33 protein-coding genes are annotated in these 41,716 nt (G+C 66.6%); 20 read left to right on the top strand and 13 right to left on the bottom strand.

What is annotated here, in order from left to right; translation table 11 throughout:
* Window positions 1–588 (bottom strand): alpha/beta fold hydrolase (locus J7024_RS27120; RefSeq protein WP_234745619.1); only part of this gene is annotated, 588 nt, incomplete at its 3' end.
* A 314-nt stretch (window positions 589–902) separates the two neighbouring features.
* Here J7024_RS27120 and J7024_RS27115 point away from each other — a divergent pair.
* The 6 genes from J7024_RS27115 (at window position 903) to pqqE (ending at window position 6,391) form a co-directional block, all read left to right on the top strand.
* Window positions 903–2,909 carry a sigma-54-dependent Fis family transcriptional regulator gene (locus tag J7024_RS27115; RefSeq protein WP_234745618.1) on the top strand — a complete coding sequence of 669 codons (2,007 nt, stop codon included), beginning with the start codon at window positions 903–905 and terminating at the stop codon, window positions 2,907–2,909.
* 291 nt (window positions 2,910–3,200) lie between these two features.
* Window positions 3,201–3,275, top strand: coding sequence for a pyrroloquinoline quinone precursor peptide PqqA (gene pqqA, locus J7024_RS27110; RefSeq protein ID WP_006410019.1), 75 nt, complete (start codon window positions 3,201–3,203; stop codon window positions 3,273–3,275).
* Window positions 3,276–3,339: 64 nt separating this feature from the next.
* The gene (gene pqqB, locus J7024_RS27105; RefSeq protein ID WP_124897722.1) at window positions 3,340–4,263 is read left to right on the top strand and encodes a pyrroloquinoline quinone biosynthesis protein PqqB; all 924 of its coding nucleotides are present in this window, start codon (window positions 3,340–3,342) and stop codon (window positions 4,261–4,263) included.
* A gap of 4 nt (window positions 4,264–4,267) precedes the next feature.
* Entirely contained in the window at window positions 4,268–4,987 is a 720-nt protein-coding gene (gene pqqC, locus J7024_RS27100; RefSeq protein ID WP_124897721.1) for a pyrroloquinoline-quinone synthase PqqC, read from the top strand.
* The gene (gene pqqD, locus J7024_RS27095; RefSeq protein ID WP_096508948.1) at window positions 4,984–5,265 is read left to right on the top strand and encodes a pyrroloquinoline quinone biosynthesis peptide chaperone PqqD; all 282 of its coding nucleotides are present in this window, start codon (window positions 4,984–4,986) and stop codon (window positions 5,263–5,265) included. Before pqqC ends, pqqD begins: the two co-directional genes overlap by 4 nt.
* A gap of 1 nt (window position 5,266) precedes the next feature.
* A complete protein-coding gene (gene pqqE, locus J7024_RS27090; protein ID WP_124897720.1) occupies window positions 5,267–6,391 on the top strand; it encodes a pyrroloquinoline quinone biosynthesis protein PqqE in 1,125 nt (374 codons plus the stop codon).
* 210 nt (window positions 6,392–6,601) lie between these two features.
* On the opposite strand, the gene J7024_RS27085 is transcribed toward pqqE, so the two are convergent.
* The 4 genes from J7024_RS27085 to J7024_RS27070 all read right to left on the bottom strand — a co-directional run bounded on the left by J7024_RS27085 (window position 6,602) and on the right by J7024_RS27070 (window position 12,203).
* Window positions 6,602–8,914, bottom strand: a complete 2,313-nt coding sequence (locus tag J7024_RS27085) for an LPS-assembly protein LptD (protein ID WP_409333481.1) — start codon at window positions 8,912–8,914, stop codon at window positions 6,602–6,604.
* Window positions 8,915–9,020: 106 nt separating this feature from the next.
* On the bottom strand, window positions 9,021–11,357 hold the full coding sequence (gene bamA / locus J7024_RS27080; protein WP_124897718.1) for an outer membrane protein assembly factor BamA: 2,337 nt from the start codon (window positions 11,355–11,357) through the stop codon (window positions 9,021–9,023).
* Between the two features lie 11 nt (window positions 11,358–11,368).
* Window positions 11,369–11,689, bottom strand: coding sequence for a hypothetical protein (locus tag J7024_RS27075; protein ID WP_124897717.1), 321 nt, complete (start codon window positions 11,687–11,689; stop codon window positions 11,369–11,371).
* Window positions 11,690–11,828: 139 nt separating this feature from the next.
* Entirely contained in the window at window positions 11,829–12,203 is a 375-nt protein-coding gene (locus J7024_RS27070; protein WP_124897716.1) for a hypothetical protein, read from the bottom strand.
* Between the two features lie 630 nt (window positions 12,204–12,833).
* Between J7024_RS27070 and J7024_RS27065 the strand changes: the two genes are divergently transcribed.
* The gene (locus tag J7024_RS27065) at window positions 12,834–14,093 is read left to right on the top strand and encodes a hypothetical protein (RefSeq protein WP_175752100.1); all 1,260 of its coding nucleotides are present in this window, start codon (window positions 12,834–12,836) and stop codon (window positions 14,091–14,093) included.
* Between the two features lie 389 nt (window positions 14,094–14,482).
* Here J7024_RS27065 and J7024_RS27060 read toward each other — a convergent pair whose 3' ends face one another.
* The gene (locus J7024_RS27060) at window positions 14,483–15,442 is read right to left on the bottom strand and encodes a LysR family transcriptional regulator (RefSeq protein WP_124897714.1); all 960 of its coding nucleotides are present in this window, start codon (window positions 15,440–15,442) and stop codon (window positions 14,483–14,485) included.
* A 129-nt stretch (window positions 15,443–15,571) separates the two neighbouring features.
* Between J7024_RS27060 and J7024_RS27055 the strand changes: the two genes are divergently transcribed.
* From J7024_RS27055 to J7024_RS27035, 5 genes are all read left to right on the top strand, one after another.
* The gene (locus tag J7024_RS27055) at window positions 15,572–16,738 is read left to right on the top strand and encodes a mandelate racemase/muconate lactonizing enzyme family protein (RefSeq protein WP_124897713.1); all 1,167 of its coding nucleotides are present in this window, start codon (window positions 15,572–15,574) and stop codon (window positions 16,736–16,738) included.
* Window positions 16,739–16,905: 167 nt separating this feature from the next.
* Window positions 16,906–18,267: a C4-dicarboxylate transporter DctA gene (dctA, locus tag J7024_RS27050; protein WP_124897712.1), complete on the top strand. Its 1,362-nt coding sequence runs from the start codon at window positions 16,906–16,908 to the stop codon at window positions 18,265–18,267.
* A gap of 504 nt (window positions 18,268–18,771) precedes the next feature.
* Entirely contained in the window at window positions 18,772–18,975 is a 204-nt protein-coding gene (locus tag J7024_RS27045; RefSeq protein WP_027780910.1) for a cold-shock protein, read from the top strand.
* Between the two features lie 275 nt (window positions 18,976–19,250).
* On the top strand, window positions 19,251–19,475 hold the full coding sequence (locus J7024_RS27040) for a hypothetical protein (RefSeq protein ID WP_124897711.1): 225 nt from the start codon (window positions 19,251–19,253) through the stop codon (window positions 19,473–19,475).
* Between the two features lie 153 nt (window positions 19,476–19,628).
* A complete protein-coding gene (locus tag J7024_RS27035; protein ID WP_124897710.1) occupies window positions 19,629–19,985 on the top strand; it encodes a lysozyme inhibitor LprI family protein in 357 nt (118 codons plus the stop codon).
* A gap of 54 nt (window positions 19,986–20,039) precedes the next feature.
* On the opposite strand, the gene J7024_RS27030 is transcribed toward J7024_RS27035, so the two are convergent.
* The 5 genes from J7024_RS27030 to J7024_RS27010 form a co-directional block, all read right to left on the bottom strand.
* On the bottom strand, window positions 20,040–21,521 hold the full coding sequence (locus J7024_RS27030; protein ID WP_124897709.1) for an efflux transporter outer membrane subunit: 1,482 nt from the start codon (window positions 21,519–21,521) through the stop codon (window positions 20,040–20,042).
* 3 nt (window positions 21,522–21,524) lie between these two features.
* Window positions 21,525–24,851, bottom strand: a complete 3,327-nt coding sequence (locus tag J7024_RS27025; protein ID WP_175858818.1) for an efflux RND transporter permease subunit — start codon at window positions 24,849–24,851, stop codon at window positions 21,525–21,527.
* The gene (locus tag J7024_RS27020) at window positions 24,848–27,982 is read right to left on the bottom strand and encodes an efflux RND transporter permease subunit (protein ID WP_175752104.1); all 3,135 of its coding nucleotides are present in this window, start codon (window positions 27,980–27,982) and stop codon (window positions 24,848–24,850) included. The genes J7024_RS27025 and J7024_RS27020 overlap by 4 nt, the downstream gene beginning before the upstream one ends.
* 26 nt (window positions 27,983–28,008) lie before the next feature.
* Window positions 28,009–29,250: an efflux RND transporter periplasmic adaptor subunit gene (locus J7024_RS27015; protein ID WP_124897706.1), complete on the bottom strand. Its 1,242-nt coding sequence runs from the start codon at window positions 29,248–29,250 to the stop codon at window positions 28,009–28,011.
* Window positions 29,251–29,558: 308 nt separating this feature from the next.
* Entirely contained in the window at window positions 29,559–29,789 is a 231-nt protein-coding gene (locus J7024_RS27010; RefSeq protein ID WP_234745620.1) for a hypothetical protein, read from the bottom strand.
* A gap of 513 nt (window positions 29,790–30,302) precedes the next feature.
* Here J7024_RS27010 and J7024_RS27005 point away from each other — a divergent pair.
* The 5 genes from J7024_RS27005 (at window position 30,303) to yjfF (ending at window position 36,453) form a co-directional block, all read left to right on the top strand.
* Window positions 30,303–31,487, top strand: a complete 1,185-nt coding sequence (locus tag J7024_RS27005; RefSeq protein ID WP_234745616.1) for a serine hydrolase domain-containing protein — start codon at window positions 30,303–30,305, stop codon at window positions 31,485–31,487.
* A 249-nt stretch (window positions 31,488–31,736) separates the two neighbouring features.
* Window positions 31,737–32,699 (top strand): ABC transporter substrate-binding protein, encoded by a 963-nt coding sequence (locus tag J7024_RS27000; protein ID WP_124897703.1) that lies wholly within the window; start codon window positions 31,737–31,739, stop codon window positions 32,697–32,699.
* 69 nt (window positions 32,700–32,768) lie between these two features.
* Window positions 32,769–34,283, top strand: coding sequence for a sugar ABC transporter ATP-binding protein (locus J7024_RS26995; protein ID WP_234745615.1), 1,515 nt, complete (start codon window positions 32,769–32,771; stop codon window positions 34,281–34,283).
* Complete coding sequence (locus tag J7024_RS26990; protein ID WP_124897701.1) at window positions 34,280–35,320, top strand: ABC transporter permease; 1,041 nt, start codon at window positions 34,280–34,282, stop codon at window positions 35,318–35,320. The genes J7024_RS26995 and J7024_RS26990 overlap by 4 nt, the downstream gene beginning before the upstream one ends.
* The gene (gene yjfF / locus J7024_RS26985; protein ID WP_124897700.1) at window positions 35,317–36,453 is read left to right on the top strand and encodes a galactofuranose ABC transporter, permease protein YjfF; all 1,137 of its coding nucleotides are present in this window, start codon (window positions 35,317–35,319) and stop codon (window positions 36,451–36,453) included. The genes J7024_RS26990 and yjfF overlap by 4 nt, the downstream gene beginning before the upstream one ends.
* A gap of 270 nt (window positions 36,454–36,723) precedes the next feature.
* On the opposite strand, the gene J7024_RS26980 is transcribed toward yjfF, so the two are convergent.
* Window positions 36,724–36,912, bottom strand: coding sequence for a hypothetical protein (locus tag J7024_RS26980; RefSeq protein ID WP_124897699.1), 189 nt, complete (start codon window positions 36,910–36,912; stop codon window positions 36,724–36,726).
* Between the two features lie 177 nt (window positions 36,913–37,089).
* On the opposite strand from J7024_RS26980, the gene J7024_RS26975 reads away from it, so the two are divergent.
* Both J7024_RS26975 and J7024_RS26970 read left to right on the top strand, forming a co-directional pair.
* Window positions 37,090–37,305, top strand: a complete 216-nt coding sequence (locus J7024_RS26975; RefSeq protein WP_124897734.1) for a DUF3820 family protein — start codon at window positions 37,090–37,092, stop codon at window positions 37,303–37,305.
* 219 nt (window positions 37,306–37,524) lie between these two features.
* Window positions 37,525–38,034 (top strand): DUF1269 domain-containing protein, encoded by a 510-nt coding sequence (locus tag J7024_RS26970; protein WP_124897733.1) that lies wholly within the window; start codon window positions 37,525–37,527, stop codon window positions 38,032–38,034.
* A 129-nt stretch (window positions 38,035–38,163) separates the two neighbouring features.
* Here the strand turns inward: J7024_RS26970 and J7024_RS26965 are convergent, their stop codons facing one another.
* Window positions 38,164–38,460: a hypothetical protein gene (locus J7024_RS26965; protein ID WP_175787710.1), complete on the bottom strand. Its 297-nt coding sequence runs from the start codon at window positions 38,458–38,460 to the stop codon at window positions 38,164–38,166.
* Between the two features lie 54 nt (window positions 38,461–38,514).
* Between J7024_RS26965 and uvrA the strand changes: the two genes are divergently transcribed.
* A partial coding sequence (uvrA, locus tag J7024_RS26960) for an excinuclease ABC subunit UvrA (RefSeq protein WP_234745614.1) occupies window positions 38,515–41,716 on the top strand: 3,202 nt, incomplete at its 3' end.

Here is a 41,716-nt window from a genome sequence, read left to right as displayed (position 1 = left end):
GGGGGGCGGCCGGGCCGCACCGGCGCCCGGCTGCAGACGCCGCGCGCAGCAGGCGATCAGCCGGTCGGCACGCGCGGTGCCGGCGGCGGCCGTCAGGCGCAGCCATTCGCGCGGTGCCCGGGCGCGGGCGCCGACGAACAGTCCGCGCACTTCGCGCGACGACGTGAGAAACAAGCCGCGCAGCACGACGCCGGTGACGCGCGACGGATGCTGTCCCGCGTACGCGAGCGCGAGGGCCGCACCCCACGATCCGCCGACGACCCCCCAGCGTTCGATGCCCAGTTGCGCGCGCAACGTGTCGAGGTCGCCGATCAGCCGCATCGTGTTGTTGTGACGCAGGCCGCCGCGCGGCGTCGATGCGCCCGCGCCGCGCTGGTCGACCAGCACGACGCGCATCCGCGTCAGGTCGAACAGGCGCAGCATCGCGGGCCGGCAGCCGCTGCCGGGGCCGCCGTGCAGCACGACGACCGGCGCACCGTGCGGGTTGCCGGCTTCGGTCCAGGCGAGGGTGCACGCATCGCGCGACAGGCGGCGCCGCGGCCGGGCACGGGGGACGCAGGCGGAGCGGGGTTCGGACGGTCGGGTCATGTCGGCCGGAAATGGAGGGAAACACGAAGACACGGCGCAAAGTCGCCGCGGCCGATTCGGATGAAGCGAGAATCGCGCCCGCGACGATGATAGGGATTCGTCCGGGTGGCGATACACGCCCGTTCCGCGTTATCACGTTGGCCATGCACGCCGTGAGGTGCGAGACGGCGCTCGCCTTGCATTTTGCTTTCATTTCCGGTTGGGCGGCGCCGCGATGAAACGGGTTCGCGCGCAGTTCGCATCGTGGCCCGATGTTTGCTTGTATCAACAGCAAACAGTCCGGCAACTGACCGGAAGGATCCCAGGAGGAGACAATGCGCGATGACGTTCATCCGACGGCCAACGCACGGGCCGCGCATGCGCCCGGCTGGCCGGCGCCGACGATCCAGAAGTCCCATGAGCGGTCCGAGACGTTCGGGCTGCAGGCGTCGGCACGTCCCGACTACGACCTGCTGTCCGGCACCGCGCTGGCGCTCAAGCGCGAGCAGAATCGCGTGCTGTGCGTGCATGCGATGCCGGTGATGGAGACGCTGCACGAGCAGATCGTCAATACGCAGAGCATGATCGTGCTCACCGATGCGGAAGGGCTGATCCTGCATTCGATCGGCGACGACGACTTTCTGCGGCGCGCGGAACGCGTCGCGCTGCGCCCCGGGGCGAACTGGGCCGAGAGCCGGCAAGGCACCAACGCGATCGGCACGGCGCTGGCGGAGCTGTGTCCGATGGTCGTGCACGGCGACCAGCACTTCCTGGCCGCGAATCATTTCCTGACCTGCTCGAGCGTGCCGATTCTCGATCCGTACGGCGACGCCATCGGCGTGCTCGACGTGACCGGCGACCATCGCAGCTATCACCAGCACACGATGGCGCTCGCGAAGATGTCGGTGCAGATGATCGAGAATCACCTGTTTACGACGACCTTCCAGGAGACGCTGCAGGTATCGTTCCACGGACGCCCCGAATTCCTCGGGACCTTGATGGAGGGGATCGTCGCGTTCACCGCCGACGGCCGCTTCCTGTCGGCCAACCGCAGCGCGCAGTTCCAGCTCGGGATGCCGCTCGCCGCGCTGCGCGCGCATACCCTGGCGTCGCTGTTCGACGTGACGAGCGCGCAGTTGATCGACCGGATGCGCGCGAGCACCGAGCCGCACGTGGCGCTGAACCTCGGCAACGGCGCGGTGGTGTGCGCACGCGTCCAGTTCCGGCGCGCGCTGCGGGCCGAGGGCAGCCGCCCCGCGGAAGTGCACGACGGCGCCGCGCCGGCCGCACGGCCGCCCGCCGTGCAGAGTGCGGCGAGCCTGTCGCGGCTCAGCTATCTCGACACCGGCGATCCGCAGGTGGCGGCCGTGATCGCGAAGGTCCGCAAGGTGATCGGCAAGGATATCCCGGTGCTGATCACGGGCGAGACTGGGACCGGCAAGGAGCTGCTCGCGCAGGCGATCCACAACGACTCGCCGCGCCGCGACGGGCCGTTCGTCGCGGTCAACTGCGCGTCGATTCCGGAGACGCTGATCGAGTCCGAGCTGTTCGGCTACGAGGAGGGCGCGTTTACCGGCGCCCGCCGCAAGGGCGCGACCGGCAAGCTGCTGCAGGCCAACGGCGGCACGTTGTTTCTCGACGAAATCGGCGACATGCCGTATCCGCTGCAGGTGCGGCTGCTGCGCGTGCTGCAGGAACGCATCGTCAACCCGCTCGGCTCGACGAAGGCGATCGGCGTCGACATCGCGATCATCTGCGCGACGCACCGCGACCTGCGCGACATGATTGCGCAGAACCGCTTTCGCGAGGATCTGTACTACCGGCTCAACGGCCTCGTCGTGCGTCTGCCGCCGCTGCGCGACCGCACGGATCTCGCGGTCGTCGTGCAGAAGATGCTGCAACGGGAGACGCTGTCGGGTCCCGGCCGCCGGCCGTTGAGCGTCGCGCCCGACGTGATGGCGCTGTTCGAGCGTTGCGCGTGGCCGGGCAATTTCCGGCAGCTCGCGAACCTGTTGCGCACGGCCTCCGCGATGGTGGACGACGACTGCGAGATTCGTTGCGAGCATTTGCCGGACGATTTCTTCGACGACGTGCGGCGCGGCGGCGAGCCGGCGGCCCAGGGCGGCTGCGTGTCGACGCTTGCCATGGATGCGCCCGCGTTCGCGGCTGCAACCGGCGACGCGCGCCTGCAGGACGTGGCCGCGTCGGCGATCGCGGCCGCGCTCGCGCGCCATGGCGGCAATGTGTCGGCCGCGGCACGCGCGCTCGGCGTGTCGCGCAACACGATCTATCGCAAGATGCCGGCCGTCGGGCCGGATTCGCTGCAGCCGGACGAGCCGTGACGACTGTCGCGACTGTCACACCAGTGTGTCAGGTTGCAACACAGGGTGTTCAAGGATTCAACACCTGTCACGCCCGCCGCGCATCTCCGCAACCGTCTTCAGACGGATTTTGAAATGTTTTAGTCGGCAATTCGTAAGATTTTCCGCGTCATGACGATGCGGCGGCCATCGCACGCCTGCGCATGCGCTGGCAGGCCGCCAACCCCGCCCCGGCACGCTCCTTGCTGAACGAGTATCGGCCGCTCGATCGATGCGGTTTTTCGACTCGCCCACTCAACAAGGAGACACATCATGCAATGGACCACCCCCGCGTACACCGACCTGCGTTTCGGCTTTGAAATCACGATGTACATCGCCAACCGCTGATCGACCCGCGCAGTGCCGCCCGCATCGACGGACACGATGCGGGCGGCATCGGGAGCATACGCAGATGAAGATCAAGATACTCGGCTCGGGCGCCGGCGGCGGATTGCCGCAATGGAACTGCAATTGCGGCAACTGCCGCCGCGCACGCGCCGGCCACGACGGCATCGTGCCACGCACGCAATCGTCGATCGCCGTGAGCGGCGACGGCGTCGGCTGGGTGCTGGTGAACGCGTCGCCGGACATCCTCGCGCAGGTGCGCGCCGATCCCGATCTGCAGCCAGCCCGCGCGATTCGCGACAGCGCGATCGTGGCCGTCGTGCTGTGCGATGCGCAGATCGATCACGTGACGGGGCTGCTGATGCTGCGCGAACGCACGTCGGCGCTGCCGCTCTACGCGAGCGCGCCGGTGCTCGACGACCTGTCGACGGGATTGCCGCTCGTGCCGTTGCTCGGCCATTACTGCGGGGTGGACGTGCATACGATCGCGCCGGGCGAACCGTTCGCGATCCCGGGTGCAGGCGGCATCCGCTTCACCGCCGTGCCGGTCGACAGCAAGCCGCCGCCTTATTCGCCGCGTCGTGCGGCGGGCGTGCCCGGCGACAACATCGCCTTGCTGATCGAGGACACGACGAACGGCCGGCAGGCGTTCTACGCACCCGGGCTCGCCGATGTGGACGACGGCGTGCGCGCCGCGATGCGCGACGCCGATCTCGTGCTGGTCGACGGCACGTTCTGGACCGGCACCGAGATGATCGACCTCGGCCTGTCGTCGAAGCACGCGGCCGACATGGGGCATCTCGCGCAATGCGGCGACGCGGCGCGGCCCGGGATGATCGAGCGGCTTCGGCTGTTGCCGGCCGGCACGCGCAAGGTCCTCACGCATATCAACAACACGAATCCGATTCTCGATCCCGGTTCCGCGCAAAGTGCGCAGTTGCGCGAGCACGGCATCGAGGTCGCCCACGACGGCATGCAATTCGAGGTTTGACCACATGAACGCACCGATTTCCGCCGCCGCGTTGCACGCGACGCCCTGGAGTGCGCAGGAGTTCGAGGCGCAGCTGCGTGCGCTCGAAGCGCGCTATCACATTCATCATCCGTTCAACCGGCGCCTGAATGCCGGCGCGTGCTCGCCGGCGCAGATCCGCGGCTGGGTCGCGAACCGCTTCTACTACCAGGTCAGCATTCCGCTGAAGGACGCGGCGATCCTGTCCAATTGTCCGGACCGCGACACGCGCCGGCTGTGGGTCGAGCGCATTCTCGACCACGACGGCCATGGCGGCCAGGCAGGCGGGATCGAGGCCTGGGCGCGGCTCGGCGAGGCGGTCGGCATCGATCGCGCGGAACTGTGGTCGCTCGAGCACGTGCTGCCCGGCGTGCGGTTCGCCGTCGACGCGTACGTCAATTTCGCGCGGCGCGCGCCGTGGCAGGAGGCCGTGTGCTCGTCGCTGACCGAGATGTTCGCGCCGCAGATTCACCTCGACCGGCTCGCGGGCTGGCCGTCCCACTATCCGTGGATCGAAGCGGACGGGCTGCAGTATTTCCGCAGCCGCGTGCCGCTCGCGCAGCGCGACGTCGAGCACGGGCTGGCGGTGACGTTGAGCCATTTCACGACACCGGACGCGCAACGGCGCGCGCTCGACATCCTGTCGTTCAAGCTGGATGTGCTGTGGTCGATTCTCGATGCGATTGAAAAGGCGTATCCCGTATGAACTCCAACGACGCCGTCAGCGGCGTGCCGCTGCGCCCCTCGCTGAGGGGCATGTACCGCCTGCAATGGGAGTCCGCACAGGATGCCTACGTCCTCCTGTATCCGGAAGGCATGGTCAAACTCAACCCGAGCGCGGGCGAGATACTCGCGCGATGCGACGGCACGCGCGAGCTCGACGACATCATCGACGAACTCGAGCGGCTGTTCAGCACGTCCGACCTCGCGTCGGACGTCTATCGCTTCCTCGATCATGCGCGACTGCGCGGCTGGCTCGACTGACATGCACACGACATCCGATCCGAACCGGCCGTCCGCGCCGCTGTGGCTGCTCGCGGAACTTACGTACCGCTGTCCGCTGCACTGCGCGTTCTGCTACAACCCGGTCGATTTCGCGACGCACGGCGCCGAGCTCGATACCGACGCGTGGCGCACGGTGATCAGCGATGCACGCGCGCTCGGCGCCGCGCAGATCGGCTTTTCCGGCGGCGAGCCGTTGCAGCGCGACGACCTCGAAGTGCTGGTCCGGCACGCGCGGTCGCTGGGTTTCTACACCAACCTGATCACGTCGGGCGTCGGCCTGAATGCCGCGCGCATCGACCGGCTCAGAACGGCCGGACTCGACCATATCCAGTTGTCGCTTCAGGATTCGACGCGCGAGCTGAACGATTTCCTGACGAGCACGCGCACGTTCGAGCTCAAGCGCGGCGTCGCGCGGCTGATCAAGTCGCACGGCTATCCGATGGTGCTGAACTGCGTGCTGCATCGCTACAACCTGCCGCACGTCGGCCAGATCATCGAGATGGCGCTCGACCTCGGTGCGGATTTTCTCGAACTCGCCAATACGCAGTACTACGGATGGGCGATGCTCAATCGCGACCAGCTGATGCCGACCGTCGAGCAGTTGCGCGAAGCGGAAGAAACGGTCAACCGCTATCGCAAACTCGTCGGCGAGCGCTGCAAGATCCTGTTCGTCGTGCCCGACTATTTCGAGCAGCGTCCTAAGGCGTGCATGAACGGCTGGGGCTCGGTCTTCCTCGGCGTCGCACCGGACGGCACCGCGCTGCCGTGCCATGCCGCGCGTGCACTGCCCGGTCTCACGTTGCCGAATGTGCGCGACCGGTCGCTGAAGGACATCTGGTACGAGAGCGAGGCGTTCAACGCGTTTCGCGGCGACGGCTGGATGCGCGAACCGTGTCGCACGTGCGACGAGCGGCATGCCGATCACGGCGGGTGCCGGTGCCAGGCATACATGCTGGCGGGTGACCCGACGGAGGCCGATCCCGTGTGCGCGAAGTCCGCGCATCACGGTCGCGTCGAACAGGCGGTGCAATTCGCGCGACGGGCAGGGCGGCAGGACGAGCATCCGCTGGTTTTTCGGAGTATCGCCAATTCGACGATGCGTTGAGAATCGCGGATGCCGGCGCGCGGCGCGTCATTTTCGTGCCGCGTTCTCCTGCAACGCGACGAATGTCGCTTCATCCACGCGTCGCGCCGCACGATTCAGCGATGAACGGCGCGACCCGCCGCCGGGCGTCCTTTCACGCGTGTCACCCGTGCATGGACGAACGGCACGACGGCTGCGTTCGGGCCGCGCGGCTGCGTCGCCGAGTCGGGCTTACGGATAATCGGTGAACCGCGACGTCGGCGCCGGCAGCGCCGGCGTCGAATAGCCGGGCACGTTCGCGCGGAATTGCTGCAGCAGCCCGTTGTCGATGCGGCTCAGCCCGTCGAGCTGCAACTGCACCAGCACACGCGTGCCGGTGGTCGGCGACGTCGTTCCGTTGTAGTTGGTGTACCTCTGCAGCGCGACGCTGACGGCCCAGCAGTCGGCCGCATACTGAAATCCGAGCAGTCCGCCGACGAGCCGATGCGCGGCCAGATCGTAGTCGACCGACCCGACGCCCGACAACGCGTGCGTCAGCGGCCATTGCGCGGACAGCAGCACCTGGTTCTCCGGCTCGTCGTCGAGTGTCGCGTTCGCGCGTGCATACAGGTAGGCGAGATTGATTACCCTGCCGTTGGCCGGTTTCCAGTCGACACCGGCCGTCGCCTGCGTGAGTTCGTCGCTCGACTGGTTGTATTCGACTGCCTGCTGCAGCTCGACGGTCGGGCCGAGATGGAGCGCTGCGCCCGCGACCACGTCGGACGGGCCGACGTCCGGCGGCGTGTCGTCCGGCATCGTGACCTGCGACGCGCGGAAGTAGTATTCCTGCGCGAGGACGAAACGCGCGAGCTCGGTGCCGCTGCCCGCGTCGATGAAGCGCGTGGTGACGCCGGCCGTCAGCCGGTTCATGTCGCTCACGCGATCGCCGCCGACGAAGCGGTTGCTGGTGAAGATCTCCGCGAGGCCGAAGTCGATCGGCGCGGTGTCGAACGCGGGCGCGAACGTCTGGTTGCGGTACGGCGTATAGACGTAGTACAGCCGCGGTTCGAGCGTCTGGATCATGTCGATGCCGAACAGCCGGACCGCGCGCTCGAACGTGGCGCCCATGTCGAGGCTCGCGGTCGGCACGTTGACCGTGAAATTCTTCGGCTGCCCGGCGGGTGCGTCGCTGCCGATCGACGTCAGGTCGTACGACGCCGCGTGCCACTGCAGCATCGGCGTGATGTACCAGCCGGGCGCGACGATCGGGTAGGCCACGTGCGCATCGAACGTCATCCGGTTGCCTTCGGTCGAATCGGCGGTCGGGATCGTGAAGCGCGTGGCGTTCGCGTCGACGCCGAAATCGAATCCGCCGACGTTGTAGCGCGTGTATTTCGCGTCGAGTTCCGGTGCGCGGTTGTACGGCGGCGCGGTCGTGAACGACTGCCAGTTCTGCACGCGCGCGAGCACCGACCACGGACCGTGGTTCCACGTCACGCCCGCCTCCTGCTGGAACAGCGTCTGCGAGCCGACCACCAGCGAATTCGCGCTCGAGAAGTCCGACGGCACCGATGCGTCGGACACGCGGTTGTAGTTCGCATACGCGGCCAAGCCGTTGCCGAGGTTCTCGCGATGCTGGAACGCGATCGAATACCGGTTGGTGTGCGTCGTCGCATCGTCCGGCAGCACGCTGGCGGAGAACGAGCCGGAATAGGTCGGACTCAGATAGCGGAAGTCGGTCGTCAGCATCGCGCCGCGCTTGGTCATCAGCCGCGGCGTGACCGTCAGGTCGTAGTTCGGCGCGAGATTGAAGTAGACCGGGACGGCGATGTCGTAGCCGCTCGTCGAGCTGACCGCGAACGTGGGCGGGAGGATCCCGGTGTGCCGCTCGCCGTTCAGCGGAAACGACATCCACGGCGACGCGAACAGCGGCAGGCCGGCGAATACCAGCACGCCGTCGTGCGCGACGCCTTCGCCGTCGTCGTTGTCGAGGTCGAGTCGCGATGCATGCAGATACCACGCGGGCGAGGTCGTGCAGTGGCAGGTCGTATACGTGCCGTCGTAGACCACTTCGCGCGAGTCGTCGACCAGGTCGATGCGCGAACCCGAACCCATGCCGCCGGTGAGGCTGAAGCGGTAGTGCGGCGACGCCATCGTGCCTTCGACGCTGTCGATCCGCAGATGCGCGTCGGGGCCGGAGAATGCGTTGCCGTCGTGCACGATCAGCACGTGGCCGTACGCATCGGCGGTGTCGGTATCCTCGTCATAGTGGATCGCATCGGCTTTCACGACCGACGGGCCGCGGCGCAGTTCGGCGTTGCCGTGCAGCGACAGGTCCTCGTCGACGGTGCCGGTGGCCGTCGCGCCGATGCCGAACGTCGTCGCGGTCTGCCCGGGCGCGAGCGGATGCTCGACGAGCTGCGACGCGATGCGCAGGCCCCACGCGCCGCCGATCCGGTAAGGATCGGCGGCCGCGTTCAGCAATTGCGCATCGGCGTTGCGCGGCGCGCCGAGCGCGACCGACAGCGCGACGTCGACGAGCGCCGCGACCGCCCATGCGCGCAACCGCGCGACGCCCGGTATCGCGAGGCCGTCGATTGTCGCGGCCGGGCGAGCATGCGCGCGCCGTGACGTCACCCCGCGCGCGGCGTCGAGCGGGCCGGAAGGGGGATCAGAACGACGTGCCAATCTGGAACTGGAACTTCTGGTATTGATCGCCCGCGTGGCGCACGATCGGCAGCGCATAGTCGATCTTCAGCGGACCGATCGGCGAGATCCATTCGAGCCCGAGCCCGTAGCTGTAGCGCAGGCCGTTCGCGCCGACGCTGTTGCCTTCGGTGCCCCACACGTTGCCGCCGTCGACGAACGTGAACACGCGCAGCGTGCGGTCGTAGCCGGTGCCGGGCAGCGGCACGGTCATCTCGACGTTGCCGACCACCATCTTCGAGCCGCCGATCGGGTCGCCTGTCGTCGCATCGCGCGGGCCGAGCGAGCTCGGCTCGTAGCCTCGCACCGAGCCGATGCCGCCCGCGAAGTAGTTCTTGAAGATCGGGTACGGCTGGCCGCCGAGACCGTTGCCGTAGCCGGCCTGGAAGTTCATGCCGAGCACGAGGCCGCGCATGAACGAGTGGTAGTACTGCGCCTGCACGTCGGTCTTGTAATACGACACGGTGCCGATCGGCGTGCCGTATTCCGCATTCGCCTGCATGTAGTAGCCGCGCGACGGGATCAGCGCGCTGTCGCGCATGTCGCGCGACCAGCCGATCGTGAACGGCGCGACGTTCGACACGCGACCGAACGTGTTCACGTAGTCGATGTAACTCTGCGGCGTCGTCGAATCGACATCGAGGCGATCCTGTTCTAGCCCCAGCCCGAAATACACCATGTCGCTTTCGGAGAACGGGATGCCGAACTTCGTGTCCACGCCGTACGACACGATCCGGAAGCTGGTGTCGTTCGTGCTCGAGTAGTAGAGCGGCTGCGTCGTTCGGTAGTACACGTCGGTGATGCGCTTGACGCCGTCGATCGTGAAGTACGGATCCGTTTGCGACACGCTCAGCGTGCGCATCGTCGTGGCCGTGTTCGCGTTGACGGCGATCGACTGGCCGCTGCCGAACACGTTGTCCTGCGACACGCCGGCCGAGATGATCGGGCCTTCGCCGGAACCGTAGCCGACGCCGAGCGAGATCGTGCCGGTCGGTTTCTCGGTGACCTTCACGTCCACGTCGACCTGATCCCTGGTGCCTTCGACCGGCACGGTCGTCACGTCGACGTCGGTGAAATAGCCGAGACGGTTGATGCGATCCTTCGACAGCTTGAGTCGCGACGAGTCGAACCACGCGTCCTCCATCTGCCGCATCTCGCGGCGGATCACCTCGTCGCGCGTGCGCGTGTTGCCGGAGATGGTGATGTGCCGCACGTACACGCGGCGCCCCGGCGTGACCTGCAGCGTCAGGTCGACCGTGTGATGCTTCGCGTCGATCTGCGGGACGGCGTTGACGGTCGCGAACGCGTAGCCGTATTCGCCGAGCTTGTCGATCAGCGCCTGCGTCGTGTCCTTGAGTTTCGCCGCGGAAAACCGCTCGCTGGCGTGGATCGCGACGATGTGGTTCAGCTCGGCGTCGCGCCCGAGCAGGTCGCCGGCAAGCCGGACGCCCGAGATCGTGTACGGCGCGCCCTCGTGCAGCACGATCGTCAGATCCATGTCCTTGCGGTCCGGCGACAGCGATACCTGGGTCGAATCGAGGTTGAATTCCAGATAACCGCGATCGAGGTAGTACGCGCGCACGGCATCGAGATCGGTCGCGAGCTTGTCTTTCGAGTACAGATCGTCCTTCGTGTACCACGAGAACCAGTTCGGCGTGGCAAGCTGCATCTCGTCGCGCAGCGTGCTGTCGCTGAACACGTGGTTGCCGATGAAGGCGACTTGCCGGATCTTCGCGCTCGGCCCTTCGATGACGGAGAACAATAGCCCGACGCGGGCGCGGTCGATCGGGCTCACGGTGGTCGTCACTTCGGCCGCGTAATAGCCGCGCGTCAGGTACTGGCGCTTCAGCTCCTGCTCGGCCTTGCTGACGAGCGACGGATCATATGCGCGCCCGGACACCAGGCCAACCGACTTCATCGCCTTTTCGATCGCGTCCTTGTCGAACTCGTGCAGGCCCGAGAAATCGATCGTGCCGATCACCGGGCGCTCGGCGACGTTGACGATCACGACGTCGCCGTCGGTGCCGATCCGCACGTCGTTGAAGAACCCGGTCGCATAGAGCGCGCGGATCGCGGCGGATGCCTTGTCGTCGGTGAAGGTGTCGCCGATCTTGAATGGCAGATACGAGAATACCGTGCCCGGCTCGACGCGCGTCAGGCCTTCGACGCGGATGTCGCGGATCGCGAAACCGGTCGCTGCCGGCGCGCCGGGCTTCGCCTGCGCTGCCGGCGCCGGCTGCGCGTGGACGGGGAATGCGACTGGCGTGAGCCAGCAGAGCCGGGCAAGCCAGCGAAACTTCATCGAACGCGTCTTCACTGCGGGCGGGCCCCGTCGTTGTATTGCGCATGGCGTACGCGCAGTCGCGATACCGTGTCGACATGCGATTCGGCGAGCAGGCGCACCGTCGCGTACGCGTTGCCGCAGGCCGCGTTCAGCGGCAGCCCGGCTGCATAACGGCCGGCCAGCCGGCAGCGGATTATCGGGCTCGCGTCGAACGCATGCATGCCGGCAGCCTCGGCTTCGGCTTGTCGCGTATCGATCGGCAGCAGGCGCCATGCGCATGCGCCGAAATCCGACGGGGCATAGGCAGCGGTGCGCTGGGCGAGCGCGGCGGTCGGGGAAGGGGTTCGCATGATGGGCGTGTCCTCGAATAAGGAAATGGAAGGACGCGATCCGGCGCGGAATCGCGTGAATCGTCAATATGTTTCGTATGGCGAAATAAGTGAATTGAAGGCGATCGTCGGCACGATGGCGCTCGGTGCCGTCAACGCATCAGTTCAGCATCGCGCGATTCATGGGCGTGCTCGCTTCCGGCTCGCAAACGAGCGCTTCGACGAGGTTCATCAAATTGACGGACGGCAGTGCGAACGCGATCCAGCCGATCCCGATGTGACGCATCGACAGTACCGCGCCGTTGTAGTCGGCAAGCCGGTCCACGCGCCAGCACGGGTCGACCTGCAACGGATAACGTCCGTCCGGCGGTTCGGGCGGATGCGTCGGCTGCATCGCGGCGCGGGCGGCCGCGAGCTGCATGATCATCTCGTCGATGTCGCGCACGCCGAGCGCGCACGTATGGCCGTCGATCGTGAACCTGATCACTGAAATCCCGGATTCGCTGGAGACTTCCATATGCATCGTGTGATTCATGATCGGGCCTTTCACTTTCGCTTTCACTATCGGAGAACTGCCGCGTCCAGTGGGGGCCGGAGTGCGCGGTGACGAAAGAATAGGTCACACCATCGTCAAATAAATTTCAGGATTGTTTCGTCATATTCAGCGCAAGCGCGTCGCCCTCGTTGTAAGCGGAATGAACGGGATCGCGCGCAAGAGTGGGCGATCATTATTGAGATACTTGGCGACAGTAACAGCCGGCGATGTGTACGATCGGTAATCGATTCCGCTTCGTCGTACGAAAAGTGCCTTCGTTTACGGGGTTTTCGTGTCGAAAAGCGGGGTTGCGCCAGTCGGATTAACGAAATATTTCGAACCGTTGCATTGAAATATGTGGTGCGGGCGGTATCGGCGTGGCGGGCGTCGCCAGCGGACGGCGCTCCGTCTTCAATATGGTTGCACGCGCAACAAATATGGAAAGCGGAAGAAAAACGCAAGTTTCTCTGCGCCGGGGGCCAGGCCCGAATCGAAGCAGTGAGTGTTCCATCCGCGTCGGCATCGACGGTAAATCCCCGTAACGAAACCCGTAACGCGGGTAAACGCAGCGGCACCTACACTGGATCGACGTGATGGAAACTCCCACGCAACGATCTGACGACGGCATTCATGACCTCGACGCAAGCGGTGTTTCTGCATTCCGGATATGGGGTGACCGATGGCTGGCTGTGGTCGTGCCTGCGCGATCTCGACGGCGTGGTCGCCTATGACGAACCGCTGCGCGAGATGGTCGCGTCGGTCGACTACGAGCAATACGCGAGCACCGGGTCGGAGGGTGCGCCGGCGGCGATGTCGGCCTGCGGCGCAAGACCGTCCATGAGCGTGTCCGAGTCGCTGAGGCGCGACGCGCTCGGCATGTCGCGTGTCGAAACGGCCTTTTCGGCCAACCAGTTCGAAGAGGCGACGCCCGAATATGCGAGCGACATCGAACATTTTCTGCGGACCTTGATGACGCAGGCGTTCGAGCGGGATTGCATTCCCGTGTTCCGCTTCGGCGAATCGCCCGGTCGCCTGGCGTGGATGCGCCGCACCTTCCCCGATGTCCTGCACATCGTCGTCGCGCGCAATCCCCTTGCGCAATGGCAGTCGTATTGCGACAGACTCGTCGCCCACCACGACGCACACTGGATTGCGCTGCCGTTTCTCGCGCTCGCGTGCGGCCGCAACGTGCCGGCGGTCGAGCGCGTGATCGTCGGGCTGCGCATCGAGTTGCCCGAGGGTATTCCAGGCATCGGCGATCGCACGGCCGATCGCTGCGTCGAATTCTTCAAGGCGCATGCGGGCTACGTCGGGCCGGCCGCCGCATATCGCGCATTCCTCGGTTACTGGCTGCTCGCGATGCGACATGCGCCAACCCATGCGGACGCCGTGTTCGATTGCGATCTGGCGGCGCGCTCGCACGCGTATCTGGGGGCCGCGGAGGCGTGGATCGCGAATCTGACCGGATTGACGCCGCCGATGCGTGCCGCGCACCGCAACCACGCGGTGCGCAGCCGGACGCTATCGTTCGCGGGTAACGAGGACGCACACCTCGTCGCGATGGAAGTCGGCAAGGCGCTCGTGCGCGACGGCAGTGCGCCGATCGAGGCACTTGCGCTGTGGGCGAGCAAGCTGGCCGATGCGACGCTGAGCGCGCGCGCCGATGCCGATGCCACTGCCGCTTACGCGAAGATGTGCGTGGACCAGGCGATCCGCATCGTCGATGTCGCGGCGGCGGGCAGCTTCGGATGCGATACCGCGCTCGCGAGCGAACTGGCGATGATGAGGGCGGCGCTCGGCGGGTTTGCCGAGCAGGGCGCTGGCCGACGGGCCGGGCCGTGGTCGCGCTTCACGCGTAGCGCGCGGAATTTTCTCGCGACGCGACGGTAGCAGGGCGGTGCGGCTCAAGGCGGCGTGCATGTGGCTTCGCCAAGGTTGATACGTCGTCGGAGCGACGTATGCCGAGGTGTCGCAGGGGCGTGTGCTCGCCGTAACCGGGGGAATGCGGCTTTGGCATCCCCGGGTTCTCCGGCGGCTTGAGCAGGCCGGAGTGAGCGTGTGCCGGTTGGCCGGTCTCCGGTGGGGACGGCGGAGTTCGGTCATTTTCGGCCGGCCGCCCGCACGTGTTGAGTCTCCCGGTTGCGCTCCGAAGCGGTCAGTTACGCTTGACCTGTAAACGCGGGTTCAGCGCTCTGGCATAAGACCGCATCGTGCGCCGAACGAGCGCCGCGATTGAACGTCGGCGCTCTTGTCGACACAAACACCCCGTTCCCACATGGTCAGTTCCCTGCTCGACCGGGTCTCCTGCGCGCAGGAACGGCTTTGCCGGTGTCGACCGGAATAAACGGCGCTTCGAAATGCTTGACCAGAAAGTCTATGAACGCCCGAGCGCGAGTCGATTGGTTGCGCTGGCCGGGGTAGTAGACGAACAAATCCGCGGACGGCAAACCCACTTCGGGCAGCACCAGGCTGAGTCTCCCGCTCTGGACGTATTTTGCGAGATCCCATTCAGAGCGAATGAGAATGCCATGACCGTCCAGGGCCCACCGGAGCACGATGTCCCCATCGTTGCTGGAGAGTGAGCCATTCACCTTCAAAGCCTCAAGATGATCGTCCTGCACGAATCTCCAGACGCCGAATGCATCGTCGTTCTGCGTGTGGATAATGCAGCGATGATTGACGAGATCCTCCTTGCGCTGCGGAACCCCGTGCCGCTCGAGATACTTCGGTGAGGCACACAGAAACCGGCGATTGCTCATCAGACGGCGTGCTCTCAACCGCTGATCCGGCAACTCGCCAAACCTGATCGCCATATCGAAAGCGCCTTCGACCAGATCGACGGGACGGTCCGTCACCACGAACTGGATATCGACGTGCGGATACCGTTTCGCGAATGCGGACACTAAAGGCGCAATTGTCGTGCGCCCAAATCCCAAGGTTGCGTTGATGCGCAGGCGGCCGTGCGGATCGGCTGGCGTCCCCGCGATTGCATCCTCCATTTCCCGCACCTGGTCGAGAATCTGCGCGGCATATCGCGCATAGGTCTCGCCTTCAGGGGTCAGGCTGACGCTGCGCGTCGTCCGGTTGACCAGCCGGGTACCAAACCTTTCCTCAAGAATGCCCAGTCGCTTTGTCGCCGCAGGAGGCGTGAGCCCCAGTGAGCGCGCCGCGCCAGACAGGCTCTTCAGCTTCGCCAGCTGGACGAAAAATTCGAAATCGGTCGTAGAGTCAGTTCTCACTTTTGGTGAAAAATGAAATGAATATAGGTGAAGTATAGGCCGTTCTCCCGGAGCTATGCTACGTCCCGTTGCAGCAGCGCGCATGCAATTCAGACATCCAGCAAACGTGTCAGACCAGGAGGCACCGCCATGAGAATCGTCGAGATTCGCGAAAAGACCGTTCCGATCAGTTCCCCGATCCGCAACGCCTACATCGACTTCAGCAAGATGACGTTGAGCCTCGTTGCCGTGATTACCGATGTGATCCGCGACGGCAAGCCGGTCGTCGGCTACGGCTTCAATTCGAACGGCCGTTACGGTCAGGGCAAGCTGATGCGCGAGCGCTTCATCCCGCGGATTCTCGAAGCCGATCCCGCCTCACTCGTCGACGACGCGGGCGACAACCTCGACCCGCACAAGATCTGGGCGACGATGTTCACCAACGAAAAGCCGGGTGGCCACGGCGAGCGCTCGGTCGCCATTGGCACGATCGACATGGCGGTATGGGACGCAGCGGCCAAGATCGAAGGCAAGCCGCTGTTCCAGTTGCTGGCCGACCGCTACGGCAACGGCCAGCCGAACCGCAAAATCTTCGTCTACGCAGCGGGCGGCTACTACTATCCGGGCCAGGATCACGACAAGCTGAAGGACGAGATGCGCAGCTATATCGATCGCGGCTATACGGTCGTGAAGAAGAAGATCGGCGGCGCGTCGCTGGACGAAGACCTTCGCCGCATCGACTCGATCCTGAGCGTGCTGGGCGACGGCCAGAAACTCGCTGTCGATGCGAACGGCCGCTTCGATCTCGATACCGCGATCCAGTACGCGAAGGCCCTCTCGCAATATGACCTGTTCTGGTACGAGGAACCGGGCGATCCGCTCGACTTTGAACTGCAGGCCACGCTGCGCAACTACTACGACAAGCCGATGGCGACCGGCGAGGACCTGTTTTCGATGCAGGACGCGCGCAACCTCATCCGCTACGGAGGCATGCGAGCGGATCGCGACTGGCTGCAATTCGACTGCGCGCTGAGCTATGGTCTCGTCGAGTATCTGCGCACGCTTGACATGCTGCGTCAGCACGGCTGGTCGCCGAGCCGCTGCATCCCGCACGGCGGCCACCAAATGTCGCTGAACATCGCCGCCGGTCTCGGCCTCGGTGGCAACGAATCGTACCCGGATCTGTTCCAGCCATACGGAGGCTTCCCCGATGGCGTGAAGGTCGACAACGGCTACATCACCATGCCGGACCTGCCGGGTATTGGTTTCGAAGGCAAGGCAGACCTGTTCGCGGAAATGCAGAAGCTGTCTGCTTGACACATGACTGCATGTGCCGGCCATGAATGGTCATCGAGGGCCGGCACTTCGTCCTTTCGGGGAATGGGTGAAAGAAGCAGAGCCGCGACCGGAACACAACCGCTGCACGCACAGCGGTTGGCGGTCGCCCGGATTCACGTGGATGGCGCCATGCTCAGGAGACAGACATGCAGCCCTCAAAACTCAAAAAGACCCTTTCGAAGCTCTACGTCCAGGTCTTGATCGGTATCGCGGCCGGCATTCTTGTCGGTCACTTCTACCCGGATATCGGCGCCGATCTCAAACCCCTTGGCGACCTGTTCATCAAGCTGATCCGTATGTTGCTCGCGCCCATCATCTTCGCTTCGGTCGTCGTGGGCATCGCGCGAATGAATGACCTGCACGAAGCAGGACGCGTCGGGGTCAAGGCGGTGCTCTACTTCGAAGCGGCGTCGACCATTGCGCTTCTTGTCGGTCTCTTTGTCGTCAACACGATCAAGCCGGGCAGCGGCATGAACATCGACCCGACGCACATCGACAGCTCGGCGATCGCGAGCTACGCCCACGCCGCGCACGAACACACGGCGGTAGGGTTCCTGATGAGCATCGTGCCGAGCAGCGTCGTCGGCGCGTTTGCGAACGGCGAAATCCTGCCGATCATCTTCTTCTCCGTGCTGTTCGCCATCTCACTGGCGAAACTCGGCCCGCGCACCACTCCGCTCGTCGATATGCTCGACATGTTCCTGCAGGGCATGTTCGGCGTTGTGCGTATCGTGATGTACGTCGCACCGGTAGGCGCGTTCGGCGGCATGGCATTCACCATCGCGAAGTATGGCCTCGGCACGCTGGCGTCGTTCGGACAATTGATGCTTTCCTTGTACCTCACGTCGATTTTCTTTGTCGTGGTCGTACTCGGAATTGTCATGCGACTCTGCGGGCTGTCGCTCTGGAAGTATCTTCGCTATATCCGGGACGAGATTCTGATCACGCTCGGCACGGCGTCGACCGAGGCAGTGCTGCCTCAGATGCTCGTCAAGATGGAGCATCTCGGCTGCTCGCGGCCTGTCGTCGGCATGGTGCTGCCGACCGGCTACACGTTCAACGCCGACGGTACCGCGATCTACCTCACGATGGCAGCGATGTTCGTTGCGCAGGCGATGAACATCCATCTGACGCTGCTCGATCAGTTCGTCGTGCTTGGCGTCCTGCTGCTGACGTCGAAGGGGTCGGCTGGCGTGGCGGGGGCGGGCTTCGTCGCACTCGCAGCGACACTTGCGTCGATGCACAAAATACCGGTTTCGGGGCTCGTACTGCTTCTGGGCGTGGACCGCTTCCTGAACGAAGCACGCGCCGTCACGAACCTTATCGGCAATGGCGTGGCGACCATCGTGGTCGCCCGCTGGGAGGGTGCGATGGATGTCGGTCGGGCCCGTGCGGTCCTGAATCGCGATCCCGACCTCGGCGTTGTCGACACCTCCCAGGAAAAGCCGGAATCCATCGGCGTCTCTTTGCCGATTGGCGAGCCGGCAACAGGCACCAGAAGTCGCTAGAGAGAGGGCAAGGCTCATATTCCAAATGGCGAGTGACGGGGACGCGCGACGCCGGCCTTGAGATGACGTCCGTTCCCCAACGAAGAACGGACGTCCGAGGAATCGAACTGGTCGTCGCTTGCGGGCAGACAGCGGCCAATAGCCTTGGCCGCTGTCTGCCGGACGCTGCCATTCGGCAAATGGGATTGGAATCGTAGAAAATTTGGCTTCACTAACGTCCGGCGTATCTGGCCGACGCAACGGCACGGCAACGTCCCGCGAAGCGAGCAGGAGCCACATCGCCTCGCCTTGCCCTCAAACCGGACTGCCTGGCGACACAGTTACAAGATAACCATTGACTCTGCCGTTCCCGGCAGTTAAGGTGTGCGTCGAAGTCCAAGAAGTCCGATTGCTGTTCATCAATTTCTCGCTCCCCCCAGCGGTATTCGTTGTCCTCTCTCTCCTTGACGCTTCAAGCGCTCTTCAACAGAGCAAATCTTCATATTTTTTCCTCAAGGATTCATCATGGATACCGGTATCGTTAAGTGGTTCAACGACAGCAAAGGCTTTGGCTTCATCACTCCGGACAAGGGCGGCGACGATCTTTTCGCGCACTTCTCCGAAATCCGGACTGACGGCTTCAAGACGCTCGCTGAAAACCAGAAAGTGAGCTTCGAAACGAAGCAAGGCCCGAAGGGTCTGCAAGCGGCCAACATCCAGCCGCTGTAAGTTTGAAGGGCCCGGTTTTCCGCGACGGACGCCGGGTCGCAGCGACACCCTCACGGAGCGTTGTCTCCTAAAGCTGGCGCGATCGCGCTTGGCTGCATCGGTTTATTCAGCAGCCTGCCACGCGCCACATGCCTCGTTGCACTTCACTCTCCCCCTCCGGCAGCAACGCCTTTTTCGCGCTTTCCGACTGCTTTTGATTCAGCCCGCAATGGCTTTGAATCGGTGCATGTTTCGCACGGCACGCGCGCACCCGAACATCATTATTAAAATTAAAAATGCAGAACAAACGAATTCAACAGTACAACGGCTATGCCGTCCAACCCTCGGCGCATCGCTTGCCCGACGGTAGTTTTTCATCCAACCTGCTGCTCGAACGCAGCGGTAGCTCGTGCGTCGAAGGCCGCTACCAGTTCTATTCGCTCGATTACTTTCCGAGTGAAAGACAGGCGCTGCAGCACTCGGCCCGCTGGGCACGCAACTGGGTCGACACGCGCGGCTAACGGCAACGTCCTGCGGACTCGAGCGCCATCGCCTCGGGCCGGTAGCTGCCGTCCGACCTGATCGCACACGGGCACCGGCTGCCTCATGAACCCGCTCCTTTACCATGGAGCCTCCGGAATCATGCAGACCCCCGATCTCGCGAAGAAGAAGCCATGAAAAAGACGATCAGCCTTGCATTGCTGCTGCTGCCCCTGAGCGCGCTGGCCGACCCATGCGTCGGCAACGGCACCGTCTACGACGATTTGTCGTGTGTCGACCGTTCCCTGACCGAATCGAAGCAGGAACTCAACGCGGTCTATCGAAAAATATACGCGTCCACGCAATACAAGAACGCGTTCGAGCAATCGCAGAAAGCCTGGCTCGACTACAGGGACAAGCAGTGCAATGGCTATATCGCAGCCGAGGCGTCGCAATCGCAAGGCGAGGGCCCTGGCTTGATCACGAGAGACTGTCTCCTCACGATCACGAAGCAGCGGGTCGATTATTTGAAGACGCTGCTCGCGAAGTAACGGGTTACGGGCACGAACCGAATTCGTGCCCGCGACGACACAGCCCGCCGCCCGTCATCCCGGCGCGTTTTCCCGCTGCGGTTTCGGCGGCGCCGCATTGAGCGCCGAATCCGACCACCCGCCTCCCAGATCGCCGAACAGCGTCGCAGTCGCGACGAGGCGTTCCTGCTGCACGGTCAATGCATTTTCCTCTAGCGCGAGCAGCGTCGTCTGCGCGGTGGCGACCGTCGTATAGTCGACGGTGCCCGCCTGATATTCATTGAAAGCGATGTCGGCACCGCGCCTCGCATCGGCCACCGCGCGTTCGAGCACGGCGGCCTGGTCGGCGAGCACGCGCACGCTTGCCAGATCGTCCTCGACGTTCTGCAGCGCACCGAGCACGGTGCCGCGATAGTTCGCGACCGCTGCATCGTAAGCAGCTTTAGCGGCCGCGACTTCGCCACTGCGCTCGCCGCCATCGAACAGCGTTTCCGACGCGCTGGCGCCGAGCGACCACACATAGTTCGCGACATGCAGCAGCCCCGCGAGCGGCGATGCGGAGAAACCGGCCACGGCAGACAGCGAGATCGTCGGATAGTACGCCGCGATCGCGACGCCGATCGACGCGTTCCCGGCCGCCATCTGCCGCTCCGCGACGGCGATATCCGGCCGCCGCTGCAGTAGCGTCGACGGCACGCCCACCGGGACGTCGGGCAGCGCGGGCAGCGTCGCGTCATGCGCGATGTCGAGATCCTCCGGATTACGGCCGACCAGCACCGCGATCGCATGCACGTACTTCTCGCGCGACACGTCGAGCGCGATCAGGCTCGACTGCGCGCTCTCGAGCTGCGTTTGCGCGGTGACGAGATCGGACGGCGGAATCGTGCCGGCCTTGTCCTGGTCGGCGATCACGCGCAGGTACGCCTGGTCGGCCTTGACGGCCGCGTCGAGCAGGTCGCGGTTCGCATCGGTGACGCGCAGGTCGATCACCGTCGTCGCGAGCGTCACCTGCTCGGACAGCGCGGCATTCGCATAGGTCGCGGCGCCGGCCTGCGCGCTGGCCTTGCGTTCCTCGACGGTGCGCCGCACCTGGCCCCACAGGTCGGGCGACCAGCTCACGTCGCCTTCGAGCGCGCCGGCATTCGCGACCGACGGCGTGCCCGCGCCGGTCATGTGTTGCCGCGTGGCGGAACTCGTGACTGACACGGTCGGAAACAGCCCTGCGCGTGCTTCGCGCACCAGCGCGAGTGCCTGCTGGTAGTTGTAGTAGTCCTGCCGGACGGTCTGGTTCGACACGGTGACGAGCGGTTCGAGCTGGTCGAGCAGCGGGTCGCGGAAGGCGGTCCACCAGTCGCCCTTCGGGCCGTCGGCATCGGGCCGCGCGAGGGTCCAGCCCGGCAGTTCGCGATACGTCGCGGGCGTCGGGACGGCCGGACGATGATAGTCGGGGCCGACCGCGCAGCCGGCGACGGCGAGCGCGGCCGCGACGCAGAGCACGCGGGCGTGCAGCCGCGACGCGCGCTGCACCGGTGCCGGAACGGAGTGGGGGAGTTTCATCGATCAGGGCCTCGATTCGGGCCGCTGCTGGCGCGGCCACCGCGACGAGCTGCGCGCGAGTCGTTCGCGCAGCCGGTCGAGATACAGATAGATCACGGGCGTCGTATAGAGGGTGAACACCTGGCTGATCACGAGCCCGCCCATCACCGTCACGCCGAGCGGCTGGCGCAGCGACGCGCCCTGGCCGATCGCGAGCGCGAGCGGCAGCGCGCCGAGCACGGCCGCGGCGGTGGTCATCATGATCGGCCGCAGGCGCCGCACGGCGGCCTCGTGTATCGCGCGCCGCGCGTCGACGCCTTCGTCGCGCTGCAGCGCGATCGCGACGTCGACCATCATGATCCCGTTCTTCTTCACGATGCCGATCAGCAGGATGAAGCCGATCATCGAGATCACCGAGAACGGCACGCCGAACACGAGCAGCGCAAGCGTCGCGCCGATGCCGGCGGACGGCAGCGTCGACAGGATCGTCAGCGGATGGATGGTGTTCTCGTACAGCACGCCGAGCACGATGTAGACGACTGCGAGCGCCGCGACGATCAGGAGCGGCACCGCGTTCATCGAGCTGGTGAACGCCTGCGCCGCGCCGGCGAACGCGCCGTGTACGGACGCGGGCATGCCGATCGACTGCTCGGCGTCGGCGATCGCGGTGGCCGCATCGCTCAGCGAGCCGTGTACGGGCAGGTTGAACGAGATGGTCGCGGCGACGAGTCCGCCCTGGTGGTTCACCTGCGTCGCGGTATGGCTGTTCGAGAACAGCGCGAGCGCGGTGAGCGGCACCATCGTTTCGGCCGACGTGCTGTCGGCGCTGCCGGTCGAACTGCCGCCCTTGCTGTTCGAGATGCTGTTGGTGGATGCATTCGCTTCCGCGTTCGCATTCAGCGCATTGGTCGTGCCGCCGGCGGCCGCCGTCGCGACGCCGACCGTCGCTCCGGCCGCGAGGGTCGCGGCGGCGGCCGGCACGGTGGCCGACGAGTACTGGGTCTGCGCGGTGCCGCTCGCGTTGCCGGCGGCGGTACTCGCGAAGATCCGGCCGAGCGAGGACGGGAACTGCCAGTACCGCGGCGCGACTTCCATCACGACGAAGTACTGGTTCAACTGGTTATAGATCGTCGACACGGTGCGCTGGCCGAATGCGTCGTACAGCACGTTGTCGATCTGGTCCGGATCGAACCCGTAGCGTTTCGCGGTTGCGCGGTCGATCGTCACGGTCGTTTGCAGCCCTTGCTGCTGCAGATCCGAATTCACGTCGACGAGCTGGCCGCGGTAGCGGTTCAGCGCGTCGACGAGGCGCGGCGTCCACGTGGTCAGCGCGGCCGGATCGTCGCTCGTCAGCGTGTACTGATATTCGGCGGCCGACTGCCGGCCGCCGATCCGCAAGTCCTGCTGCGCCTGCAGGAACAGTCGCGCGCCGGATACGGCCGCCAGCTTCGGCCGCAGCCGGTTGACGACCTCGGTGGCCGATGCATGGCGCTGCGCGAGCGGCTTCAGCGCGACGAACACGTTCGCGGTGTTCAGCGCGCGACCGCCGGTGAAGCCGGCCACCGCCGCGACGGCGGGATCCTGCTGGACGATGGCCTGAAGCTGCGCGAGCTTTTGCCGCATCGCGCCGAACGAGATGCTCTGATCCGCGATGATCTGGCCCATCAGCGTGCCGTTGTCCTGCTCGGGGAAGAAGGTCGCGGGCAGCAGGCGGAACAGCAGCAGGTTGCCGATGACGAGCGCGATCAGCAGCACGCCGACGAGCGGCGCACGGTCGAGCACGGCGTCAAGCGAGCGCGAATACGCGTCGTGCAGCCCGTCGAGCGTCGCGGCGATGCGGCGGCCGATGCGGGACGGCTTCGCATCGATGCGCTGGCGGCTCAGCACGTACGCGCACATCGTCGGCGTGACGGTCAGCGAGATCACCATCGACAGCAGGATCGCGATCGACAGCGTGACCGCGAACTCGTGGAACAGCAGGCCGACGATGCCGGGCATCAGCAGGATCGGCAGGAACACCGCGATCAGCGACACGCTCATCGACACGACCGTAAACGCGACTTCCGCGCTGCCGCGCAACGCAGCCTCCTTCGGCGCGTAGCCGGCTTCGAGAAAGCGCGTGACGTTCTCGAGCACGACCACGGCATCGTCGACGACGAAGCCGGTGCCGATCGTGAGCGCCATCAGCGACAGGTTGTCGATGCTGTAGCCGAGCAGGACCATCGGCCCGAACGTGCCGATGATCGACAGCGGCAGCGCGACGGCCGGAATCAGCGTCGCGCGCGGCGACAGCAGGAACACGAACACCACGCCGACGACGAGCAGCACGGCGATGCCGAGCGTGCGCCCGGTGTCGGACACCGACGCGTTGATCGACTGCGAATGATCGACCGCGATGCCGACGCGCACCGAGCCCGGCAGCGCGGCCTCGATCACCGGCAGCCGTGCGCGGATCTGCCTGACCGTATTGACGACGTTGCCGCCCGGCTGCGGAAACACGATCACGAGCACGGCCTGCTTGCCGTTGTAGAGGCCCGCGTTGCGCACGTTCTCGTTCGAATCGAGCACCTGCGCGACGTCGTGCAGGTGAACGGCGGCGCCGTTGCGGTACGCGACGACGAGATCGCGAAACGGCGCGGCCGTGGCGATCTGGTCGTTCGACAGGATCTCGTAGCGGTGGCCGCCCTGGTCGAGATGGCCCTTCGGGCTGTCCGCGTTCGCCGAGCCGAGCGACGCGCGCACGTCCTCGAGCCCGATCCCGTAGCTGTTCAGCTTGCCGGGCTGCAGTTCGACCCGCACCGACGGCAATGCGCCGCCGCCGAGCGTGATCTGGCCAACGCCCTTGATCTGCGACAACTGCTGCTGGATCACCGAATCGGCCGAGTCGTAGAGCTGCGCGGACGTCAGCGTGTCGGAGGTCAGCGCGAGCACCATCACGGGCGCGTCGGCCGGGTTGTATTGCCGGTAGGTCGGGTTCGAACGCAGCGTGGTCGGCAGGTCCGCGCGCGCGGCCTGGATCGCGGCCTGCACGTCGCGGGCGGCGCCGTTGATGTCGCGGTCGAGGCCGAACTCGATCACGATCAGCGACGAGCCCACGTAGCTCATCGACGTGAGTTCCTGCACGTCGGCGATCGTTTCGAGCCGCCGTTCGAGCGGCTCGGCCACGGTCGACGCCATGATCTCGGGGCTTGCGCCCGCCATGTTCGCCTGCACGACGATCACCGGATAGGCGACGTTCGGCAGCGGCGCGACCGGCATCCGGAAGTACGCGAGCGTGCCGGACAGCAGGATCGCGATCGCGAGCAGCGTGGTCGCGACCGGCCGCTGGATGAACAGCGCGGCCGGGTTCACGACGCGCTCCCGCCATCGGGCGCGGCGTCGCCGGGCGCGGCGGCTTCACGCCGACGCCGCACGCGCGCGGCCAGCCGGTCGAACAGCAGGTAGACCACCGGCGTCGTGAACAGCGTGAGGATCTGGCTGAGCGCGAGGCCGCCGATGATCGCGAGGCCGAGCGGGCGGCGCAGCTCCGAGCCCGTGCCGGTGCCGACCAGCATCGGCAGCGCGCCGAGCATCGCCGCGAAGGTCGTCATCAGGATCGGGCGGAAGCGCAGCAGCGACGCCTCGAAGATCGCATCGGCCGGTGCCTTGCCGTGCACGCGTTCCGCTTCGAGCGCGAAGTCGACGATCATGATCGCGTTCTTCTTCACGATGCCGATCAGCAGCACGATGCCGATGATCCCGATCACGTCGAGATCGGTGCCGGCGATCATCAGCGCGAGCAGCGCGCCGATCCCGGCGGACGGCAGCGTCGACAGGATCGTGACGGGGTGGATGAAGCTCTCGTACAGCACGCCGAGCACGATGTAGACGGCGACCAGCGCGGCGACCAGCAGATAGACTTCGCTCGACAGCGAATCCTCGAACGCGGCCGCCGCACCCTGGAACGACGACTGGATCGATGGCGGCAGCGCGGCGTCGCGCTCGACGCGACGCACGTCGTCGACCGCCGTGCTCAGCGACGCGCCGCTCGCGAGGTTGAACGACACCGTGACGGCCGGGAACTGCGCGAGATGGCGGATCGCGAGCGGCGTCTTCGCGAGCCGGATCGTTGCGATCTGGCTCAGCGGCACCTGGCCGCCGCTGCTCGTCTGGCTCGGCAGGTAAAGGCTGCCGAGCGACGCGACGTTCGGCATTGCCTCGGGCTTCGCGACCAGGATCACGCGATACTGGTTCGACTGCTCGAAGATCGTCGACACGATGCGCTGGCCGAGCGAATCGTACAGCGCGTTGTCAATCGTCGCCGGCGTGATCCCGTAGCGCGCGGCCGCCTGGCGGTCGACGTCGACCTGCACGCCGAGCCCGTCGACGTCGAGATCGCTCTGCACGTCGGTGATCGAGCGCACCTGCTTCAGCTTCGCGACGAGCGCGGGCACGACCTGCTGCAACGCCTGCCGGCTCGGGCCGCGCAGCACGAAGCGATACTGGTTCGGCGACAGCGTCGTGTCGAGCGTCAGGTCCTGCACCGGTTGCAGGTAGAGCCGCACGCCCGGCACGCCGGCCGTTTCCTGCTGGAGCCGCCGCGCGATGGCTTCCGCGCTGGTCGAACGGTCGCCATGCGGGCGCAGGTTGATCAGGAAGCGGCCGTTGTTGAGCGTAGCGTTCACGCCGTCGATGCCGACGTACGACGTGAGCGACGCGACGTCCGGATCCTTGAGCAGCGTATCGGCCAGTTGCGACTGGCGCTCGACCATCGCCGCGTACGACACCGACGTGTCGGCCACGCTGATCCCCTGGATCGTGCCGACGTCCTGCACCGGGAACAGCCCCTTCGGAATCGCGATGTAGAGGATCAGCGTCAGCGCGAGCGTCGCGAGCGCGACGACGAGCGTCAGCGTCTGGTGCCGCAGCACCCAGGCCAGCGCGCGCTCGTATGCGCCGAGCGTGCGGTCGAACAGCCGTTCGCTGACGCGCTCGAAGCGGCCGGCATGCGACTGCGCTTCCGAATGGGGCCGCAGGATGCGCGCGCACAGCATCGGCACGACGGTCAGCGACACCACTGCCGAAATCAGGATCGTCACCGCGAGCGTGACCGCGAATTCGCTGAAGAGGCGGCCGATCACGCCGCCCATGAACAGCAGCGGAATCAGCACCGCGATCAGCGAGACCGTCAGCGACAGGATCGTGAAGCCGATCTGTCCGGCGCCCTTCAACGCGGCGTCGAGCGGCGGCATGCCTTGCTCGATGTAGCGAACGATGTTCTCGATCATCACGATCGAATCGTCGACGACGAATCCGGTCGCGATGATCAGCGCCATCAGCGACAGGTTGTCGATCGAGTAGTGCAGCTCGACCATCGCGGCAACCGTGCCGATCAGCGACACCGGCACCGCGATGCTCGGGATCAGCGTCGCGGGCAGGTTGCGCAGGAACACGAAGATCACCATCACGACGAGCGCGACGGCCAGCACGAGCTCGGTCGCGGCATCGAACACCGACGCACGGATGACGCCGGTGCCGTCGCCGACGATCTGCACGTGCATGCCGGCCGGCAGCGTCGCTTCGAGTGCGGGAAGCTGCCGCTTGATCTGGTCGACGGTCGCGATCACGTTCGCGCCCGGCTGACGCTGCACGTTCAGCACGATCGCGGGCGTGCGGTTCAGCCACGCGCCGCGCTCGACGTCCTGCGGCGCCTGCGACACGCGGGCTACGTCGCGCAGGAACACCGGCGCGCCGTTCTGGTACGCGATCACCGTGCCGAGATACGCGCTCGGGTCGGTGATCTGGTCGTTCGAGTTGATCGTGTAGTCGAGATCGGGGCCGTCGAAGTTGCCCTTCGGCTGGCTGACATTCACGTTCGCGAGCAGCGTGCGCAGGTCGTCCATGCTCAGCCCGTACGCGGCGAGCTTGTGCGGATCGGCTTCGACGCGCACGGCCGGCACGTGGCCGCCCGCCGTCGTGACGAGGCCGACGCCCGGCACTTCGGAGATCTTGGTGGCGAGCCGGTTGTTCGCGGTGTCCTGCAACTGCGTGAGCGACATCGAATTCGACGTGACCGCGAGCGTGAGGACCGGCTGGTCGGCCGGGTTCACCTTCGCATACGTCGGCGGCGCGGGCAGGCCGCTCGGCAGGTAGCTGTTCGCCGCGTTGATCGCCTGCTGCACGTTCTGCTCGGCGACGTCGAGGCTGACCGACAGGTCGAACTGCAGCGTGATGACCGACGCGCCTTCCGAGCTGTACGAGATCATCTGCTGCAGACCGGGGATCTCGCCGAGCTGGACCTCGAGCGGCGCGGTGACGGTCGTCGCCATCACGTCGGGGCTCGCACCAGGGTAGAAGGTCTGCACCTGGATCGTCGGGTAGTCGACGTCGGGCAGCGACGACACCGGCAGGAAACGGACCGCGACTGCGCCGGCGAGCACGAGCGCGATCGTCAGCAGCAGCGTCGCGACGGGCCGCAGGATGAAGGGGCGGGAGATATTCATCGGATCGGTTGCCGCGTCGCGTCGGGTCACGCCGCGCCGGATGCCGCGCCGGCCGCGGCCGGCCGGTGGGCATGGGAGGCCGCCGGCGCTGCCGCCGCGCCGGACGCCGGGTGCGCGCCACCCGCGCGGGGCGCCGCGATGCGGATCGCCGCGCCGTCGCTGAGCCGGTCGACGCCGTCGGTCACGACCTGCTGGCCGGCGGCGAGCCCAGCGACGATCGCCGTGGTGCGACCGTCGCTCGGGCCGAGCGTGACCTTGTGCACCGACACCGTACGGTTCGCGTTGACCAGATACACGTAGTCGCCCGGTGCACCGCTCTGCACCGCGGCGGTCGGCACGAGCACCGTGCCGTGCAGCGTGTCGACGCCGAGCCGCACGTTGACGAATTCGTTCGGGAACAGCGCTTCGTCGTCGTTCGCGAAGGTCGCGCGCAGCGTGACGGTGCCGGTCGCGGTCGCCATCTGGTTGCCGATCGCGTACAGCGTGCCGGTGGCGACCTGCTTGTCGTCGTCGCTCGAATAGACGGTGACCGGCAGCTTCGCGCCTGCGCCTACGCGCTGGAGGACGGACGACAGCGCGTTCTGCGGCACCGTGAACTGCACGGTCATCGGTTTCATCTGCGTGATCACGACGATGCCGGTCGTGCTCGACGACGTCACGTAGTTGCCCGGATCGACGAGCCGCAGGCCGACGCGGCCCGCCACCGGCGCGGTGATGTGGCAATACGCGAGATCGAGATCGTATTGCGCGATGTTCGCGCGGTCCGCCTGGATCGCCGCTTCGTCCTGCTGCACGGTGAACTGCGCGTCCTGGTAGGTCTGCTCGGCGATCGACTTGTTCTGCGCCAGCTGCGCGTAGCGGGCGAGATCGGCGCGCGCCTGCGCGAGGCTCGCCTCGTCCTTAGCGAGCTGGGCCTGCGCCTGCTGCTTGCTGATCTGGTACTGGCGCGGGTCGATCTGCGCGAGGAACTGGCCCTTGGCGACTTCCTCGCCTTCGCGATAGCCGACTTCGGTCAGATAGCCGCTCAGTTGCGGCAGCACGGTCACGGTCGCGACCGGCGTGACCGTGCCGAGCTCGTTCAGCACGACCGGCATGTCGCCCGTCGATGCAGTCGCGACGCCGACGACCTGTGCCGGATTCGCGCGCACCGGTTTCGTTCGGTGCAGCAGATGAAAGACGATCAGCACGAGCGGCACGGCGAGCACGCAGATGACGATCCAGCGGCGCGCGCGATGCCGCGCCGGGGGGGCCGGGTTCGGTTCGATCATGTCGGCCTCCTGGACGGGCATCGCATCGCGCTACGGGCTGGCATGAAAGGACTCCTGATAGAAGGATGGGCGGATGAATGCGATGACGGAAGGTATCGCTCCGCTCATGCGCGCGCCGGCCGCGATGCAGATGGGCGGCCGGTTACGCGGATCGGCGGTCGATGCGCGATCGCTGCGAGGACGGCGACGGGCCGGCGTCGCGTGCGGATGCCTGGGGCGTAATGGCGGTCATCGACGCGGACCCGCACCAACGGCACGGGCGACGCAACCGGCACGCCGCAGCGGCTGCAGCCTCGGCGCGGGCCGGCTCACCAGCGGCGACGCGCACCCCACTCGCGCCGCCCCCACCAGCGACGGCCGTCCCAGTAGCGGTCGCCGTGCCAGCCGAGCGCGATGCCGACGGTCGGCACCATCACGGGCGCGGCCACGACGGGCGGCGCATACATGACCGGGGGCGGCGGCGCGACGTACACGGGCGCCGGCGCGACATAGACGGGGGCGGGCGCCGCGATGCCGAAGCCGATCGACACGCCGGCCATCGCGGGTTGCACGGAAAGGCCTGCGAGCAGCACGCCCGAGCCGACGACGGCCCATTGTTTCGCATTCATTTTTCCACCTCGTTGCGTTGGGGACGCCTTCAATCTAGTGGAAGGTCCGGGCAACGAGAATTACAAGGGGGTAACGCTCGATTTCGAAAAATAGCGGGATCGGGCGGCGCGGTGCCGGTTGCGGCCGATGACGGCACCCGGGGCCGCCGGTCGTCTGCCGTAGCGCGCAGCCGCAGCCGCTTCGGCTCGTTTCAAATGCTTGATTGGCAACGGTTTTGCGTGCGGGCCGGCGCGCATCGCTGAATGGGCCGACAGGTGCCGGGCACGCGTGACATCGGGCTGTCAGCCTGCTGTCGGTAATATGCGGAGATCAATTTTTCGTGCGTTGCGGCAATGCGCGCCCGGTCGGAACCCTTCACGTAATCCGGTAAAACTTCACGGGCCGCGACGGATCCGCCGCGCAGCCACGTTGAAGCAACATCGAAACTGCCGGCGAGACCGACGATGCTGCCAGGAACATACGTTTCAGGATGCCGTGAAGCAACGCGCCGGTGGCGTGCGCTGCTCGTGCTGGCCGTTGCCGGCGTTGCGCCGCTGGTTGCCGGATGCCAGTCGGAACAGCCGGTGCCGCCACCGTCAGCAATGGAGGCTGCGTCGCCGGCGTTTCCGGCCGCCGAATGGACGCAGGCCGCGCCGGCCACGCAGGGCTTCTCGCAGGACGGGATCGATCGCGCGATCGCCTATGCACGACAGCAGGGCTCGACGTCCGGCATGATCGTCCACGACGGAACGGTGATCGGGCAGTGGGGCGACGTCACCCGCAAGACGAACCTCCATTCCGCGCGCAAGAGCTTCCTGAGCGCGCTGGTCGGCATCGCGGTCGCGCGCGGCCAGATGCATCTCGACGACACGCTCGCGCAACTCGGCATCGACGACACCGCTCCGGCGCTTTCGCCCGCCGAGAAACAGGCGACCGTACGGATGCTGCTCGAGGCGCGCTCGGGCGTGTATCACCCGGCGACGTACGAAACCATGCAGATGAAGGCGTTGCGGCCGCCGCGCGGCAGTCATGCGCCCGGCACGTTCTGGTACTACAACAACTGGGATTTCAATACGGTCGGCGCGATCTACGAACGCAGCACCGGCACGCGCATCTTCGATGCGCTGCAGACGGAGCTCGCGGTTCCGCTCGGCATGCAGGACTACACGCCGTCGGACGGGCACTACGTGCCGGGCGGCAGCGCGACACGCTACCCGGCCTATCCGTTCGCGATGAGCGCGCGCGATCTCGCCCGCTTCGGGCTGCTGTATCTGCACGATGGCCGCTGGCGCGGCCGGCAGATCGTCCCGGCCGGCTGGGTCGCCGAGTCCACGCGGCCGTATTCCGACACGCGCACCGGCGGCTACGGCTATCTATGGTGGACGAGCGATTCGGCGAGTGGCGAGCGCGGCCGGGACGCGCTGCTGTCGCGGAGGGCCTTCTGGGCCGACGGCCATCTCGGCCAGTACGCGGTGGTCGTGCCGTCGCTCGATCTGGTGATCGTGAGTCTCGTGGACGCGCGGCTGACGTCGCAGCGGATGGGGCAAACGAAAATGGAAACGCTGGTCATGCTGGTCGAGGCGGCCGGTGGAAAGGCCAGCGGAAAAGCCTCTGGAATCGCGACCGGAAATGCCGCCAACGCCAGCTAGACCGGCCTGCGCCGCCCGCTTAGGTGTTTATACGTATGCCGATTCCGATATCGCTTCAATCCAATATTTCATTGGAAGGTTATCGGGCTTGTACCTAGACTGATCCGGGGCGCAGATACCGGCCGGCCGCACGCGCCGGCCGACGCTGCCCCGACCCGCATCCGCGCCACGCAGAAACAGAACAGCGCAGCACGGCACGCCGCGCAACGCCGGCGCCGCGGCATACAACGACATCATCGGAGACGGACCATGACATTCATCAGGAAGCTGGCGGCCGGCGCGATCGTCGCCGCGGCGACAGTGCTGGCAAGCGGCGCGCACGCGCAGCAAAAGCCGATCACGCTCGGGTTCTCGCAGGTCGGCGCGGAAAGCGCGTGGCGTACCGCGAACACCGTGTCGGTGAAGAGCGCCGCGAAGGACGCCGGCATCAACCTGAAATTCTCGGATGCGCAGCAAAAGCAGGAGAACCAGATTCGCGCGATCCGCTCGTTCATCGCGCAGAAGGTCGACGTGATAGCGTTCTCGCCGGTCGTCGAATCGGGCTGGGAGCCGGTGCTGACCGAAGCGAAGGCCGCGCATATCCCGGTGATCCTGACCGATCGCGGCGTCGACGTGAAGGATCCGTCGCTGTACGTGACGATGATCGGCTCGGACTTCCTCGAGGAAGGGCGGCGCGCGGGCCACTGGATGGAAGAGCGTTACAAGAACGACCCGGGCCCGATCAACATCGTCGAGCTGCAGGGCACGGTCGGCTCCGCGCCGGCCAACGATCGCCGCGCGGGCCTGCTGGAAGTGATCAAGAACAATCCGAAGTTCAAGGTGATCGCGTCGCAAAGCGGCGACTTCACGCTCGCGGGCGGCAAGCAGGTGATGGAAGCGTTCGCGAAGACCTACGGCAAGCAGATCAACGTCGTCTACGCGCACAACGACGACATGGCGCTCGGCGCGATCCAGGCGATGGAAGAGGCCGGCATCAAGCCCGGCAAGGACGTGAGCGTCGTGTCGTTCGATGCGACCAAGGGCGGCTTCCAGGCGATGGTCGCGGGCAAGATCAACGTCGACGTCGAATGCAGCCCGCTGCTCGGCCCGCAGCTGATGACGGCGGTGAAGGACGTGGTCGCCGGCAAGCAGTTGCCGAAGCGCATCGTGACGAACGAGACCGTGTTCCCGATGAGCGTCGCGGCGCAGGTGCTGCCGACCCGCAAGTACTGAGTCTCGCCGACCGCGGACGGCGGCGCGGCTGCCGCCGTCCGGCAACCGTTTCGCATCGAGGGCGCATCCATGACGAATCCGCCGGTGGTCGAGATGATCGACATCGACAAGGCGTTTCCGGGTGTCAGCGCGCTGCAGCGCGTGAGCTTCCGGCTGTTTCCGGGCGAGATCCATGCGCTGATGGGCCAGAACGGCGCGGGCAAATCGACGCTGATCAACGTGCTCACCGGCGTGTATGCGCACGATGCGGGCGAGATTTGCGTCGGCGGCGCGCCGGTGCGCTTCGCCGCGCCGCGCGAGGCCGAGGCGGCCGGGATCCAGACGCTGTACCAGGAAGTGAACCTGTGCGCGAACCTGTCGGTCGCGGAGAACATCTTCGCGGGCCGGCAGCCGATGCGGCGCGGCGCGATCGACTGGAAGACGATCCACGCGCGTGCACGCGACGCGCTCGCCGAACTGGACCTGTCGCTCGATGTCACGCGCTCGCTCGATGCCTATCCGATCGCGGTGCAGCAGATGGTCGCGATTGCGCGGGCCGTGTCGGTCGATGCACGCGTGCTGATTCTCGACGAGCCGACGTCGAGCCTCGACGACGGCGAGGTCGCGCGGCTCTTCGACGTGCTGCGCCGGCTGAAGGCGTCGGGCATCGCGATCCTGTTCGTCACGCACTTTCTCGAACAGACCTACGCGGTGTCGGACCGGATCACCGTGATGCGCAACGGCGAGCGCGAAGGCGAGTATCTGGCGCGCGACCTGCCGGTCGACGTGCTGGTCGCGAAGATGACCGGCCGCGAACCGATGTCCGGCACGCTGCGGGCGGATGCGGCAGCGGTGTCGCCCGATGCGGGCGCGGCCGAACCGTTCCTGTCGATGCGGCAGGTCGGACGGCGCGGCATGATGAGTCCGCTCGATCTCGACGTGCGGCCCGGCGAAATCGTCGGACTGGCCGGGCTGCTCGGCTCGGGGCGCACCGAAACCGCAAGGCTCGCGTTTGCCGCCGAGCGCACGGATACCGGCGCGATCGAGATCGACGGCGCGCGCAAGCGGCTCGCGTCGCCGCACGACGCGGTGCGCAACGGCATCGCGTATTGCCCGGAGGATCGCAAGAAGGAGGGCATCGTCGCCGCGCTGTCGATCCGCGAGAACATCGTCCTCGCGCTGCAGGCGCGGCGCGGCTGGTGGCGCTTGATCGGCCGTGCGCGGCAGCGCGAGCTGGCCGACACGTACGTCGCGCGGCTCGGCATCAAGGCGCGCGACGCGGAGCAGCCGATCGGGCTGCTGTCGGGCGGCAACCAGCAGAAGGTGCTGCTCGCGCGCTGGCTCGCGACGGAACCGAAGCTGTTGATCCTCGACGAGCCGACGCGCGGGATCGACGTCGCCGCGAAATTCGACATCATGGAGCGCGTGCTCGCGCTGTGCGCGCAGGGTCTCGCGATCCTGTTCATTTCGTCGGAAATCAGCGAAGTCGTGCGCGTGAGCCACCGGATCGCGGTGCTGCGCGACCGCCGCAAGGTCGCCGAACTGAGCGGCGGCGACGCGTCCGAGGAGCAGGTCTATCAACTGATTGCGGGAGGCAGGTCATGATGCGGCTTCGCATGTTGCTTCGTCATCCGCTCGTGTGGCCGGTGCTGACCCTCGTGCTGCTGTTCGCGCTCGACATCGCGCATCGGCCGGGCTTCCTGTCGATCACGCTGCTCGACGGCCACCTGTTCGGCGCGCCGATCGACATCCTGAACCGCGCGGCGCCGCTCGTGATCGTGTCGCTCGGGATGACGCTCGTGATCGCGACGCGCGGGATCGACATCTCGGTCGGCGCCATCGTCGCGATCGCGGGCGCTGCCGCGGCGATCGTGCTCGACGGCGATCCGACGCGGCTCGGCGCGGCGCTGGCCGCCGCACTCGGCGTCGGGTTGCTCGCGGGCGCATGGAACGGCGTGCTCGTCGCGTTCGTCGGGATGCAGCCGATCATCGCGACGCTGATCCTGATGGTTGCCGGACGCGGCGTCGCCCAGTTGCTCACGGGCGGCCAGATCATTCCGATCGGCGCGCCCGGCTACCTGGCACTCGGCGGCGGCTATCTCGCGGCCGTGCCGTGCTCGGTGTGGATCGCGATCGCGACGATCGCGGCGACCGCACTGCTCGTGAACCGCACGGCGCTCGGCCTGTTCATCCGTGCGATCGGCGTGAACCCGGTCGCGACGCGGCTCGTGGGGCTGCGCGCAGGCGTCATCGTGTTCGGCGTGTATCTGTGTTCAGGCGTGATGTCGGCGCTCGCGGGGATCATCGCAAGCTCGAACGTGCGTAGCGCCGACGGCAACAACGCAGGGCTGCTGCTCGAGCTCGACGCGATCCTCGCCGTGACGCTCGGCGGCACGTCGCTGCTCGGCGGCCGTTTCAGCCTCGCCGGCTCCGTGCTCGGCGCGCTGATTATCCAGACGCTGACCTACACGACCTATTCGATCGGCGTGCCGCCGGAGGCGACGCTCGTCGTGAAGGCCGTCGTCGTGATCGTCGTGACGCTGATCCAGTCGGACGCGGCGCGCGCACTCGTGGTCCGCCACGCGTCGCGGCTGCTGCCTTCCGCGCGCGCGCGCGCCACCACCGGAGCGACGCCGCGATGAACCGATTCCTCGCACGGCTCGCCGACCCGCGCACGCTGCCGATCGTCGTGACGATCGTGCTGTTCATCGCGCTGTTCGGCTTCGGATCCGTGATGTACACGGGCTTCTTCTCGATGCAGGTGCTCACCGGGCTGCTGGTCGACAACGCATTCCTGCTGATCGTCGCGATCGGCATGACGTTCGTGATCGTGTCGGGCGGCATCGACCTGTCGGTCGGCTCAGTCGTTGCGCTGACAACGATTTTCTGCGCGGTCGGTGCCGAGCGGCTGCACTGGCCCGTGTGGGCGATCGTGCCGCTCGTGCTCGCGTTCGGCGCGCTGTACGGCGCCGCGATGGGCGCGCTGATCCATTACTTCCGGCTGCAGCCGTTCATCGTCACGCTGGCCGGGATGTTTCTCGCGCGCGGCGCGTGCTTTTTGATCACGACGCAGTCGATCACGATCGACGAGCCGACGTTTCATGCGCTCGCGGCCATCAGCGTGCCGGTCGGCGGCGGGATGCTGAGCACCGGCGCGCTGATCGCGCTCGCGACGCTCGCCGCCGCGATCTACGTCGCGCATTTCACGCGCTTCGGCCGCAACGTGTATGCGATCGGCGGCAACGAGCGCTCGGCGCTGCTGATGGGGCTGCCGGTCGCGCGCACGAAGGTTGGCGTGTATGCGCTGAGCGGATTCTGTTCGGCGCTCGGCGGTGTGGTGTTCACGCTGTACGTGCTGTCCGGCTACGGGTTGCAGGCGCAGGGGATGGAGCTCGACGCGATCGCCGCGACCGTGATCGGCGGCACGCTGCTCACGGGCGGCGTGGGGTACGTGATCGGGTCGGTGTTCGGGGTCGGCATCCTGGGCACGATCCAGGTGCTGATCACGTTCGACGGCACGCTGAGTTCGTGGTGGACGCGGATCGTGATCGGCGCGCTGCTGTGCGTGTTCTGCCTGCTGCAAAGGATCATCGAGCGGCATGCGACGCGGCGGCGCACGGGCGGTACGGGGCTCGGGCCGAAACGGCGGACTCGAGAGGCCGGGCCGGTCGGGACGGCTGCGCCGGGAGACGATGCGGCGCTCGGGTCGACGACGCGCAGGCTGTTGCGCCCGTGGCGCCCGGCGCGCAGGGACGCGCCCGCATCGTCCGTATGAACGCGGCAGGGCGCGACGCGTGCATTTGTCCGGGCCGAGCCATTCGTCGGTATCGGTGAGGTGCCCCCAGCCGGCAAGCACCGCCAGCCCGCCTTGCATCGCGCCGCCGGTCCGCCGCGGGATGAACCGGTTGAGCAGCGCCGGCTGCAGCCGGGTTCCGTCGATCGACGGTGTGCGGGGTCGCCGCCGTCCTCGCATGGATGACGATGCAGCGCGGCGACTTGCGCACGACACGCGGGCCCGCGTCCGCACGGCGCAGCGGATCGCTGCTCAGTGCCTGATCATGCAGACGGCCACGATTTCGTATCCGGGGTCGGCATGCGTGCTGGCCGCTTTTTCCGCTTCGTCATACGAACCAAACGACGCGGCATCTTCAATTGCCGGCGCCATGCCGATGTCGCCGTCCTCGGCGGTGCAGAGGAACTGCTCGCCGGTTTTCACGACGTAGATGGACATCATGATTCCCTCCATCGTTTGCAGGGGGAAATTCCAGTCTAGCAGGCAAAAAGGCGGGCGGCGGGGGCCGAACCGGCTTTCCTTGAAGGGCCGGTTTCACGCCCGTCGGCCGGTATGGGCCGTTGAGCGCGCGGCGCGGCCGCAGCCCACGCGGGAGCGAAAGCCGTGCACAATACCCGCATGCGCGCCCCGGACCTCGAATGCCTTGTCACCGTCACCATGCCCTTCGGAAAATACCGGGGCCGACTCATTGCCGACCTCCCCGGGCCTTACCTCAACTGGCTGGCTCGCGAAGGGTTCCCGCGCGGCGAACTCGGCCGGCAGCTCGCGCTGATGCACGAGATCGACCATAACGGCCTGAGGGACTTGCTGGCGCCGCTGCGCGAACGCGGCTAGCGCCAGGCCGCCGCCATCGCATCGATGCAGCGCGCTCTGGCCCGAGCGCACATGTCACGCGCGCTGACCGGGCACACCGGGGCGGGATCGGGCATTCGACGCCATCCACCTGCATCGCGGCGCCGTCGCTCGTACGTGTGCGGGCACCGCATGGCCGATGCTGGCATAAAATGGAAAGGCCCTGCTGAGGATGAGCAGACGGCAAATGAGGGGTGCAACATGAGACGCCTTTATTTCCTCGTACCCGATACGCAGATGGCGAAGGCGATCGTCGACGACCTGCTGCGCGCACGCATCATCTGGCGCCATATTCACGTTCTTGCCGATCACAGCGTCACGCTCGATCAGTTACCCGAAGCGTCCTTGCTGCAAAGCAGCGATGTCGTGCACGCGCTCGAGCGCGGTGTCGCGCTCGGCGGCGCGACAGGTGCGCTTATCGGCCTTGTCGCGCTGGTATTTCCCCCCGCGGAGCTTGTGATCGCGGGCGGCGCCGTCGTCGCATTGACGATGGCGGGAGCGGGCTTCGGGGCCTGGACGGCGGCGATGATCGGCATCGCCGAGCCGAACGGGCGACTCGCGCGATTTCGTGACGCGATCCGGGACGGCCAGATCCTGATCATGGCCGACGTGCCGGCGTTGCGAGAGCAGGAAATCGAGCAGATGGTTGGTCAGCATTTTCCCAAGGCGGGCATGGAAGGCGGCGAGCCCACGACGCCGATCTTTCCCTGACACCCGAAAGCCCGCGCACGCGAACGCTTGCCGGTGCACATAGGCGCGACTCGCCGGACGCCAGCGCGATCCGACGGATCGAGCACGTGCCGGGATCGTGCGCAACCCGCCGGCGTCGCCCGATCAGCATCACATATTCCGCACGAACGACGCGATCGAGTTCAGGTGCGCGTCCTGCGACGGCCGGTCGTTCGGCGCGATGGACGGCCTCGGCGTGACCGGTTCGAGCGCCGCATGCAAAGGGCTCGGGGATCCCGGCGCCCGCCGGCTCGCCTGCCCGGCTGGAGCGGCAATGGCGGCCTTTGCCCATGTGCCGCCCGCGGCCTTCATGGAAAACTGTATGAATATACAGTATAGTATCCGTCGAACTTCGAGCCGCACCGGCATGACCTGTGCGGCACGTGCGCCGCGCCTGCGGGCATCCACCGCAGCATTCCGGCACCGTGAACTCCGGCTAACTCATTCAGACGGGCAGGCAAATTGTCATCCAGCAATCTGATCCGCATTCGCGGAGCACGTCAGCACAACCTCAAGAACCTCGATCTCGACCTGCGCACCGGCGAAATGACGGTCGTCACCGGCCCGTCGGGCTCCGGCAAGTCGAGCCTCGTGTTCGACACGCTGTACGCGGAAGGGCAGCGGCGCTACGTCGAGACGTTCAGCGCGTATGCGCGGCAATTCCTTGACCGGATGGATCGCCCGCAGGTCGAGCGCGTCGACGGCGTGCCGCCCGCGATCGCGATCGACCAGACCAACCCGGTCCGCAGTTCGCGCTCGACGGTCGGCACGATGACCGAGCTCAACGACCACCTGAAGCTGCTGTACGCGCGCGCGGCCGAGCTGTTCGACCGCAAGACCGCGCGGCAGGTGCGGCACGACACGCCCGAGACGATCTACGCGGAACTCGTCGCGCGCACGCGCGCCGGCGATCCGCGCGTCGTCGTCACGTTCCCGGTCGAGCTGCCGGAAAGCGCGTCCGAGGACGAAGTCGCGCAGTGGCTGTCGGCGAGCGGCTACACGCGCGTGCAGGCGCAGCGCGAAGTGGCGTCGCCCACGGGCCCGCGCAAGGTGCTCGACGTGGTGGCCGACCGCTTCCGCGTGCAGCAGGCCGACAAGGTGCGCGTGGTCGAGGCGATCGAGGCGTCGCTGAAGCGCGGCGGCGGCCGCGCGAACGTGTACGTGCTTGCGCCCGAAGTGGAAAACGCGCTCGCCGCGGCCGCCGAGCCGCAGGTGTGGCGCTTTTCCACCGGGCTGCACGATCCCGACAGCGACCTGCGCTACGCGGAGCCGCAGGCGGCGCTGTTCTCGTTCAACTCGGCATATGGCGCATGCGAAACCTGCCGCGGCTTCGGCCGCGTGATCGGCGTCGATCTCGGTCTCGTGATTCCGGACGCGCGCAAGACCCTGCGCGGCGGCGCGATCAAGCCGATGCAGACCCCCGCCTGGAAAGAGTGCCAGGACGACCTGATGCGCTACGCGGCGAAAGCCGGCATTCCGCGCGACACGCCGTGGTCCGACCTGACGGACGCCGAGCGCGACTGGGTCGTCAACGGCTCGCCGGACTGGAACGGCAAGTGGCAGAGCCAGTGGTACGGCGTGAAACGCTTCTTCGGCTATCTCGAGTCGAAAGCGTACAAGATGCATATCCGCGTCCTGCTGTCGAAGTACCGCAGCTACACGCCGTGCGACGTCTGCGGCGGCGCGCGCCTGAAGACCGAATCGCTGCAGTGGCGGCTCGGCTCGAAGGCGAACGCCGACGCGGTGCTCGCGCCGGCCGATCGCTTCATGCCGCGCGGCGTCGACTGGACGCGCGCGCAGCTCGAAGCGCTGCCGGGCCTGACGGTGCACGACCTGATGCTGCTGCCGATCGAGCGGATCCGCCGATTTTTCGACGAAGTGAGCCTGCCGAGCGCGCTGCTCGACGACGCGCTGAAGCTGCTGCTGGCGGAAGTGCGCACGCGCCTGAAATATCTGTGCGACGTGGGGCTCGGCTATCTGACGCTGGATCGCCAGAGCCGCACGCTGTCGGGCGGCGAGGTGCAGCGGATCAACCTGACCACGGCGCTCGGCACGTCGCTGACCAAAACGCTGTTCGTGCTCGACGAGCCGAGCATCGGGCTGCATCCGCGTGACCTCACGCGGATCGTCGAGGCGATGCAGCGGCTGCGCGACGCGGGCAACACGCTGGTCGTCGTCGAACACGATCCGTCCGTGATGCTCGCGGCCGACCGTCTGATCGACATGGGCCCCGGCCCCGGCGAGCGCGGCGGCACGATCGTCTACGACGGCACGCCGGGCGACATCCGTTCCGCGCACACGCTGACGGGCGAGTATCTCGGCGGCCGCAAGCACGTCGCGCATGCGTCGAACTGGGCACGCCGCCCGGTCGATGCGAACACGCCGCGCATCGTGCTGGAAGGCGCGACCGAGCACAACTTGCGCGACGTGACGGTCGAGATTCCGTTGCAGCGGCTCGTCTGCGTGACGGGCGTGTCCGGTTCCGGCAAGTCGACGCTGCTGCAGGACGTGCTGTATCCGGCGATGGCGCGCCATCACGGCAAGGCGACCGAATCGCCGGGCGCGTTCCGCACTCTCACCGGGGCCGATCAGGTCGGCGACGTCGTGTTCGTCGATCAATCGCCGATCGGCAAGACCACGCGCTCGAACCCGGCCAGCTATGTCGGCGCGTTCGATGAAATCCGCAAGCTGTTCGCGAAGGCGCCGCTCGCGCTGCAGCGCGGCTACGGCGCCGGCACGTTCAGCTTCAATTCGGGCGACGGCCGTTGCCCGACCTGCGGCGGCTCGGGCTTCGAGCACATCGAGATGCAGTTCCTGAGCGACGTCTATCTGCGTTGCCCCGATTGCGACGGCAGCCGTTACCGCGCCGAAATTCTGGAAGTGCGCATCGAGCGCGGCGGCCGTGCACTGAGTATCGCCGACGTGCTCGACCTGACCGTCAGCGAGGCGGCCGCGTTTTTCGCGGCCGACGCCGAAGTGCTGCGCGTGCTGCAGCCGATCGTCGACGTCGGCCTCGAATACGTGAAACTCGGCCAGCCGGTGCCGACGCTGTCGGGTGGCGAGGCGCAGCGGCTGAAGCTGGCCGGCTTCCTCGCCGAATCGGCCGCCGCGGCCGGCGGGCGCCGGGTCGCCAGCGAAGAGGCGCGCATCGCGCGCGCGAAGCTGTTCATGTTCGACGAGCCGACCACCGGCTTGCACTTCGACGACATCGCGAAGCTGATGCAGGCGTTCGGCAAGCTGCTTGCGGCCGGCCATTCGCTGATCGTGATCGAGCACAACCTCGACGTGATCCGCGCGGCCGACTGGCTGATCGATCTCGGTCCGGAAGGCGGCGACGGCGGCGGCCTCGTGCTGTGCGCCGGCACGCCCGACGACGTGAAAGCGTGCGCCGAATCGCATACCGGCGCTGCGCTGCTGCAGTACGACCGTGCGATGGACGCCGGAACGGCGCTCGCCGACGAAGGCGTGCCGTTGCAGACCGTGCTGAACGCCGCCCGCGAGCGGCGCGCGATCGAAGGCGAGGACGTCGTGCGGATCGTCAACGCGCGCGAGCACAACCTGAAGGCGCTCGACGTCGACCTCCCGCACGGCAAGCTCAACGTTATTACCTGCGTGTCCGGCTCCGGCCACTCGCCGCTCCCGTCCCACATCCTGTTCCACGAAC

This window comes from Burkholderia sp. WTPI3, assembly GCF_021483755.1.
In the GTDB taxonomy this organism is placed as follows: Bacteria; Pseudomonadota; Gammaproteobacteria; order Burkholderiales; family Burkholderiaceae; genus Burkholderia.
Note: the sequence above shows the minus strand (reverse complement) of the source record. Positions and strands in the feature narration are given on the sequence as shown.

Coding starts and splice junctions, on each gene's coding strand:
- J7024_RS27070 (WP_124897716.1), bottom strand. CDS start 12,203: ATGAATCACACGATGCATATGGAAGTCTCCAGCGAATCCGGGATTTCA.
- J7024_RS26970 (WP_124897733.1), top strand. CDS start 37,525: ATGAGACGCCTTTATTTCCTCGTACCCGATACGCAGATGGCGAAGGCG.
- pqqB (WP_124897722.1), top strand. CDS start 3,340: ATGAAGATCAAGATACTCGGCTCGGGCGCCGGCGGCGGATTGCCGCAA.
- J7024_RS27075 (WP_124897717.1), bottom strand. CDS start 11,689: ATGCGAACCCCTTCCCCGACCGCCGCGCTCGCCCAGCGCACCGCTGCC.
- pqqC (WP_124897721.1), top strand. CDS start 4,268: ATGAACGCACCGATTTCCGCCGCCGCGTTGCACGCGACGCCCTGGAGT.
- J7024_RS27045 (WP_027780910.1), top strand. CDS start 18,772: ATGGATACCGGTATCGTTAAGTGGTTCAACGACAGCAAAGGCTTTGGC.
- J7024_RS26980 (WP_124897699.1), bottom strand. CDS start 36,912: ATGATGTCCATCTACGTCGTGAAAACCGGCGAGCAGTTCCTCTGCACC.
- J7024_RS27000 (WP_124897703.1), top strand. CDS start 31,737: ATGACATTCATCAGGAAGCTGGCGGCCGGCGCGATCGTCGCCGCGGCG.
- J7024_RS27020 (WP_175752104.1), bottom strand. CDS start 27,982: ATGAATATCTCCCGCCCCTTCATCCTGCGGCCCGTCGCGACGCTGCTG.
- J7024_RS27065 (WP_175752100.1), top strand. CDS start 12,834: ATGACCTCGACGCAAGCGGTGTTTCTGCATTCCGGATATGGGGTGACC.
- J7024_RS27035 (WP_124897710.1), top strand. CDS start 19,629: ATGAAAAAGACGATCAGCCTTGCATTGCTGCTGCTGCCCCTGAGCGCG.
- J7024_RS27015 (WP_124897706.1), bottom strand. CDS start 29,250: ATGATCGAACCGAACCCGGCCCCCCCGGCGCGGCATCGCGCGCGCCGC.
- bamA (WP_124897718.1), bottom strand. CDS start 11,357: ATGAAGTTTCGCTGGCTTGCCCGGCTCTGCTGGCTCACGCCAGTCGCA.
- pqqE (WP_124897720.1), top strand. CDS start 5,267: ATGCACACGACATCCGATCCGAACCGGCCGTCCGCGCCGCTGTGGCTG.
- J7024_RS27005 (WP_234745616.1), top strand. CDS start 30,303: ATGCTGCCAGGAACATACGTTTCAGGATGCCGTGAAGCAACGCGCCGG.
- J7024_RS27115 (WP_234745618.1), top strand. CDS start 903: ATGCGCGATGACGTTCATCCGACGGCCAACGCACGGGCCGCGCATGCG.
- dctA (WP_124897712.1), top strand. CDS start 16,906: ATGCAGCCCTCAAAACTCAAAAAGACCCTTTCGAAGCTCTACGTCCAG.
- J7024_RS26995 (WP_234745615.1), top strand. CDS start 32,769: ATGACGAATCCGCCGGTGGTCGAGATGATCGACATCGACAAGGCGTTT.
- yjfF (WP_124897700.1), top strand. CDS start 35,317: ATGAACCGATTCCTCGCACGGCTCGCCGACCCGCGCACGCTGCCGATC.
- J7024_RS27030 (WP_124897709.1), bottom strand. CDS start 21,521: ATGAAACTCCCCCACTCCGTTCCGGCACCGGTGCAGCGCGCGTCGCGG.
- J7024_RS27010 (WP_234745620.1), bottom strand. CDS start 29,789: ATGGCCGGCGTGTCGATCGGCTTCGGCATCGCGGCGCCCGCCCCCGTC.
- J7024_RS26975 (WP_124897734.1), top strand. CDS start 37,090: ATGCGCGCCCCGGACCTCGAATGCCTTGTCACCGTCACCATGCCCTTC.
- pqqD (WP_096508948.1), top strand. CDS start 4,984: ATGAACTCCAACGACGCCGTCAGCGGCGTGCCGCTGCGCCCCTCGCTG.
- J7024_RS26990 (WP_124897701.1), top strand. CDS start 34,280: ATGATGCGGCTTCGCATGTTGCTTCGTCATCCGCTCGTGTGGCCGGTG.
- J7024_RS27040 (WP_124897711.1), top strand. CDS start 19,251: ATGCAGAACAAACGAATTCAACAGTACAACGGCTATGCCGTCCAACCC.
- J7024_RS27055 (WP_124897713.1), top strand. CDS start 15,572: ATGAGAATCGTCGAGATTCGCGAAAAGACCGTTCCGATCAGTTCCCCG.